Origin of the sequence: Microbacterium sp. cf332 (assembly GCF_900102175.1) — a bacterium.
In the GTDB taxonomy this organism is placed as follows: domain Bacteria; phylum Actinomycetota; class Actinomycetes; order Actinomycetales; family Microbacteriaceae; genus Microbacterium.
In genome coordinates, this window is the sequence record NZ_FNKN01000001.1 from 400,042 (window position 1) to 455,589 (window position 55,548).

Sequence of the window (55,548 nt, forward strand, 5' to 3'; positions counted from 1 at the left end):
GGCGAGGAACGCGTCGACGTCGGCGGCGGTGCTCGTGCGACCGAGCGTGAGACGCAGCACCGACCGGGCGTCCTCGGTCGAGCGGCCCAGCGCGAGGACGACGTGCGAGGGCTTTGCCACCCCCGCTTGACACGCGGAGCCCGTGGAGACGGCGATGCCCTGCGTGTCGAAGAGGAACAGGAGGGTCTCGCCGATCGTCCCGGGGAACAGCACGTGGACGTTGCCCGGCAGCCGGTCGTGGAGGTCCCCCAGGATCTCCGCCGACGGTACGGCGGCGCGGATGCCCTCGATGAGCCGCGCCCGCAGCGCTTCCAGTCTCGCGGTTTCGCGCGGGCGCTCGGTCTCGGCGGCGGCCAGAGCTGCCGCGAAGGCGGCGGCGCCGGCGACATCGGGGGTGCCGGCGCGAAGTCCGCGCTGTTGTCCTCCGCCGTGGGCGAGCGGGGTGAGCTCCGCGTGCCGCGACACCACGAGGGCCCCCGTGCCGATGGGAGCCCCGACCTTGTGCCCCGAGACCGACATCGCCACGAGCCCGCCGGATGCCGATCCGGCGCCGCGCCAGCCGGAGAAGTCGAGCGGGACCGCCCCGAGCGCGGCGACCGCGTCGAAGTGCAGCGGGGTGCCGGCGTCGGCCGCCGCCCGGGCGAGCTCGCCCGCGTCGTTCCGCGTGCCGATCTCGTTGTTCGCGACGAGTGCCGTGGCGAGCGCGGCACCCGGCAGCGCCGCGGCGAACGCGCCGGGGTCGATACGGCCGAGAGCGTCGAGCGGCACCGATCGCACGGTCGCCCCCCACCGCGATGCCAGCCAGGCGACGGCGTCGAGCGTTGCGTGATGCTCCCCGTCCGGAAGCACGACGGGGGCCGCGGCGTCGCCGGCGAGCCAGAGGCCCTTGACCGCGAGGTTGACGGCCTCCGTGCCGCCGGAGGTGAAGACGACCTCGATGGGCTCGCATCCGAGCGCGCGGGCGACGCCGTCGCGGGCGTCCTCGAGCATCCGGCGCGCAGCCTGTCCCGCACCGTGCACGGATGAGGCGTTGCCGACGGTCTCGTGCGCGGCGAGCCACGCATCACGGGCCTCCGGCCGCAGCGGCGTCGTCGCAGCGTGATCGAGGTAGACGACCATCGCACCTCCCGAAGCGCTCACCGTCGCTCATTACTGTAGATCGCATGCGCGACAGCACGAGCCCCGGTGGACTCCACGACCCGCGATTCGACGACCTCGGGGTCACGCTGCACGGCGACGGCGGCACGCTCCGCGTCTGGTCGGAACACGCGAGCGCGATCGACGTCGTGATCTTCGATGAGGACGACCTGGACTGGGCCGTCGACGAACGCCCTCTCGAGGCCGTCGGAGATGGCATCTGGGAGGCCCGCCTCGCGTCCCTGCGCCCGGGGGTGCGCTACGCCCTGCGCGTCGACGGGCCGCACGCGGCAGGGAACGTCTTCAACCCGCAGACGCTGCTGCTCGATCCCTACGCCCGGGGCGTCGTCTCGGGCGCACCCGGTGATCATCGGTCCGTCGTCGTGGACTCCGCCTTCGACTGGGGCGGGGTGACGAAGCCCCGGGTCCCTCGGGACCGGATGGTGATCTACGAGGCCCACGTGAAGGGGCTGACGAAGCGGCACCCCGACATCCCGCCCGCCCTGCACGGCACGTACGCGGGTCTCGGGCACCCCGCGATGATCGAGCACCTCGTGTCGCTCGGCGTCACGAGCGTCGAACTGCTGCCCATCCATGCGTTCGAGAGCGAACCGCGCCTCCTCGCGCTGGGGCTGGCGAACTACTGGGGGTACAACACGCTCGGCTTCTTCGCTCCGCACGCGGCGTACGCGACGCAAGATGCGCGACGCGCCGGAGCCGGGGCCGTCGTGGACGAGCTCAAGACGGCGATCCGCGATCTCCACGCCGCGGGCCTCGAGGTGATCCTCGACGTCGTGTACAACCACACCGCCGAACTCGAGCTGGGAGGCCCCCGCTCGAGCTTCCGCGGCATCGACAACCGCGCCTACTACCGCCAACAGGACGACGGGTCGTACATCGACGTGACGGGATGCGGCAACGCGGTCGACACCTCCGACCCGGGAGTCGCGCGCCTCGTCCTCGACTCGCTGCGCTATTGGAGCCGCGAGATGCAGGTCGACGGCTTCCGCTTCGATCTCGCGGTCACCCTCGGGCGGAACGCCGCCCACGCGTTCGACCCCGCTCACCCGCTGCTGCGCGCCATCGCCGAGGACCCCGTGCTGCGCGGCGACAAGATCATCGCGGAACCCTGGGACATCGGGATGGGCGGTTGGCACACCGGGGGCTTCGGCGACGGCTGGCAGGAGTGGAACGATCGCTACCGCGACGGCGTCCGCAACTTCTGGCTGAGCGACATCGACTACCTGCGTCGAGCGGGAACCTCCCCCGCGGGTGTCGGCGGCATCGCGACCCACCTGGCCGGCTCGGCACCGCTTTTCGGTGCTGACCGCGGCCCGCTCGCGGGCGTGAACTTCGTGACGGCGCATGACGGCTTCACGCTGCGCGACCTCGTCTCCTACGACGTCAAGCACAACGAGGCCAACGGCGAGCACGGCAGGGACGGAGCGGACACGAATCGCTCGTTCAACCACGGAGCCGAAGGCGAGACCGACCGCGAGCCGATCCTGGCGGCGCGCCGTCGCTCCATCCGGAACCTCGCGGGCACGCTGCTGCTCTCCGCCGGTGTGCCGATGCTGACGGCGGGCGACGAGCTGGGCCGCACCCAGCTCGGCAACAACAACGCCTACTGCCACGACGGCCCGCTCACCTGGGTCGACTGGCAGCTCGCCGACTGGCAGGTCGAGCTGCTCGAGCACATGCGGACCCTCATCCGCCTGCGGGGCGAGAACGCCGCGCTCCGCCCCGTTCGGTACGCCGATATCGACGACGACGTTCCCGAGGCATCGATCATGCACTGGTTCGACGCGAACGGCACGGGGATGTCGGACGCGCGCTGGAACGACCCGGAGCAGCGCACGCTGCAGTACCTCGCCACCTCGACACCAGCCCACGAACCCCTCAACCGCGTACTCGTGATCGTCCACGGCCGCGAGGACGATGCGGAGGTCGTCCTCCCCGCCGTCGACGGTGTGGACTCCTACGTATCGCTGTGGTCGAGCGAAGAGGAACGACCCGGTGGCCCCCGGGTCCTCTTCGCTCCCGGCGACCGCATCGCGCTCTCGGGGCCGACCCTCCATTTGCTTAGAGCGGAGTGAGGCGCAAGCCCGTTTTTCGAACCCGCCCACCGCGATAGGTTCGTGCCGTGGCATCATCGACGCGCACGACCGCACCCGCCCCGTTCCGCAGCACCGCCGAGATCCCGGGCCGCCCCGCCGCGCCCGCTCCTTCGGCGGGCGACACCGCCACGGGGCGCATCCCGTTGCAGCGACCCGCGCCGGCCGTGCCGGAGGACCGCTTCCGTCCGTCGGCCTTCGTCGGCGAGGCGGTCCCCTTCCGCGTCACCGCGTTCCGCGAGGGCCACGACCTGATCGGCGTGCACCTTCGGCTGGTCTCCCCGACCGGGGACGAGTCGCTGCACCGGCTCTCGCCGCTCAACGACGGATTCGATCGATGGTCGGTCCTCGTGGCTCCGCTCGCCGAAGGCGTGTGGCGGTTCCGATTCGAGGGATTCGGCGACGACTACCGCACATGGCAGCACGCCGCGGCCATCAAGATCGCGGCCGGCGTCGACGTCGAGCTGATGCGCGAGTCGGGCGCGCTGCTGCTGCAGCGCGCGGCCACGGACAAGAGTCGTCCGGCCTCCGAGCGGAAGGCCCTCGACAAGGCAGCCGCGCGGCTGCGGGATGCGTCCGCCGACGCGGTCGACGCGCTCGAGATCGTCCGTGACTCCGAGATCGCCCGCATCTTCGCCGACCGGCCGCTGCAGTCCCTGGTGACCGTCGGCGAGGAACGCGAGCTCCTGGTGGAACGCGAGCGCGCCGGCGTCGGCGCCTGGTACGAATTCTTCCCCCGCTCCGAGGGTGCGCGGCGTCAGGATGACGGCACCATCGTGAGCGGCACGTTCATCACGGCGCGCGAGAGGCTCGCGGGTGTGTCGGCCATGGGCTTCGATGTCCTGTACCTGCCGCCGATCCATCCGATCGGTCACGCGCACCGCAAGGGCCCGAACAACACGCTGACAGCAGGCCCGAACGACCCCGGCTCGCCCTGGGCCATCGGCTCGGCCGACGGCGGTCACGACACCGTTCACCCCGACCTCGGCACCCTCGAGGACTTCCGCGGCTTCGTCGTGGCGGCGGCCGATGCCGGCCTCGAGGTCGCGCTCGACCTCGCCCTGCAGGCCGCTCCCGATCACCCCTGGGTGGCCGAGCACCCCGAGTGGTTCACGACGCTGCCCGACGGCTCGATCGCGTACGCGGAGAACCCGCCCAAGAAGTACCAGGACATCTACCCGATCAACTTCGACAACGACCCCGTCGGCATCCGAGCGGAGGTGCTCCGCGTCGTCCGGCACTGGATCGCCCAGGGCGTGCGGATCTTCCGCGTCGACAACCCGCACACCAAGCCGTTGCAGTTCTGGGAGTGGCTGATCGCGACGGTGGCCGACGAGACGCCGGGCGTCGTGTTCCTCGCCGAGGCGTTCACCCGCCCCGCACCGATGCAGGGACTCGCGATGGCGGGCTTCCAGCAGAGCTACTCCTACTTCACGTGGCGCAACACGAAGGAGGAGCTCGAGGAGTTCCTGGGCTCGGTCGCGCACGACACCGCCGACTTCATGCGCCCCAACCTGTTCGTGAACACCCCCGACATCCTCACCGAGTACCTGCAGTACGGCGGTCGGCCCGCGTACAAGGTCCGTTCCGCGATCGCCGCCACCGCGGGAGCGTCGTACGGCGTCTACGCCGGTTACGAACTCGTCGAGAACGTCGCACGGCCCGGATCCGAGGAGAACATCGACAACGAGAAGTACGAGTACAAGTTCCGCGACTGGTCCGGGGCCGAGGAACGAGGCGAGTCGCTCGCCCCGTTCCTCACACGGCTCAACGAGATCCGCCGCGCGCATCCGGCGCTGCGCCAGCTGCGGAACATCGACTTCCACTGGTCCGACGACGACTCGATCCTCGTGTTCTCGAAGCATCTCCCTGCTGCGCTCACGGCGGACGGGCGGGCCGACACGATCCTCGTCGTCGTCAACGTCGACCCGCACTCGGCCCGCGAGACGACCGTGCATCTCGACACGACCGTCTGGGATGTCGCGCCCGGCGATGCGTACGAGGTCGAGGACCTCCTGAGCGGCGCGACCTGGACCTGGCACGACCACAACTACGTGCGCCTCGACGCCTTCGTCGAACCGGTGCACATCCTGCACGTGAAGGAACGCCGATGAACGCCCCCGCTGACCACGTCCTCGACTCGGTCGCCACCGGCTCGTACCACGCACCCCACGACGTACTGGGGGTTCATCAGACATCCGACGGGTGGGTCATCCGCGTGCGCCGCCCGCTGGCCCGCGCCGTCACCGCGGTCTTCGCGACGCAGCCGGAAGCCTCGTTCCGGCACCTGCGCGGAGGCATCTGGCAGGCCGACCTCGACGAGAGCCCCGAGGCGTACCGCATCGTCGCCACCTACGACGACGCTCCGGCCTGGGTCTCGGACGACCCGTACCGGCACCCGCCGACGATCGGCGAACTCGACCTCCACCTCATCCGCGAGGGCCGTCATGAGGAGTTGTGGCGCGTCCTCGGGGCGCACGTCCGCCTGCTCGCCGGGGTACCCGGGGTGTCGTTCTCGGTGTGGGCGCCCAACGCCCGGGCCGTCCGTGTCATCGGCGACTTCAACGGCTGGGACGGGCAGGGGCACTCGTTGCGGTCGATGGGTGAGTCGGGGGTGTGGGAGCTGTTCGTTCCGGCCCTTCAGGCCGGGGCGGCCTACAAGTTCCAGATCCTGACTCCCGACGGCGCCTGGATCGACAAGGCGGACCCGATGGCCCGCCGCGCCGAAGTACCGCCGGCGACCGCGTCGATCGTCGCCGACAGCGACTACGCCTGGCAGGACGACGACTGGCTGGAGCGACGCGGCACGTCCACCCCGGTGTCGCAGCCGATGTCCGTGTACGAGGTGCATCTCGCCTCGTGGCGCGCCGGTCTCGGATACCGTGAAGCGGCCGATCAGCTGATCGACTACGTGCGCGAGCAGGGCTTCACCCACGTGGAGTTCCTCCCGCTCGCGGAGCACCCCTTCGGCGGTTCCTGGGGCTATCAGGTGTCCGGCTACTACGCCCCGACGAGTCGCTTCGGATCGCCGGACGATCTCCGATACCTCATCGACCGTCTGCACCAGGCCGATATCGGCGTCATCATGGACTGGGTCCCCGGGCACTTCCCCAAAGACGCCTTCGCCCTGGCAGGCTTCGACGGGCGTCCGCTCTACGAGCACCCCGACCCCCGGCGCGGCGAGCACCGCGACTGGGGCACCCTCATCTTCGATTACGGCCGCAACGAGGTGCGCAACTTCCTCGTCGCCAACGCGCTGTACTGGTTCGAGGAGTTCCACGTCGACGGTCTCCGGGTCGACGCGGTCGCATCGATGCTCTACCTCGACTACTCACGCGACGAGGGTCAGTGGGAGCCCAACATCCACGGCGGACGCGAGAATCTCGAGGCGATCGCATTCCTCCAGGAGGTGAACGCCACCGCCTACAAGCGCTACCCGGGCATCGCCATGATCGCCGAGGAGTCCACCAGCTTCCCTGGCGTCACCGCGCCGACCGAGCACGGCGGTCTGGGCTTCGGCTTCAAGTGGAACATGGGCTGGATGAACGACTCGCTCCGGTACATCGAGCGAGACCCGATGTACCGCGGACACCACGAGGGAGAGCTCTCGTTCTCGTTCGTGTACGCCTTCACAGAGAACTTCGTGCTGCCGATCAGCCATGACGAGGTCGTGCACGGCAAGGGCAGTCTCTTCACGCGGATGCCGGGCGACCACTGGCAGAAGCTCGCGAACATGCGGGCGTACCTCGCGTACATGTGGGGCCACCCGGGCAAGCAGCTGCTCTTCATGGGTCAGGAATTCGGCCAGATGTCGGAGTGGTCCGAAGCGCGTGAGCTCGATTGGTGGATGCTCGACCAGCCGGCACATCGTGGCCTGCACGCCTTCGTCGCCGACATGAACCGGGCCTACCGCGAGCAGTCGGCGCTGTGGTCGCGTGACTCCGACGGCGCGGCCTTCTCCCGCCTCGGCGCCCCCGACTGGAACCCGAATGTGATGGCGTTCGCCCGTCGCGACAACCACGGCAACACCGTCGCAGTCATCTGCAACTTCTCCGGCGTCCCGTTGCACGACTACACCCTCGAGCTCCCCGCCGACGGAGCGTGGCGCGAGGTCCTGAACAGTGACGCAGAGGCGTACGGCGGTTCGGGGGTGGGCAACTTCGGCTCGGTCCATGCCGCTGACGGACGAGCGACCCTGGTCGTCCCGCCGCTCGGTGTGCTCTGGCTCCACCACGGCGCGACCACCGGCGAGACGGCCTAGGCGGGCGCGGCGGGATCGGACGACACCTCCGGGCAATCACGATTCCCGCCGCAGCGCGCCGAGGCGCCGTGCTGTCAGAACAGCAGCGAGGTGAGCCGGCGGCGGGCGGTGAGCACCCGCGGGTCGGCGTCGCCCACGAGACCGAACAGTTCGAGTAGGCGCTCGCGGACGGCGACGCGCTTCTCGCCGTCGACGTCGGCGAACAGGTCCAGTAGCCGGCCGAAGGCGTCGTCGACGTGACCGCCGGCGACGTCGAGATCGGCGACGAGCAGCTGGGCCTCGACGTCGCGCGGGGCTGCGGCGGCGGCGGCGCGCGCGCCGACGAGGTCGACACCCTGCACGCGGTCGAGGAGCCGGACCTGGCCCAGCCCCGCGGCGGCATCCGCGTCGCGGGGATCCTCCGCGAGAGCCTGCTCGTACGCGCTGATGGCGCGGGGGTAGTCACCCGCCTCGATGGCGGCGAACGCCTCCGCGTGGAGCGGCGGCAGCGGGGGCTCGGCGACCTCGTCGGCGTCGGCGGCCTCGCCGGCCACCGGCAGGGTTCCCGTGACGCCGTGCTGAGCGGCGAGCTGCAGAAGCTGAGCGAAGACCTCGCGCACCTGCTGTTCGGGTACCGCGCCCGTGAAGAGCGGCACCGGCTGTCCGGCGACGAGGGCGACGACCATCGGGATCGACTGAGCACGGAATCCCTGGGCCAGTTGCGGATTCGCGTCGACGTCGACCTTCGCGAGGACCACACGGCCCGCGAGCTCGATCACGACCTTCTCGAGGACCGGGCTGAGCTGTTTGCAGGGCCCGCACCACTCGGCCCAGAGGTCGACGACCACCGGCACGGTGCGCGAGAGCTCCAGGACGTCGCCGAACGTCTGATCGGTCACGTCGAACACGAGCCGGGATGCGCCCGGCTGATCGCCCGTCGCGGCCGCCGGCGCCCCGGCGCCCGTCGGAGCGGGAGACGTCGGCCGATTGCGCAGCGAGGAAAGATCGAGGGCGCCGCGCAGCACGGCGCTCGAGGAGGGATCGCTCATTCAGACAACCTTCGCGGAGAGGACATTGGAACGGTAGCCGAGGAACTGGATCGGGGCCGATGAGCCCGCCCCCGGCACGAAGAAGAACAGCTGGTCGGCATAGGTCGTGGTGAAGCCCGTCGACGACTGCGACACTCCGGTGAGCGCACTCGCGACCGGATTCGTGTCGGGCACGTTGATCACGGCATCCGGGTTGCTCGGCGTGAAGGTGTGGTCCTCGGTGATCGTCACGGCCACGACGGCGCCGCTCTCGAGGGTCTGGAGCGCGATCGGCGCCTGCGTGCCGGCCTGTGTGGTGAACGACACGACACCCGTCTCGGCGCCGGTCTGATTGAAGTCGTTCACGATCTGCTCGCGGTTGCTGGCCACACCGTTGCGGAAGGCGTCGCCGTCGGCCTCGAACAGCTGCGCGAACGGGCTCGCGTCACCGTTGGTCAGCAGGTCGGCATAGGCCGCGGCCAGATCCTGCGGCGGCAGCACCAGGAACGGCGAGTCGGGAGCGACCTGAGCCGCCCCGAGGTAGTCGGGGGCGAGCTCGGGGAAGGTGTCGGTCGCGAGCTCGGCGATATAGCCGAGCTTGTAGTTGTCCCACGGATCCTGCTGGGTGACCGTCATGATCGTGTCGGAGGATCCCTCTTCCCCTTCGACGACCGCGAGGAAGGTGCGCGGCCACTGGTCGAAGGTCTCCGGGAGCAGGATCTCGAGCGGTTCCGCGGGGATCGGGGGCAGCGGTGCACGGTCGGCGATCTTCGAGCGCAGCGTGTAGTTGGTCTCGCGCTCGGCGAGGGCCGGGCCGGCCAGACGCGTCGCGGCGAGGGCCGCGTCTGCGCTGCCGTCCGCCTCGGACACGTCTTCGGCGATACGCGTCAGGATGCGCTCCGCCTGCGGGCGCGTGACGGCGGGCGGCGCCTGGTCGGGGTCGGCGACGACGGTGGCGGTCGGCGAGGGGGTCTCGGTCGGCGCGAGCTGCGGCCATGCGTCGGCGGAGCAGCCGGAGAGCCCGATGATCGACACGAGCGGAAGCGCGACGAGCGCCTGCCGCCCTCGGGTGAGACGACGTCGCGGTGGCGTCGACGAGATGACGCCCTGGGCTTCGGCCTCGAGGGAGACGTCGATCGGTTGCGTCGCAGTCATCGGCAGGCCCTTCCGTCGCGGCCCGCGCGAGCGCCGCAGGTGACGCCACCCCAGCGCGTACATCACGATGCCGAACGCCAGCAGGATGCCGCCTCCGACGATGAGGGGGCCCGCCCAGGGAGTGTTCGACTCGATCGGCCAGGTCACCCGGATGTCGGCCGGGGCCGCCGCCGTGCCGTCCGACGCGATGAGGACGCTCATGTCGTCGGGCAGCTGCAGCGACGTGGTGAGCGCATCGTCGCGCTGGAACTCCTCCAGCCAGAGGTCGGAGCCGATCGGCGACGGCATCGCCGGCAGCGCTCCGTCCTCGTTCGCAGCGGGGGCAGCGGATGCCGCGACCGCGGTCGTCGTGATCGCGCCCTCGTCGTCGACACCGAGGCGTGCGTAGTCCGTGCGGGCGAGCCAGGCCGACACGTCGGAGGTGCGGCCGTACGCGGCGAAGACGGTGCCCGAACCCTCGATGCTCAGGCTCTGCGCGCCCTCATGGGACGTGAGCACCGACCCGTCGAGAAGCGTGAACGGCGCGTCGCCCGCGACCGTGACCGACTCGGTGACGGTCTCGGGACCGCGCAGGACGGTTCGCTGCGCGATGCCCGCACCGATCATGACGGTGGCCAGGACGAAGGCGACGACAGCCCACACGAAACGCACGAAGAAACACCTCTCCACATCCGGAACGGGACCACCGAACGCTTGATCGACGTTCCAGAGTATCGAAAACGACCTGAAAGCGTCGTGCAAGGGGCGCCTCCCCCCGAAACCGCCCGCCGATCGTAAAGTGAGGTCATTCGACCCCGGAGGCGTTCGTGAAGATCCAGAACCCGTTTCGCACCGCACTGATCGCCACTCTCGGCGTCGGTGTCGGCATCGTCATCATCGGTGGCGTGCAGACGCTCTCCACGATCCTCCTGTACGTCGGGACGGCTCTGTTCCTCGCCCTCGGCCTCGACCCGGTCGTCTCGTGGCTCGAGCGACGACGACTTCCCCGGTGGGCCGCGCTGCTCATCACCTTCGCCGCACTCCTCGCGGCGTTCGCAGGCATCATCCTCATGGTGGTCCCGATCATCGTGACGCAGATCTCTCAGCTGGTCGCGGCCATCCAGGATCTCGTGACGAACGGCAACTGGGACCCCGTCTCGGCCGTGAAGGACTGGCTGACGGTCACGTTCCCGCAACTGAACGTCGACGAGCTCTTCCAGTACCTGTCCGACTGGTACAACTCGCTCGACATCGGTGAGATCGGCGGCTCGATCACCGGGTCGATCATCCTCATCGGCGGGGGCATCATCAGCGGCTTCACGGGCGCCGTGATCGTCCTGATCCTCACCATCTACTTCACGGCGTCGACTCCGAACCTCAAGGCAGCGGTCTACCAGCTCGTTCCGGCATCGCGCCGGCCGCGCTTCGTCGACCTCGCCGAGCAGATCACGGCATCGGTCGGGTTCTACGTCATGGGTCAGGTCTCGCTCGGCGTCATCAACGGCGTCCTGAGCGCGATCTTCCTGAGCGTCATCGGCGCCCCGTTCCCCGCCGTCCTCGCCGTCATCGCCTTCTTCTTCTCGCTGATCCCCCTCGTCGGCACGCTCACCGGTTCGGCGATCATCGTGCTGACCTGCCTCATCCCGGGGCTGTCGGAGCCGCAGACGGCGCTCTGGGCGGCGATCTGGTACCTCGTCTACATGCAGGTCGAGGCGTACTTCATCTCGCCGCGCATCATGAACCGGGCGGTCTCGATCCCCGGAGCGGTCGTCGTCATCGCCGCTCTCGCCGGCGCCGCTCTGGGGCAGCTGCTCGGTGCCCTCGTGGCGATCCCCGTCGCGGCGAGCATCCTGATCATCTACCGCCAGGTCGTGATCCCGCGCCAGAACGAGCGCTGAGGCTCAGCCGGCGGTCGCGGCGTCGTCGAGGTCGTCCCACTGCTCGGCGAGCGGCAGCGCGTCCGGGTTGACGGCCGCGACGATCTCGGTCAGCACGCGCCGGGTCTGGTTCTCGCCGACCCACAGGTGCTTGCCCCCCTCGACGGGGATGAGCGTCGCGTGCGGGATCGCGGCGAAACGTTCCCGGGCCTCGGCGGGCCGCAGGTAGTCGTCGAGTTCCGGCACGAGCACGACGACGCGCCGGTCGTCCCCGGCCCAAGCGGCGACCTCGTCCGCCGTGGCCCGGTGCAACGGCGGCGAGAGCAGGATGACGCCCTCGATGTCGTGGTCGCGCCCGTACTTGAGCGCGAGCTCGGTGCCGAAGGACCAGCCCACGAGCCACGGACGCGGGAGCCCCCGCTCCGCGACGAAGGACATCGCGGCGGCGACGTCGAAGACCTCGCCGACCCCTCCGTCGAAGGTTCCCTCGCTCGTGCCCCGCGGGGACGTCGTGCCCCGGGTGTTGAAGCGCAGCACGGCCAGATCCGCGAGCGCGGGCAGTCGGCCCGCCGCCTTGCGGAGGATATGCGAGTCCATGAACCCGCCCGCTGTGGGAAGCGGATGCAGGGTGACGAGGGTGGCCACCGGGTCGCGGTGCGCCGGCAGCGCGAGCTCACCGACGAGCGTCAGGTCGTCGAGCGTGCGCAGCTCGACGTCCTCGCGCCGTGCGGGGAGCTGTACGGGTCCGCGAATCTCGAAGCTCATGCGATCCTCCAACATGCCGAGTGCCAGTGACGACGAGCGGCCAGGTCGGCGGCGTCGCCCATCACGCCGTCCGCCCGCCAGGCGACCAGGTGAGCGGTGCCCGGGGTGACGTCGCGTCCGCAGCCGGGGCAGACATAGGTCTTCTGCGCCTGCGAGGCGGAGACCGGCTGCACGGTCCACGACGCGCCCCGTCGCGTCTCGGTGCGCTTCCAGCCGTTGAGCAGCCGGTCGAGAGAGTCGTCGGGCGGTTCCGGGCGACGCCTATTGGAGCGGGGCATGGCGACCGCCGTCACCACCAGTGGTTGCTGGTCCAGAAGGCGTGCGCCTCCGCCCAGCTGCCGTAGCGGCCGACGGCGTAGCCGTTCGCCCACCGGAGGTTGTCGACGGGATCGTAGCCGCTCCCCGGGACCTTGCTGCAGGGGTAGGCCTGCACCAGTCCGCATGCGCCGGACGAGGCGTTCGTCGCATTCGGGTTCCAGCTGCTCTCGCGCGAGACGATGTAGTCGACGTAGCCCCAGTCGCTCTCCGCGATGCCGGCGGCGCTCAGCCAGTCGGACGACGACCCGCCGCCGCTGTACTTCACGGGCGCTGAACGCGACGAGCCCGCCCCCTCGCCCGACACCGGTGTCGGGGTGGGCGTCGGTGTCGGCTTGGGCGTCACGTACACCGTGAAGCCGCTCCGGTCGAGCTGCACCGACGATGACGACGCCGGGTCGCCGCCTGCATCGGTGACCAGCGCCTGTGCATCGCTGCGCGAATCGGCCCAGAGCGAGACGACCTCGACGGGCTTCTCCTGCGCCACCGCGAGAGCCGTGCCGAGAGGCGCGAGCGCACCGCCCGCCATTCCCACGGCGGCGACGGCGGCGAACACCGAGACGACCCCTCGTCGACGCGACCACCGGGATGCCGTCGGCTTCGAGACGCGGGCGACACCGGTGCGCGTGCTGCGCCGGGCGAGAGCCGAGGAGGAAGTCACGATGACATCGAGTTTAGCCAGACGGAGACGAGGTCTCCATCCCGCTCAGCCGATGGCGAGGATGACCGACACGACCCCGTCGAGCACCGCGTCGACCTGTGCCTCGCGGTAGCCGCCCCGCTGCATCCGGAAGGCGACGGACCGGACCTGCTCCACGGTCAGGGCCTCGCCGGACTCGAGGTAGCGCGAGATCCGGTCGGTCACGAGATCGACCTCGTCGACGCGGTAACCGTACGACAGCACGCCGACGCGGTCGAACCGCTCGCGCTCGGGCCGCGACAGCCGATCGAGGATCTCCTGAGCGAGATTGCGCGAGCGTCCGACCCAGGCACGCGCACCGGCGCGCGAGAGCGCCAGCTCGCGCTCACGCGCTGCGAACGCGTCCTCGATGCGCCCGACGGCGGCGTCGACGGGTGCGACCGCGTAGCCGCCGCGGACGAGCGGGAACGCGGTGCGCCGGATGGCGACCGAGTCGAGCTCGTCGTCGGCGCCTTCGAACGCCTCACGCGCGCGGCGCAGGAACGTGTCGACGGCGGCCCTGTCGTAGCCCTTGGCCCTGCCCGGCACCTCGGGGAAGGGACGGGAGGCTGTCGCGGTCTCGGAAGAGGTCATGAGATCACCAGGGGGGACAGAGCGTGGAAGAGCACGAGCGCGACGACCGTGGACGGCAGGATCGAGTCGAGGCGATCGAGCACTCCCCCGTGGCCGGGCAACCAGGAGCTCATGTCCTTGATCCCGAGATCGCGCTTGATCATCGACTCGGCCAGATCGCCGACCGTCGCGGACGCGAGGACGGCGACGCCGATGATGACGCCGGTCCACGCCGGCAGACCGAGGAGCAGCCACGCGAATCCGACGGCGACCACGATCGCTACCACACCGGCTCCGGCGAAGCCCTCCCAGGTCTTCTTGGGGCTGATCCGCGGAGCCATCGGGTGCTTGCCGAAGGCGAGGCCTGCCGCGTACGCGCCGGTGTCCGCACCGACCACGACGGCGATCATCGCGAGCACCCAGAACTCGCCACCGTCCTGGCGCAGCAGGATCAGCAGCAGGCTGCCGAAGAAGGGCACGTACAGCTGCACGAATCCGCTGATGAGGACATCGCTGAACACCTCGCCGTAGCGACGGCTGTCGACGCTGACCATCTGCGCGAGCAGACGCCACACGATGACCGAGACCACGGCGGCGAACACCACGACCCAGTGCGTGCCCGCGTCGAGGAAGAAGCCCGCGGCGAGCACCGCGGCGCCGGCGACGAGCTGCGGCCCGACGTCCACCCGGCGCCCCGCAGCCTGCAGGGCACGCACGAGCTCGAAGACGCCGAGCAGCGCGACCGGAATCGCGAAGAGGACGAAGACCCACTTCACGAACACCAGCGAGCCGATGACGACGACGCCGATGGCGATGCCGATGAGGGTCGCCAGGAACAGGTTCCGTCCGGTGCGGGCGTTGATCCGTTCGTTGGCCTGCTCGAAGTCGGCGCGAGCCTTGCCGATCTGGTTCTCGAACTCTGTCCGCGCGGCACGCACCTGATTGTGGAACGTCGAGTCGCCGTGCTCACGCGAACGGGAGCGCTCCCGCTCGGAACGAGACGGGGCGCCATCCTCCGGTGCGCTCATGAGGGTCAGACCTCGAGGAGCTCAGCCTCTTTGCGCTTGAGCGCGTCGTCGATCAGATCGACGTGAGAACGGGTGAGGCCGTCGAGCTCCTTCTCGGCGCGGACGAGCTCGTCCTCGCCGACGTCGCTCTTGAGCCCGTCGAGCTCGTCCTTCGACTTGCGTCGGATCCCGCGCAGGTGGACCTTGTGGTCCTCACCCTTCGAGCGCACGAGCTTCACGTACTCCTTGCGACGCTCCTCGGTCAGCTCGGGCATGGTCACGCGGACGATGTTGCCGTCGTTGGTGGGGTTCACGCCCAGGTTCGGGGTGTCGCGGATGGCCTGCTCGATCGCCTTGAGCGCCGACTTGTCGTAGGGCGTGACGATGATCGTGCGCGCCTCCGGGTTGTTCAACGACGCGAGCTGCGCAAGGGGCGTCGGAGAACCGTAGTAGTCGACGAGGATCTTCTGGAACAGCGCCGTGTTGGCCCGTCCCGTGCGCACGGTGGAGAAGTCCTCCTTGGCCGCCTCGACGGCGCGTTCCATGCGGGCTTTCGTGTCAGCGAGGATCTCGGGGATCACGTCACTCCATTCGTCGGTACGTCCGGTCAAGTCTAGTCTGCGAGTGGCCGCGACTCACGCGGTGACGAGCGTGCCGATACGCTCGCCCAGCAGAGCCCGTGTCACATTGCCGGCCGGCTCCATACCGAAGACGCGCATGTCGATGCGGTTGTCCATGCACAGGCTGAACGCGGTCGAGTCGACGACCTTGAGGCCCTTCTGCAGCGCCTCACCGTAGGTGATGCGATCGATGCGCTCCGCGGTCGGGTCCTTCTTGGGATCGGCGGTGTACACCGCGTCGACGCCGTTCTTGGCGACGAGCACCTCGTCGGCCTTGATCTCGAGCGCACGCTGAGCCGCGACCGTGTCGGTCGAGAAGTAGGGCAGCCCGGCGCCGGCGCCGAAGATGACGACGCGTCCCTTCTCCATGTGCCGCTCGGCCCGCCGCGGGATGTAGGGCTCTGCGACCTGCGTCATCGAGATCGCGGACTGCACGCGTGTGGCAGCGCCGGCCTGCTCGAGGAAGTCCTGCAGCGCGAGGGAGTTCATCACCGTGCCGAGCATCCCCATGTAGTCGGCGCGCCCGCGGTCCATGCCGCGCTGGCTCAGTTCGGCACCGCGGAAGAAATTACCGCCGCCGACGACGATGGCGACCTCGACCCGGTCGACCGCCTCGGCGATCTCACGCGCGATCTGGCCCACGACATCCGGGTTGACACCCAGCTGACCGCCTCCGAATGCCTCACCCGACAGCTTCAGCAGGACGCGCCGGCGCCCGGTCTTCTCATCGTTCATCGTGTCCCTCTCGTCGCTGTGTTGCAGAGTATCGCCCGGACGGGCATGGAAAAGGCCCGCATCCGAGGATGCGGGCCTTTTCGACTGTTACGCGCCGACCTTGAAGCGGGCGAAGTCGGTGACCGTGATGCCGGCGTTCTTCGCGACCTGTGCGACGGACAGCTTGTTCTCCTTCGCGTAGTCCTGGTCGAGCAGGGCGACCTGCTTGAAGAACGCGCCGACGCGTCCCTCGACGATCTTCGGGAGCGCCGCCTCGGGCTTGCCCTCGTTGCGGGAGATCTCGGTGACGATCTCACGCTCCTTCTCGACATCGGCCTCGGGGACGTCCTCGCGCGACAGGTAGCTCGGGTTCGCGAACGAGATGTGCTGCGCGATCGAACGAGCGGTCTCGGCATCCGAGCCCGAGTACGCGACGACGACGCCGATCTGGGGCGGGAGGTCCTTGCTCGTCTTGTGCAGGTAGACCTCGAACGCGTCGCCGGTGAGCGTGCGCACGCGGCGGAGCTCGACCTTCTCGCCGATGATCGCGGCCTCGTCGTTGATGAGCTGTTCGATGGTCTGCCCCGAGGCGTCGGCGGCCAGGGCGGCCTCGACCGAGTCTGCGGAAGCAGCGGACGCAGCGTCGGCGACCTTGTCGGCCAGCGCGATGAAGCGGTCGTTCTTGGCGACGAAGTCGGTCTCGCAGGCGAGCTCGACGAGGGTGACCTTGCCACCCTGCTCACGCGCGACGACGAGGCCCTCGCTCGTGGAGCGGTCGGCACGCTTCGCGTTGCCCTTCGCGCCCTTGAGGCGCAGGATCTCGACGGCCTTCTCGACGTCGCCGTCGGCCTCTTCGAGGGCCTTCTTGGTGTCGACCATTCCGGTGCCGAGCTGCTCGCGCAGAGCCTTGATGTCGGCGATGGTGAAGTTTGCCATGAGTGGCGGCTCCTTCTGTCTGTGGGAAATCTCGTGGATACCGATCGGCGCGGCCGGGCTCAGCCGCGGCCGCGCCGATCGTAGCGGGTCTGGAGGACGCGCTGATTACTTCTCGGTGGCCTCGGCCTCTGCGGGCTCGGCCTCGGCGCCCTCGACCTCGGCGGCGGAGTCGTCCTGAGCCTCGGCACCGGCCTCGTCGGCAGGCGTCTCGGTCGCGGCGACCTCAGCGGCGGCGCCCTCGGCCGGGGCGCTCTCCAGAAGCTCGCGCTCCCAGTCGGCGAGCGGCTCGGCCTCGGCCGACTCGTCGGTGGGCTGGTGACGCTGGATGAGACCCTCGGCGGCGGCGTCCGCGACGATGCGCGTGAGCAGGCTCACCGAGCGGATGGCGTCGTCGTTGCCGGGGATCGGGTACTGGAACTCGTCCGGGTCGGCGTTCGTGTCGAGGATGCCGATCACGGGGATGCCGAGCTTCTTGGCCTCGTCGATGGCGAGGTGCTCGCGCTTGGCGTCGACCACCCAGATCGCGGACGGGGTCTTCTGGAGGTTGCGGATACCACCCAGCGACTTGTGCAGCTTGTCGAGCTCGCGCTTCTTGAGCAGGAGCTCCTTCTTGGTGAAGCCGCTCGCGGCGGGGTTCTCGAAGTCGAGCTCCTCGAGCTCCTTCATGCGTGCGAGGCGCTTCGAGACCGTCTGGAAGTTGGTCAGCAGACCACCGAGCCAGCGCTGGTTCACGTACGGCTGACCGACGCGCGTCGCCTGCTCGGCGATGACTTCCTGCGCCTGCTTCTTGGTGCCGACGAAGAGCACGGTGCCGCCGTGGGCGACAGTCTCCTTGACGTACTCGTACGCCCGGTCGATGTACGACAGCGACTGCTGCAGGTCGATGATGTGGATGCCCGAGCGCTCGGTCAGGATGAAGCGCTTGACTTTCGGGTTCCAGCGGCGGGTCTGGTGCCCGAAGTGGACGCCGCTGTCGAGCAGCTGGCGAATGGTGACGACGGCCATGGCCGTTCTCCTTCTGTTTCGGTTGATTCCCCGGACCGACGGTCCGGTGTTCCTGGTGCCCGGCGCACTTCCGCTCGCCGCCGGAGCGGGAGACCTGGGGAAGAGGCGCCACGATCGGAAAACGATCGCGCAGGGCACGCGTAGTCACCTCGACGAGCGAGGTGCGGTGAACAGTGTAGCAGTCGGGGGCTCCTCCCCCGGGCTCCCCCGGCCCGCGCTCTCCCCCGTGTCGGCCCTCCGTCCGCAGCGGCGTACGGCGGTAGGACGACGCTCGGAGAATGATCCGTCGCTCCGGCCATCCGCTCGTCGCCACCATCGTCGTCTCGCTCGCCGCGTCGACCGTTGTGATGCCGCCGCAAGTCCCGCCGTGGATGCCGCCGGTTCCGGAGAGCAGTATCGTGCGGGGCTTCGAGGCCCCGGCGCACGCTTACGCACCCGGACACCGCGGCATCGACGTGGCATCGAGCGCTCGGGACGTCGTCGCGCCGGCGGGCGGCGTCGTCGCCTTCGCCGGGCCGGTCGCGGGCCGGACCGTGCTGACGCTCGATCACGGCGACGGGCTGGTGAGCAGCATGGAGCCCGTCGAGACGATCCTGCGGCCCGGGACCGCGGTCGTGGCCGGCGAACACGTCGGGACGATCGCGCCCGGAGGGCACGTCGGCGACGGCACCCTCCACGTCGGAGTGCGACTGTATGGCGAGTACATCAATCCGCTGATCCTGCTGGTCGGGCTCGTGCGCCCCGTCCTGCTCCCGTGCTGCTGAGGACTCAGTCGCCGCCGAAGGCGTTGCGGTCTCCGCTCTGCGTGACCGGCCCGAGGCGCTCGGCCTCCACGCGGTTGTCGTTCCCCGACACCGACACGGTGCCGATCTCGTCGGCGTCGATCTCGTTCCGGTCGCCGCTGACGGTGAGAGCGGCGATCGCCCCGGCGTCGACATCGGCCGACTGCCCCGTGACCTCGAGGGAGTCGACGGCGTCCAGTTCGAGCTCGATCCGATCGCCGCTCGCGACGACTGCTCCGACGCGCGCGTCCGAGAGGTCGAGGTCGATCCCGTCGCCTTCCACCCGTACGAGCTCGCACGCGCCCGCGAACGCCGCGTCCATCTCGGCGCCGCGGATGGCGACGACGCCGTCGACGCAAGCCGGCGTGCCCGGTATGGACGACGTCGCGCCGGGCGCCGGAGGTGACATCGTGTCGGGCGCGGACGGCGTGGGCGGTGCGGTCGACACCCCCGGCGCCGAGGGCCGCACGATGCTGTCGGGGACGGATGCATCGACGGGAACGCACGACGAGAGCGCGAGTATCACCGCGACGGCGCCGATCGGGACGAGTGTTCTGCGCATATCGCTCTCCTGGGATCGTTCATCGGCCGAGGTCCACGCTAGGGCCGGCCGTCCGAGTGTCATCATGCCCGCGGATGCGCCTGTCGGTAGGCGGCGGCGAGCCGCTCACCCGAGACGTGCGTGTAGATCTGCGTGGTGCCGAGGCTCGCATGCCCGAGGATCTCCTGAACGGCGCGCAGGTCGGCGCCCCCGTCGAGCAGATGGGTGGCTGCCGAGTGGCGCAGAGTGTGCGGCCCGACCGTCTCGACCCCGAGGGTCGGCCCGAGCGTGTGCGACACGACCGCATAGACGGCTCGCGGGCTGACCCGGCCGCCACGCGCGCCCAGGAACACCGCGCGCGCGTGGCGGCCGCCGGCCGGGGCGTGCTCGGCGAGGATCGGACGAGCTCGCACCAGATACGCCTGCAGCGCGTCGAGGGCCGGCCCACCGACGGGCACGACCCGGTCCTTATCGCCCTTGCCTGTGACGCGGGCGGTGCGCCGCCCCTCGTCGACGTCGTCGAGATCGAGCCCGCAGAGCTCCGACACGCGGATGCCGGTCGCGTAGAGCATCTCGAGGACCGCATGGTCGCGCAGGGCGAGCGGGTCGCCATCGCTCGCCGCTGCGCGGAGACCGTCGAGCACCGTGGCCATCGTGGGCACCGTCGCGACCTTCGGGAGTGTCCGCGCCCGCTTGGGCGAGGCCAGCCGCAGGGCCGGGTCGCTCACGATCTCGCCGCGCTCCGTCGCCCACGCGAAGAACCCCCGTGCTGTGGCGGTTCGACGCGCGAGGGTCGCGCGCGCGTCGCCCCGTTCGCTCGCCCGCCACACCCAGTCGCGGAGCACTTCGATGTCGACATCCGCGAGTTCGGGATCGTGAGCGGACGCGGCGAGGTCGGCCAGGTCGTTCAGGTACGCGCGGATGGTGTTGTCCGACAGCCGACGGACGCGACGGAGATGTTCGCCGTAGGCCTCCGCCGCCACCGAGATGCGCATGCTCCCAGCATGACCGACGAGTGTCGAGCGCCGGCGACGGCTCGCGGACGCACCCTCGCGGGGTGGTGCACGGACCTCGCTCATGGAGCGCTCCTCGCTCACTTCCCCGACCTCCGCCAGCCCCGATCGTCACCACTGACCCGCCCCTCGAGACCGAGCAGCCCGAGAAGACTGGCGGCATCGTCGGCGCCCAGGCCCGAACGGCGAGCGATCTCGGCGAGATCCCGGGGGGTCCGGACGCTCAGGGCGTCGAGCACCCGCGTCGCGTCGTCGGTGCGCCCGCTCGGGTCCGATCCGTCGCGGGCGTCCGCGAGGGCGTTCACCCACCCGATGAGCTCGCGGACGTCCTCAGCACTCGTGATGCAGTGGCCGTCGTACTCGCGCAGCACCCGGTGGCACCCCGCTGACGCCGCAGAGGTGACCGGTCCCGGTATCGCGCCGAGCGCGCGGCCGAGCGCGGCCGCGTGTCCGGCGGTGTTGAGCGATCCCGACCGCCACCCCGCCTCGACGACGACCGTCGCATCAGAAAGGGCGGCGATCAGCCGATTGCGCTGGCAGAATCACAGACGTGACAACATGCGCGATCTACGTCCGGCAGTCCATCGACAAGGCGGAGGGCATCAGCCGCCAGCTTGCGCGGTGCCGCGCCCTCGCGGACTCGCGAGGCTGGACCGTCATCGCCGAGTTCGAGGACAACGCCGTGAGCGCGTTCAAGTCTCGCGGTCAGGGCACCGCATGGCAACGACTCCTCGACTCCTCCGCCGATGTTGTCGCGTCTGTGAACATGGACCGCCTACTTCGCGGGCAGGCTGACCTCCTCGCGCTCATCGACGCTGGGAAGACGGTCGCCACAGTAGAAGGTGACCTCGACCTCACGACCGCGGAAGGCCGGTTCCGTGCCGAACTCCTCACCTCGCTCGCGTCGTTCGAGGCACGCCGGAAGGGCGAGCGTCAGGTCCGAGGCAACGAATCGCGGGTGGCGAACGGGCTCCCGGTTCCGGGTAAGAGGCGCTTCGGCTTCGAGGCGGGAAACGTGGTCGAGCGCCCCGAGGAGGCCGAGCAGGTAAGAGAGGCATACGCCGACATACTTGCGGGGCACTCCCTCCGCTCGATCGCGGCCCGCTTCGGGAAGGCCCCGGTGCGCGTCCGGGAGATTCTGACGAACCCGGCGTACGCGGGCTATGTCGTGCGGAAGGGGCAGCGCTTCGAGGCTCACGCAACCGTTGCCCGTGTTGTAGAGCGGGACGTATGGGAGGCGGTGCAAGACCTCCTCGCCGATGACGCCCGCCGCACGAGCCCCGGCCCGAGCCGGAAGCACTTCCTGAGTGGGATCGCCCGGTGCGAGTGCGGGGCGCTCATGCGGGTCATCAGCGTCTACTACCGATGCACCGCGGACACCTCACACGCGACGATCTACCGGCGCGACCTCGAACCGCACGTCAAGTCACACCTCGCCGTCGCGCTCATCCGCAACGCCGGGGCCGCAACGGTCGGTGCGCCCGCCCCGCTCGCGCGACGCCTGAGCGAGCTAGAGGACGAGCGGACTCGCTGGACCCGCATGGGGGCACTCCCGGGGGTGGACTTCGCGGAGGTCGAGCGGGAACTAGTGCGGATCGCCCGCGAGGCCGAGGCGGTCGCGGAGCAGCTAGGCCGTAGCCGGGTGGAGTCCGCAACTCAGCGCCTCACCGTGGAGGCCCTGACAGTGCTCGCTGACGCCCTCGAAGACCCGGACGCCATGGAGGAGTTGCCGGACGGATCGCGGGACGTAGAAGTGAACTTCGACGCCTGGGAAACGTACTTCGACGGCCTGCCGCTTGACTCGCGGCGTGACCTCGTGGACTCGCGCCTGACCGTTGTCGTCAGCAAGGGCCGCGGACTTGGACGTGTCTCAGTCACCGCGCGCGACGCCTAGAGCATCAAGTCTTCAAGTGTGACGCCAAACCGTCCCGCTACATCTGACGTGTTCGCGGCGATCCAAGCCCCGGCTAGCACAGGATGGCCAGAGTTCTCGACGTACAGCGTGAAGAGATAGTCACGCTTCTCGCGGTTGCGGTTGGCTAGCTCACGTACTTGCCCCTTCGAGGGAAGGTGCATTTCCTTGATCTGCACATCGAACGACGGCACGCGTGCCCCCGGGACGTAGACACCGACAACATCCCCAACAGAGAGGTGCCCTTCCTCAAGCTCCGACAGAAGCGCCAGACCCCTCGTTGTCTGCACTACCCCATGGACGGTGACCGATAGTTCGCTCATGGCAGGCAACCTACTCGACATGGCGGCTCCTGTCAGTCCGTCCCGCCCGTGGAGGCCTCGAGTTCGACTGAGCACGCAAGAGTATCGCCACTAAATAATTGCCGCTGACCAGGGTTTTTCAAGTTGCACACAGCGCGACCGAGAGCTATTATTGAGCATGTCGCCGGATGGTTCTCCCACAGTCCGCTGACGAGGCCCCGGGACTCCCTGCCCGGGGCCTCGCCCTTTTTCTTTCGTCAACTCCACAGAGGAATCAGAACCGCAGCGCCCGCAGTCTCCGCAGTCCGTCGAGGTCCGTGCGGAGCGCGGCGAACCGGATGCGCGCGGCCCACGCGCGAAGCTCAAGAGTGCTCATCGTGGCCCTCTCGGGTGTCACGGATGTTGTGGGTCGTGATCCATTGATCCATCCAGCGCACCGTGTCCTCCAGACGCGCGATGCGCTCCTCAAGAGACGGTGCGGGGTGCTCGTATCGGCGGGTCACGCTCGCACCTCGCCCGGGACGTAGACGTAGATACCCGAGAACCCTCGGGTGCCGTTCGTCTTGACCTCGCCGAAGCCGAGAGTGCGCAGCGCCTTGTAGAACTCCGGGCCGGTCTTCGGGCGGCGGATGCCGTTGTGCTCGCACCACAGCGAGTAGCGGGTGTAGATCGTCGTGCGGGTAGCCCGCAGGCGCTCGTTACCCACGTCCGCTGTCACGGCCTCATCCTCATCGAGCCATTCCCGGATTGGATCGGAGTCGCGGGCGAACCGCTCGCGGGCCTCACGAGCCGCGCCGATGACCTCGAACTCGCGGAACGGGCGCTCGACGACGGACCCGTCTCTCTGCTGAACCGGCTCAGTTCGGTAGTAGAGGGCGCGAAGGGCACGCATCGCCTTGTTGAAGATGCCCGGACTTTCCGCGAACAGCGCCGACTCATCGAACGGCTTCGAGCGGTCTACCTTCCGGTCGAACGGCAGGATGACCCAGCGCCGGAAGTACGCCCCCGACGTGTTGGCCGACTGCCACACCTTGTTCGTGCTGAACACCGGCACCGCGTACGGGCTGAACGGGAACGCCGTCTTGCCCTTGAACTCAGCGCTCATCGTGTCGCCGCCCGTGATCTGTAGGAACAGGCTCGTGTCGTTCATGTACGAGGCGTCGATGTCGCCGACGATGTTCGCCGTCTTCCCGAAGAGGTTCGCCGCCGAGAAGCGGTTCTCGGTGAGAGACTTCAGGCTCTCGGCGGAGATGTTCTCGCGCCCGAGGAGGCGTTCGAGCACCCGCAGGAACGTACTCTTGCCCGTCCCCTCGGGGCCGAGAAGGAGGAACGCCCGCTGTAGGGGGTTGCCGGTCATCAGCATGTAGCCGAGCGATTCCCACACGAGCGACTGCACCTCGGGAGGCAACACCTCGTTCATCCACGCATCGAACCGCGGGCACGTCGCATCAGGGTCGTAGTCGATCGGTAGCTGAGTCATCGACAGGTCTCGCGGGTCATGCGGCACCTCGACTACGCCGATGCCCTCGCCGTGGCCGTTCACCGCTCGCCAGTCGATCATCGTATTCCGGAGGTTGATCAGCGGTGCCCACGCCTCGGGTTCGGTTGCGGGAAGGCGCACGGTCAACTTCGAGTGACGCACGAGACGTTCCACAGTCGATGCGCGGCTCATCGTGTACTCGTTCTTAAGGATGCGGCTCACACGCCGATCGATGATCTCGTCATCAGGCACCCACACACCGACCCGAGGATCGATCTGAGCCGGGTCGATCTTCGAGGTGTCGGTCCCGCGGCTGGTGAGGAAGACCCAGAACCCTCCATCGGGACCGATCGCGATGTTGTCACCGAGCATCACGGCCATGGTGTGCGGCTTGAACTTCCCGGCGTCGGTGAAGTAGTCGCCCTTGTTGGACGGCGCGGCCATCAGAAACCGCCCCGATCGATGCCCCGAGGGTGCCCCACAGGTGCCCCGGAATCGGACACGGTGAGGTTCACCGACTCATCTTCGGGGCAACCCTGGGGCAGGTCTAGGGCACCTTCTAGGGCACCTTCTTTCTTACTCTCTACTGGGATAGGGCTGGTGGGGCAGGTTTCTGGGACAACATGCTCGGATGCTCCGATGTCGTCATTTCCTCGGTGACTGAGAGAAAAGTGCCCCGCCTGCCCCACGGACCACGGGACCACCGGAGCGCCTGAGAGCATCCAGTCGTGGATCGTCTCAGGGTCCATCCGCGGCGGCATGGAGAGGTACAGGTTGTAGTCGAGTTCGGGCGGGCATGAGCCACGCTCCCAGAGTCGGGAGGAGGGCTCGTAGAAGTAGGCGACGCCACGGATGCGGAGCGTTTCGTTCAGTCCGAGAGGGCCGTACTGCGGGGCGAACTCGTCGCCCGGGGTCAGTGATGACATGGTGTGATTCCAAATGTAGAAACGAAAAGGCCCCCGGATGCACACCACGAACATCAGAGGGCCGATTCGGTCGAATCTAGTTTGGAATCTACATATAAGTATAGCAGAAATTCGGCTCGTGGTGTTAAGCATATGTGCCGAACTCGACTGCCGAACTTCCGTTCCGTCTCGGCGGGCACGAGACCATTCTAGCAGAAATTCGCAAGCCCTATATAAGCCACTGGCACACATACTTGCCCCCAGATGATGGGGTTACACCATTTTGATCCGTCGATTCAAGACGAAAGCCCCTCTCGGCAGATGAAGGATACCGAGAGGGGCCACACATGAAAGATGCACAACCCGTGACAGTTGCACATCCTCATTATATCGTTTCTTCCAAAGGTGGTAAAATGGGAGTACCACATTGAAAGAATGCCTCGCGAATCGAGGCGAAAGTTGTAACCATCATGACCTCTATCTCGGCCACTATTTCGAAGACTGCCACCGTCGGGGAACTCGCCGAAGCGTTCCGCGCGCTTGAGAAGGTGTCCTCAGCTCTCGAAGTTCACTACAACGATGAACGGCCCGTGCCTCGTGTCCTCACTCGGGTCGAGGTCAAGACGTATCTTGCCGAGATGGCCCGCCGGTGGGGGTACACCTCGGATGAGTGAGCTAGAACGCCGCCCCTCCGCGGCTATACCGGAGGGAACCGGGCACCCGAAGGGCGAACCCTTCACCAAGTGGACATATGTCGACCTCGGATGCCGCTGTGCGCGCTGTACCGCGTCGTTCAAGCGGTCGAAGCTCTACACCCCTGAGCCCGTCCTAGACGTGCTGGGACGGCCCTTCACGGGGTTCCCGCAGCATGACCGGTACCTCGGGTCATGGGACGCGGGGTGCCGCTGTGAGGGGTGCTTTGACGATGCTTGAGCACGGTATCTTGCAACCGACCGAGAACGGCGTCCCGCTGTGTGCCTGCGACTACTGCGAGGCCGCGAAGCGGGTCATCGTCCGTATGCGCCGCCCCGCCACGCAGGCCACCAACGAACGTAACGCCGCCCTCCTCGCCGCTGTGAAGCACGCCGCTGAGACGGGCGGAGAGGTGCCTGAGGGCGCACGTCCGAAGGTCAGAACTGTTGTCACCGCGGATACATCGTTCCTCGATGGCGTGCCTGCGGGCCAGCGTTGGCAGGCCCGTGTCCAGCACTACGCGGCCCGCGTGGGTAACCGTACCTACTCAGGTCGGCGTGATGGGTGGACCAACATATGAGCGTCCATTCAGCACGCGGTGCAGCGTGGAACAGGGTCCGCCTCGCATGCCTTGAGCGTGACCTGGAGGTGTGCGCGTATTGCGGAGGCCATGCCACCACAGCCGATCACGTGATCCCCATCAGCAAGGGCGGGCCGTCCGAGCTATGGAACCTGGTCGCCGCGTGTCAGCCGTGCAACGCCCGGAAGTCGGATCGGCCGATCCTTCGCCGCTTCTGGCGCGATGAGACGTGGTTCGCGCGATGAGCCGCCCCCCTTTCTCCTCCGGCGCACACGGAGAACCCCGCCCCACCTCTTTCGCGCACAAACGGCTGAATAATCCCGAGGTTTGACCCGATGACCACCGAAACACTCTCAGTAACGCTGGAAACCTATCTAGAGTCTCTAGGTTCCTCGGTGACCCCTGCGGAATCCCCCATGATCGCCGCCCTCCGCGCGATGGCAACGCAGCTTGACGCGCAGATCGCCGACGAGGGCGCGGTTGCGTCCCTCCTCGCGACCTACACCCGCGAATTGGCCCGCTTCCAAAAGGCCCGCGCGAACATGCCCGCGGTCGATCCGCTCGCCGCCGCCCTGGACGCTCTGAACGCCCCTGCCCCTACGACAAACGACGCCATGAACGATTCGTGACTTCGGGGCGGCTCGATACACCGCCCCACTATCGGACAACTTCACGAGCGACTGGGATCGGTTCGAGCCGATCATTCTCATTGTCTGGCGCGAGGCCTTCGGCATCGAGTTGGACCCGTGGCAACGCGCCCTTCTCCGCGCGATCCTCGAAACCTACCCGCCGGGCCACGCTCGCGCGGGTCAGCTTCGCTACCGCTCCGTCGTCGTCTCCATGGGGCGACAGAACGGAAAGACGGAACTCGGTGCGATCCTCGGGCTCTGGGGACTCCTCCGCCAGCCGAATGCGTTCACGATCGGCCTCGCGTCCAGCAAGGAACAGGCCGACCTCATCTATGCGCGCGCCCGGAAGGCCATCGAAGGAAACCCGACACTGTTGGCGCGCTTCCGGCGCTCGACCGGCACCCGCGGTCTAGAGACCCACGACGGTGCGATCTACCGCGTAGCACCCGCGGAGTCGGCGGGGCTACAGGGCATCCCGATCCACACAGCACTGGTGGACGAGCTTCACATCCTCCCGCGCGAGCTATGGGCTGACGTGGTGAACGGGACAGGGGCTCGACCAAACACGCTCGTCATCGGGATCACGACGGCGGGCGGCGACGAGTCCGAGCTACTGAAGAACCTCTATGAGACCGGCGACAAGGCGGTGTCGGGTGACCCCACGCTTGAGCGCTTCGGATTCTTCGTGTGGGAGGCTCCCGAGTCAATCGTCCCCACCGATGACGGGAAGCTTCTCGACTACCTCGAAGCCGCGAACCCGGCACTCTCGGGCGGTCGCCTCGACCCCGAGACGATCCTTGCGGACGTGCGCGCCCTCAGCAACGCCGAGATTCTGCGCTACCGCCTGAACCGCTTCACCTCGGGCACGGAGGCCTTCATTCCGCTAGCGAAGTGGGGAGAATGCCAACGCCCGTGGGATGCGGAGTGGCCCACCGGCACACAGCCCGTGATTGCTCTCGACTGGACAACCGGTCAGGGTAGCGCCACCATCGCCGCCGCGGTCCTCGATGAGTCCGGCACGGTGCACACGAAGCTCATCGCGGACATACCGAACCCGACCCTCGACACCCTGACCGCGCTCTGCGAAGAACTGTCGTTCCGCTACCCCGCCGCGTTCGTGATGTACAGCTACCGCCTTCGCGAACTCGGGAACGAACTGAAGCGCCGCGGATATCCCGTGTCCCTCTACTCGCCCGCCGACATTGTGCGCGCCTCGAATTCATTCTACGCGCGGGTGGCTCGGAAGACGGTCCTCCACGCGGGTGACCCATTGCTCACGGTGCAACTCCCCCGCACCGTCTCGAAGCCTCACGGAGACTCGTTCATCATTTCCGCGTCTGATTCCTCGACCGAAATCGATGCGGTTATGGCAACCGTTATGGCGGTGCATGCCGCCGAGGTTACACCGCAGCAGTCCGCGAGCTTCTTCTAAATATCACCCTCGAATTCGATGGTAAAATGGTAGGAGACACAAGCGACGAATTCCTATCAGTATTTGGAGTACGTCGCTTTGGCAATTTGGGACACATGGAAGACCGTCACGCGGGCCGCTGAGGTCATCGCGGACGGTGGCGCTTTCGTCATCCCCTCGCGCGCAGTCTCAGGCCGTGCCGTCTCACCCGAAGACGCCCTCACGCTCCCCGAGGTCTACCGCGCCTTCTCGCTCATCTCGACGGCAATCAAGCAGCTCTCGCTCGACGTATATCGCGGCGATGAGCGCCTAGACCCGAAGCCCGCAATCGTGCGCGCCCCGAACGTGGCCATGAGCGCCGGTCAGTTTCTCGAACTGGTTGTGAACTCGATGAGCGCGACCGGTAACGCATACCTCTTGATCGACCGCGATTCCTCGGGCCGCGTCGTGAACTTCACGCCGCTGGACCCGCGCAATGTCGAGCCGCAAACTGACGGCTCCGGCAGAACGACACATTACGCCGTCGCAGGACGTACGACGCCCGTCCCTTCGCGCGACATGGCGCATCCGCAACTGAATCGGATGCCCGGTCGCGCGAAGGGCCTCGGGCCGATTCAGGCCGCGCAGGGCACCCTCCGCGGCGCGCTCGATGTCCGCGACTACGCCTCGAATTGGTTCCACGATTCCGGTCTACCCTCGGGCGGCTATTGGAGCACCGACAAGCCGCTTACGCCCGTGCAGGCAGCGGCGAACCGTGAGGCACTGACGCAGGCCGCACGCGACCGCGAGGGCGTGCCGATGGTCGGAGACGGCTTCAAGCTGGTTCCGTTCTCGCTCTCGCCCGAAGATGCGCAGTGGCTCGAATCTCGGAAGTTCAACACCACCGATATCGCCCGACTGTTCGGTGTGCCCGCGTCGCTCATGCTCGCGACCCTCGACGGCAACGCTCAGTCATATCAGAACGTCTCTCAGGAACTCACGTCCTGGGTCAAGTTCGGCCTCGCGCAGTACACGAACGAAATCGAGGAGGCGCTATCTCGCGCCCTCCCCCGCGGCCAGCGGGTCCGCTTCAACTTCGAAGCCCTTCTCCGCGGTGACACCGCCGAGCGTTACGCCGCTCACGAGTCCGCACTTCGCGCCGGATGGATGACCCCGGACGAGGTTCGGGCCATCGAGAACCTTCCCCCGCTCCCCAAGCCCGAACCGGCCCCCGCTCCCGCCCCTGAGGCAGTCGAGCCCGAGGCTCCCGAGACCATGGAGGCCCCGGCATGAGCGATGACATGACTCTCGGCGACCTTGCCGCACTGCCTGACGACGACGAGACGAAGCGCGAAGCCGTGGACGGCATCGCGTCCGCGTTGCGCGGTGGCCTCAGAACCGGGCAAATAGAGACCCGCGAAGCGACCCTAGAGTTCCGCGCCGACGAGAGCGCCGATGAGGGCGTGATCGAGGGCTACGCCGTCCCGTATGGCGAGATTGCCGACATCGGCGGGCGCTACCGAGAGAGCTTCGAGCGCGGCGCGTTCGACGGTTCGCAGGACATCAAGCTCTACCGCGATCACAAGACGATCATCGGGCACGTCCTCGAAACCGAGGACCGCGACGGCGGTCTCTGGGTCCGCGCGAAGGTCGCCCTATCCGACCTCGGACGCGACACCCTCGCCCTCCTCCGCTCGGGCGCGCTGAACCGCTTCTCGGTCGGATTCATTCCCCTCAATCAGCGCACGTCAGACGCCGGTGTCGTCGTGCGTACCAAGGCCCTTCTGCGGGAAATCTCCGTAGTCGAACGTCCCGCATACAGCGGGGCATCCATCCTCAGCGTTCGCGAGGAATCAACCCCCATCAATGGAGAAACCACAATGACTGATTCAGTCTCTCCCGCGGACGTGAACGAGCTCCGCGGCCAGGTCGAGGACATCGAGCGTCGCTTCGAGACCTTCACCACTTCCGCCCCCTCGGCTCCCGCCGTGGACCGCCGCTCTGCCGGTGCTGTCGTAAAGGCCATGGTCTCGGGTGACGCCGAGACGATCGACGCCTACAACCGCGCACAGGAACACCGTCACGACGAGCTTCAGCAGCGCGACTTCAATGGCGCGGTCATGGCCGACGCCCCGGTTCGCGCCGAGTACGTTCAGAACCTCACCCGCCTCTACGACAACACCTCGGGCGTTCAGGCCCGTCTGTTCTCGCGCGGCACCCTGCCCGCTACAGGCAAGACCGTCGAGTTCGTTCGTCTAGCCACGAACACCCTGAAGGTCGAGGAACAGGTCAACGAAGGTGACACTCTCGCTTACGGCAAGCTGACCTTCGAGGACGACTCCGCTCCGATCAAGACCTTCGGCGGATGGACCGAGCTTTCACGCCAGGCCATCGAGCGTTCGAGCATCCCCGTGCTGAACACGACGCTTGAGGCCCTGACGATCGAGGCTGGTAAGCGCAAGAAGATCGAGCTGCGCAAGGCCGTCACCGATGTCATCAACGCGCGCAAGGCCATCACCGCGAACGGCGGTGTCGTCGTCCTCGGTTCCACCCTCGCCGCTTCTGAGGCGGGCCGCTGGGAGGACGCACTAATCGACGCCGCTATGCGCTTCGATCTTCTGAACGCAGCACCCGAGGCCCTGGTTGTCTCGGCTTCGGTGTTCAAGAAGCTCCGCAGCCTGACCGTCTCGGGCGAGCGCGTGTTCACGGTCGCCAACGGCAACCACACCGGCTCGCTGAACCTGCCGGGTCTGACGGGTAACCTCGCCGGCCTTCCGGTCTACCTCGACGCCGGTCAGACCGGTGATGAGGCCTACTTCCTGAACGGTCGCGCCATCAAGCAGTACGACAGCGCTCTGTTCTCGCTCTCGGACGAGAACATCACCAACCTGACGAAGCAGTTCTCGGTCTACTTCTACGGCGCAATCGCCGACGAGTTCCCGGAGCTAATCGTTCCGGTCAAGCTCGCCGCATCTTGAGGCACCGACGATGATAACTCTCGCTGACCTCAAGGCGTATCTCGATATCGAGAGCACCAAGGATGACCCCTTCATCGGGGCATGCGCCGCGACCGCTGACGCGCTCCTCGGGGCGTACGTCGGCGATGCCGTGGTACCCGAAGTGATCCTCGAACGGGCCGCTCTTGAGGTCGGCGCAGAGTTGTTCATCCGACGCGCAACGCGCGGTGCGAACGCCGGGCAGATCGGCACGCTTGAGGGTCCGACCTTCCGCACCGCGCGTGACCCCCTCACGGGCGTGTACGCGATGCTCGCGCCCTTCGTGGGTCCGGGGGTGGCGTGATGAGCGCGCTCACTGAGACCCGCGAGGAGTTCGCCGCACTCGTGGCCGAGGCAACGGGCCTACGCAAGTTCGCGTTCGTGCCCGAGAAGGTCACCGAGTCCGCCGTCATCGTCGTACCGGAGTCCCCTTACCTAACCCCGGGTCCGACGTTCGGGAAGGTCACCGTGCGCTTCGCCGCGGTGCTCGCGCTCCTCATTCGGGACAACGAAACAACAATCAACCGCCTCGATACCGCAGTTGAGAACGCCTACATCGCGATCCTCAATTCCGGCTGGACCGTCGATGACATCGGCGATCCAGTCACCGCGACCTTCGGCGGCGACAACGGGCCGCGATTCCTCACGGTCACCATCACCGCTACGGCCCCCGTAGCTCTCTAACAAGGAAACAACAATGGCAGGTTCGACAAGAATCAAGGGCTCCGCCCTAGCCCTCAGCTTCGGGGGTACTGACTTCTGGGCCGACGCTACAAGCGTCGTCCTCGACAACGAAGAGGCATCCAGTGATGTCACCACATTCGCCGACGCGGCGGAGGGTGGCGCTCGTCTTGAGTACTTCACCGTGGGCGCTATCCAGTCCACGGCGACCGGTTCATTCTGGTCGTACGTTCGCGAGAACGTGGGCCGCGAGGTGGCATTCCGCTACGCCGTTCACGGCAACGCGGTAGCCACCGCCGATCAGCCGCACGTAACCGGCGTCGTGAAGATTCTCACCGCGCCCCCGCTCGGTGGTGAGGCAGGCGCAACAACCGAGTACACCTTCGAGACCCGCCTCGATGTCGTGGGTCGGACCACCCTCGACCGCGGCACCACGGGCGTTCCGACGATCACCACCGCACCGGCAACCGCCGCAGTCGGTGACTCGATTGTTCTCTCGGGTACTCGCTTCTCGGGTGCGACCGCCGTCAAGTTCGGCACGGTCGCCGCGAAGTTCGTAGCGGTCAGTGACATGACGATCGCCGCCACGGTTCCCGCGGGAACCGGCGCCGGGAACATCACGGTCACGAACGCCGCGGGTGTCTCGCCCGCGTGGACCTTCACCCGGGTCTAATCCATGGCTGACATCACGGTTTACGGAACCGGCTCAGGTCGGGTGCGCGTCGAGGGGCTGTCCCGCTCGATGCGCGCCCTGACCAAGGCCGGTGCCGATGCGCAGGACATGAAGACCCTCATGCATTCCATCGGGTCAATCGTGGTGGACGCCGCAGACGCCCCCGCCAGAAGCGGGGCACTCGCGGGCACCATCCGCGCCGGACGCGGCAAAACAAAGGCCGTCGTCCGCGCGGGTGGAGCCCGCACCCCATACGCCGGAGTCATTCACTACGGATGGCCCGCACGAGGCATCTCGCCTCAGCCCTTCCTCACCGAGGCCCTTCAGGCCAACCGGAGCGCCGTGTTCGCAGCGCTTGAGGCAGGTATCGACGAACTGATTCAGAAGAACGGACTGAACTAATGGCACTACAGCTAGACGCCCTAACCATGGGCGAAATCGACCAGATCGAAGACATCACGGGCCAGGGAATCGACGCCCTCACCGAGCCCGGAGCACGCAAGGCGAAGTTCCTCATCGCTCTCGCATACATCGCGAAGCGTCGGGAAGACCCCACCTTCACACGTTCACAGGCGGAGGCACTGACCCTCGCCGAGGTGAACGCCATCACGGGCGGTGACGAGGAGGAATGACCTCGGAGCCCACGCCCAATGAGAAGCGGCTCGCTCAGGCCGTCGTAACTCTCGGTATGGCTCCGAGCGAGTTCCGCTCTCTGACCCTCGGCGAGTGGACGGCGATCATCGCCGAGTTCAACCGCCAAAACCGCAAGAAGTAACCGACCACCCGGCGCGATCCGGTTCACCAACTAAGTGACGCACTCAACCACCCAAGGGGGGTGTCGTCACCGATGGCAAGTAACACCATCAACATCAGTGTTCTCGCGGACACAAAGAAGTTCGCCGCCGACATGGACAAGGCGTCCGGCGTACTCGGCAAGCTCGGAACCGGGCTGAAGGGTGTCGGCATCGCCGCGGGCGCGATGGTCGGCGTCACCGCCGTAGCCTTCGGCGCGGTCCTCGTGGACGCGTTCAAGGCCGTTGCAGAGGTCGAGCGTCTGACCGCTCAGACCTCCGCCGCCATCGCCTCTACGGGCGGCGCAGCGGGCCGCAGCGTCGAGCAGATCACCGGGCTCGCGGACTCGCTAGAGCGCATGTCCGGCGTCGAGGCCGAGGTCATCCAGTCGGGGCAGAACATGCTCCTGACCTTCACCCAGATCAAGGGGACGAACTTCGACGCCGCGACTCAGGCGGCGCTGGATATGTCCGTCGCGATGGGTACCGACATGACCTCGGCGGCGACTCTCGTCGGTAAGGCGCTGAATGACCCGATCAAGGGTGTGGGCGCACTCTCGAAGGTCGGCGTCCAGCTGACCGAAGACCAGAAGGCCATGGTCAAGCAGATGACCGAGGTCGGTGATGTCGCCGGGGCGCAGGGCATCATTCTCGGTGTCCTCAACGAACAGTTCGGCGGGTCCGCTGAGGCCTTCGGTGGCACGTTCCTCGGAACGGTCGAGAAGGTCAAGAACTCCTTCGGCGCCATCACCGAGGCGTTCGTCGTCGGGCTACTCCCTGCCGCCACGGGCGTGCTCAACTTCATCAACGACGCCTTCGTTCGTCTCGCGGACTCCCCCGGCTTCGCCGCGGTGATCGAGAACGTGAACGCCTTCATCACCGGTCTTGTCTCTGGTGAAGCGCCCATCTCGGGATTCGCGCAGACGGTCATGACCCTCTGGCAGAACTTCTCACCGCTCGGGGTCGCCCTTCAGGTGATCCAGCCGCTCGTGGGTCCGCTGGTCGATGCGTTCATGCAGTTCGCGACCGTGCTCGGTGGCGCGCTCATGTCCGTACTGCCGACCGTGCAGGCGATCATCGGCGCGCTCGTCGGACTCATGGCCGCGCTGGTGCCGGTGATCATGCCCGTCATCACAGCGGTGCTCGGACTCGTGACCCCGCTGTTCACCCTCATCGCGCCGCTCATGCAGCTTGTGCAGGCGGTGCTTCCGGTGTTCATCGCCATCGTCACGACCGTCGCGCAGGTCATCGCCGCAGTCCTGACGCCGGTCATCGCGGCACTCACCCCGATCATCCAGAGCGTTGTGGACGTGCTCGCGGGCGTAATCGCCTTCCTGACGGGCGTCTTCACCGGCAACTGGGAACAGGCGTGGCAGGGCATCCAAGACATCTTCGCGAGCGTCTGGGAACTCATTCAGAACATCGTCAAGGGCGCGTGGAACGTGATCGTCTCGCTCATCACCCTCGCCGTCGATGGAGTGCTCAACCTCGTGAAGGCGTGGGGGCCGCAGTTGCTCAATTTCGTGCGTGACGCGTGGAACAACGTCATGGCCTTCTTCGGGTCGATTCCCGGCGCAGTGAAGGGCTTCTTCGTGGCCGCGGGTGTCTGGCTCGTGCGCTCGGGAATGGACATCATCTCGGGTCTGTCGAACGGTATCCGCGACACCTGGAACGGCGTCCTGAACTTCTTCGGATCGATCCCGGGTGCCGTCATGGGCGCGCTCGCGGGTGCCGGTAACTGGCTCCTCAGCGCAGGTCGCGACATCATCAACGGACTTGTCCGAGGACTCTCGAACGCCGCGGGCCGCGTCACGGACATGCTTCTCGACATCGCGGGCAACGCGATCGACGCGTTCAAGTCGTTCTTCGGTATCGCATCGCCGTCGAAGCTCTTCACGAGCTACGGCAAGTTCATGGTGCAGGGCCTCGCGAAGGGTCTGAACGGCTCGAACAGGCTGGTTGATTCGGCGATGGGTCGCCTGAGTTCGCGAGTGTCGAACGGCTTCGAGGCATCCCTCAACGTGCCCGCGGGCTACGGCTCGGGCCAGTACAGAGGCGCGAACGCGCAAACCGTGGTGATCGAGAACGTGAACTTCAGTAGCCCGGTCTCGCCGTCGCCGGAGGACGGTCGCCGCGTGGTCGAGGCCATCCGTGAACACGTCCGCCTCGGTGGATCGGTGAGCTTCGCATGATCATCGAACGCCCCCTTCTCGGCACCCTCTCCATCCAGCTATTCGCCGAAGACATCAGGGAATGGGAGGACTGGACCGCCGAGCTTCAGTCCCTCACCATCCAGCGCGGCGGCAAGCGCAACGGCGTAGCGGTGTCGGTCGATCCCGGCACGTTGACGGCGACCATCGTGAACGCGGGCGACCCCGCTTCGGACGGGCGCATTCACCCGAACGCCCGCGTGCGCGTCGGCAAGCTGACCGGGGCCGGAGACCTTCTCCCGATCTTCACGGGCCGGATCGCCGACGTGTTCGCGACCGTCACGTTCGAGAAGACCTCGGGTGCCCGCACCCTGCGCGTCACCCTCTCCGCGGTCGATTCCGTCACTGCGCACGCAAACACCACTCGATACGGCGTCATCTCCGACCCAGAGACATGGGCGCAGCGCATCACCCGACTCGCCGATTCGGCACTGACTGAAGTTGTCCTGCCCGAGGACGACTCCCCGCTCGTAAGGACTCTCTAAATGGACGTGAATATCGGCAACACCACGCGCCGCGGACGCTGGACTGACGCAACCGTTCGCTCGACCGTGGGCCTTCCCACCGGGCGCCGGATGGACAACGGTCAGGCGGGCATCCTCGTGTGCGACGTGTGGACCGCCGTCTCAGGACGTGGCGCATCCCGCACGGTCACCGTTGCGGTCGGCGGCTCATCCTGGACCGGCACCCGAGGCGCATCCGGGCAGGCCGACGACACGGGCGTTCTCGATTCGAGCAACTGGTACACAACCGCAACCTCGACCGACTTCCGCATCTCCCCGCAAGGGTCCATCTGGTTCGGCGGTCGCGAGGGCGGCTCGGCTCGTGACGACAACGGCACGACGTGGGACACCGGTCTATCGGGCGGCTTTCGCTGGTACCAGGCCCCGACCGCGCCCCGGAACGTCCGCGTCACCGGAACCGGCCCCGGCTCGGTGCAGGTCGATTGGGACGCCCCCGCCGACAACGGCGGTGTGGCGCTCACCGGCTGGCATGTTGAGGTCGCAACCGATTCCGGCTTCACCCGGAACCGTCAGGTCTCAGGCGGCGGCACGTTCACCGTCCCGGTCGGCTCGACCGTCTACGCCCGGGTCGCCGCGAAGAACATCGTCACCGAGGCCGCGGGCACCGTCTCGGTGTTCTCTAATACAGCGTCCGTCCGTCTTGCCACCGTGCCCGCCGCGATGGCATATGCCCCGCTCACGCAGCAGGTCGGGCGAACCCTCAAGGTCGAATACACCGCCCCCGCAGACGGTGGCGCGCCGATCCTGCGATACGAGGTTGAGGCGTCCGGCACGAATGACTTCACGGGCGCGAAGACCGTCACCTCGACCACGCTCTCGGCGATCTTGAGTGACCTCCCGGTCTCGCTCGGGGATGGCATGCACGTTCGCGTGCGTGCGGTCAACGCCGTGGGCGCGGGCGGATGGTCCCCCACGTCCGCGCGCCAGCTTGCCACCGAGCCCGGACGCCCCCTGAACCTGAAGGTCACCCAGCTATCCCCGACAGAGGTCCGCCTGAACTGGGACGCCCCGACCTCGGACGGCGACTCACCGATCACCGGACACGTCGTGCTCGTCAACAACCGCGACGCCGACTGGATCGGCGCGCAGTGGATCGCCTCAGGCCCCGAGCGCACCTTCACGCTCAAGAACCGTCAGCCCGGGTCCGCCTACTACGTCCGTGTGGCCGCGACCAACATCGTCATCACCGAGAGCCCCGACTTCCTCTCTACCCCGGTGCGCGTTGTCATGCGGGAGAACCTGGACCGCGGCCCGTGGGCAGGCTTCACTCCCGAGACGAGCGGCGTTGTCAGCCTCGAACCCGCAGGCGTTCGCCGTGGCTCGCTCTTCACGCTCGACCCCGCCCCGGTGGGCCTGATCCGCGAGACGCAGGCCGCGAGCGACACCACCGAGACGAACGTTCCCGCGTACGGCATGGGCATTCGCCGCACGATCGACGGCCTCACCGTGGGCCGCACCTACACCTTGCGCGCCACCGCCGTAGCGCTCTCCCCCGCCCTGGTCGATAACTACGCCCTCGGGGTTGAGGGCATCGGATTCGCACCGTTCGGCGACCTAGAACAGACCGGCGAGACCACTCCGCTTCCCGAGTTCGAGTTCGAGGCGACCGCCGAGAGCCACGTCATCCTGATCGCCGCCGAATCCGTCTCGGGACGGGTGAACGGCTTCATCGAGAACACCGGATTCCACAGCCTCGAAATCACCGAGGACCGCTCCGCATCGCCCTACCGGCTTCAAAGCACCGTCTACGAATCGACCCTCGCGAATCACTTCTCGCTCGCGTGCCAGTCGGTAGGCGCGGTGTGGTTCGTGGACTCCGCCGACCGCGCTCAGTTCCGGCAGTTCCCGAAGGATGCGCCCGTTCGCGCCCTCTTCTCGGACACCCGCGCACCGGGTCACCTCGAATTCATCAGCGCAGAGCAGGCGTGGGACACCCGGAACACCATCACCCGATTGGAGAGTTCGAACCGCGGCGTGAACCCGCTCGACGGCAACGACCAAACCCGCTCCTCAACCTTCTACCTCTCCGAAGAAACCGAACTCCTCGGCGTGCGGAAGGCCACGCTTGAAACGAACATCTCGACACCGCTTCGCCTCGCAAATCTCGTCCGGTTCCCAACCGAACGCGTGAAGCATTGGGCCAAGCTGGACGGTGGCGCATCGTGGTCGATTCGTGCCGGAGAGGACGCGACAATCCTCCGCGCAATCGACGGCGGGAACACCCGAATCGAGGTCGGGCACAGCATCCCCGAAGTCACCGCCGACGCCGGACGCGCCCGCGTGTTCACCACTCGGGTCACGCCTGGCTCGTCGTACTTCGCGTCAGTCGAGGTCGAGGGCTCGAATCTCATCGCCTCGGGCCAGATCAAAGTGACGTGGCTCAACCGGAACGCTACGCAGGTGTCCGCGACCGTCGAGAACTCTTACAGCGTCAGCGGCACACCGCAGACATACGAGGTCGGCCCGCTGGTGGCCCCCGCAGGCGCGGCGGCGCTCATGCTCTCGGTCGCGTTCGGTGGCCCCTCGGTGCCCGCAGGGGCCGAGGTCAAGGTGCGGAAGCCGCTCGTCGTGGAGTCCGACACCGCAATGCCGTACGTCGATGGCGGAACCAAATCCGACCGGATCGAGTCCTACTCATACCTCGGCGATACCGGGGCCACCATTGCCGAGAACGTCGAGCTTCTATGGAAGCGGGTGGCCGAGGTGTTCGAGGATCATGCGCACAGCGCATATCGGGTGAGTTCGATCCGATGGAACGCGCAGGAGAACCCCGACCTCGCCGCGCAGCTTGAGATTCAGGACCGGATCACGATCCTCCTCAACGGCACAGCAGTGACCGACTATCGCGTCGTCGGCATCCGGCACGAGGCGGACGGAACGCGCTGGATCGTCACGCTCGATGTCGTACCGAATCAGGCGGCATAGACCCCCGGGCCGTTCCCCGGGCCTGACACAGTGACGCAACGACAGAGGCCCCCGGCAAAAACCGGGGGCCTCCAGTCTCGGGGCTGGCGCTTAGACGCGAACGTTGAAGACCGCGCCGCAGTGGGCGCAACGTGCTGCTCCGGCAGTGACCCGCGTGAACGGGCCGAGCTTACGGCTACAGCGAGGACAGGGCACGTAGATCAGGCCGTTGACCCGCCGAGTCACCACGTCCGCAGACCCGTCGTCGCCGTCGTGTCCTCGATGTTCGCGGTCGGCGCGTAGATCTTCACGGCGTTCGCGCCGTTCAGCGCGGCGGCCTTGCTGTTGTACATCTCCGAGGTGGCGATGACCTCGCCGTTCGGAGCCTTCAGAACGAAGTAGTACTGCCAGCCGTTGCTGGACTTCTTGATCTGGATCTTACCCATTTCAAATCCTCCAAGGATTTTTTGTGTGACACGCCCAACAGGTTTGGTGAACGCGACCTGCGCGCGTACCTTGGAGGAAGCCCGTCCCCATCAGGAGAGCTTCCGCCCCCTAGGTCAGTTGGCGCTGACCTTGGGGGCTTTTCCGCGATAGTGCTTCGCCGGTAACCACAGTCTACCCGTGGGGTCGGACATCTGTGAGGGCGTAACGGCTTCGTAGTTACAAGTCTGTAGTTTTGCACCGCTCTCCACCGCGGCAGCGCATGTTGTCCACCGCTTCATCCACAGCGAGGCGATGAGGTATGACCTCGCCGAACCCAGTAGCGGCGCGGTGAGCGACGACGCTGAGCGGGCTTATCCACAGAACCGCCCGCCGACGATTCCACAAGCATCCGATCTGGTCGATTTGACCCGCGTCGGCGTGTCGCGGCGCGTCGCGGTGCGCCATGTGGTCAGATGACGGACCTCGATCGGTAGTCTGCTTGTCTCCCCTCGAACTCCTCGCGCCTCTGGCGCTCGTAGGGGGTCCAGAGTTCAGGCCGGTGGGTGATGTCCTCACCGTTCCGCACAACGCGCTCCCACGGCGGCTCTGAGCCCGCGCGGAGGTAGGTGAGTTCGAGCGCGGCGTTGACCACGCCGAGGGATGCGTTCGGGCGCGGGTCCATGCGGGAAGACTAGGCGGGACGGCGGACAGGGGCCGATAGGGTCAGTTCCGATGTCGTACACACGGTGGACCTACGTAACCCTCACGTCTCCCGCATCTGCGTGGAAGGTGATGGCCGATCTTGAGCGCGCGCTTGAGGCGAGCATCGGATCAGTCTGGGCTCGAATGGCCAAGGAGTATGTCGCCTTAACGGAATCGTTCACGAGGTTCGTCGAGTCCGATCTACTCGCGCTGGAGGCGACCGTCGCCAACTACCGGGGACCGGTCGCGCGAATGAACTTCGCGGCGACCGGACCTGTGTACGTGTCTGTGAACTTCGCCGTTACAGAGAACCACGCGACCAAATCGCGCATCACGATCTACATAGCGGTCGACAACCGGGTCGACGCGGAACGTATCGACCATGCTATGGCTGAGAACTTGGCGAGTCTAGGGCGGCGACAGTCTTCGATATGGCACGGCGCGAGTGTGGTGAGAGAGCCGCTGGCGCACCACGTCACAGCCAATTCCACGTCCGAGGATGCTCCTTCGATCATCCGGGCGCGATCACTTCGCACCAGACTGCGCCGATTGATCGTTCTGCACCGCGACACCGTCATCGTCGGTTTGCTCACCAGCTTGGGGGCGTCCATCCTGGTCATCGTTCTTCAGCTGATCGGCGTCATCCCCGTCCCCGGTTGACATATCTGCGGTTCCGCTGGAGGAATCGCCACTTGGTCGGCGGCGTCCCGCACGGCACCTCGCTGACGACCACTCCCTGTCGCGACACGTCCGACAGCAGATCGGCGTGCCCCGTCGGATAGGCCTTGTCCACTCCCCCGGCGAGCACGGCGATCGTGACGCCGTCGACCGCGAGACACGCGCAATGCGCGGCCGCATCGATCCCGACGGCGGCACCGGACACGATCGTGATGCCGCCGGCAGCCAGATCGCCACCGATGTCTGCGGCGACCTGCACGCCGTACGACGTCGCTGCCCGTGCCCCCACGAGCGCGACCCCGGGGTCGGTCCGACCGAGCGCGACCGCTCGCCCCCGGACCCACAGTGCAACAGGAGCGTGCACGCCCAGGTCGTCCACCCGCTCGGGCCATTCCGGATCGCCCGGCACCACGAGGCGCACTCCGACTCTTCGCGCCCGCTCCATCGGGTAGACGTGGTCCTCGCTCCGCGGCCGCCATCGCGCGCATGCGCGGCGCCAGTCCGGCACGCTGATGCCCAGCTCGGCGGGAGGCTCCTCGGCGCTGAGGGCCGCGGCGAGAGCCGGCATCGCCCCCAGGCGCTCGATCGCGAGTCCGGCGAGTCCATCGCCCGGCTCGGCGAGCACCGACCACCGCGCCCGGGCCCAGCGCGTGCCTCGCGCCTCCGGATCGGCGAGGCTCTCCGGCGGGATCAGCCCGTCCATCGTCCGCATCATCTCGGCGTCGCTCATCGATCGATCCCCTTCTTGAGGAAGAGTGCGCGACCGACATCGTGGGCGGTCAGCCTCTCGTTTCCGGCGAGGTCGGCGACCGACCAGGCGACGCGCAGGACCCGGTCGTATCCGCGCAGGGTGAGCGCGCCGCGCTGCAACGCGGCGTCGAGCGGCGCCCGGACGCGCGGCTCGGGGGCGAGGGGCCCGTCGCGCAGCCATGCCCCGGCGACGTGGGCGTTCGATCGCCACGGTGTGGCCCGCAGCCGAAGCCCGGCCCGTGCCCGGGCCCGTGCGACCTGCTCGCGCGCCTGCGCGGTCGTGACGGCATCCGCCTGTGGGGTCGCCAGGTCGGCGAGTGACACTCGGGTCAGTGACAGCTCGATGTCGATGCGGTCGAGGAGCGGCCCCGACAGGCGTCCCAGATATCGCCGGATCGCGAGAGAAGGACACGAGCAGGCACCGCCGCGCACGCCGTACTGGCCGCACGGACAGGGATTGGTCGCCAGCACCAGCTGGAACCGCGCGGGAAGCCGCGCCTGGAAGCCGGCACGGTGGATGTCGATGGAGCCCGATTCCAGCGGCTGACGCAGCGCGTCGAGCGCGTGCCCGCCGAACTCCCCCGCCTCATCGAGGAACAGGACTCCGCCGCTCGCCCGCGCGATGGCGCCCGGACGCAGGGCGCGACTTCCCCCGCCGACGAGGGCGGCCACGCTGACGCTGTGGTGCGGAGCCTCAAAGGGGGGAACGCGGCTCAGCGTGCGGACCTCCGCGCCGGAGAGGGAGCGGATCGACGCGACCTGCAGAGCGATCTCGTCGTCGAGCTGGGGCAGGATGCCGGGGAGTCGGCGCGCGAGCATCGTCTTACCGGCGCCGGGCGGACCCGTCATCAGGAGGTGATGGCCGCCGGCGGCGGCGACGATGAGCGCCGACACCGCTTCCTCCTGGCCGCGGATCTCGGCGAGGTCTTCGACGGGTCCGGAATCGTCCCGATCGTCGTCGTCGGCGACCCGCGCCGGCTCGTCCACCTCGTCGCCCTCCGCCGTCTCGACGTCGAGGCCGTGCCAGCGAGCCACCGCGGCGAGGGTGCGGCATCCCACGACCCGGATGCCGTCGACCAGCGCCGCCTCGGCCCGCGACGCCTCGGGCACGATCACGGTGCGACGACCCGACCGCGCCGCCGCGATCACGGCGGGGAGGACACCCGGGACCGGTCGCAGGCGGCCGTCGAGGCCCAGTTCGCCGATGTGGACGGTCTCCGCGATCGACGCGGGGTCGATGGGCAGCTCCGTGGCCAGGGCGGCGACCGCGATCGCGAGGTCGAAACCGGCGCCCTGCTTCGGCAGGCTGGCGGGTGAGAGATTCACCGTCACCCGGCGCCGCGACAGCGGCAGACCACTGTTCTGGCAGGCGTTGTGCACGCGCTGCTGCGCCTCGGCGAGAGCTCGGTCGGCGAGCCCGACGATGCGGAACGCGGGCGTCTGGTTCGACAGGTCGGCCTCGACCTCGACGAGGTCGCCGGTCAGCCCCGTCAATGCGACCGCCCATGTCCGGCCGATGGTCATCGCAGGTCCTCGACGTGCTCGAGCACGGCGGTGTCGACGTCGTCGCCGGTGATCCCGATGACGTCGAGACGGATGCGCCGACCTCGTACGGCCATCGGGTGGGCCGCCACCCATGCGCATGCCAAGCGCCAGAGACGCTCGCTCTTCCGCGCGTCGACGGCGTCGAACGGATGTCCGTATGCCTCGCTGCGCCGGGTCTTCACCTCGACGACCACGAGCTCGCGCGCTGTCGCTGCGACGATGTCGAGCTCGCCCTGCCGGACTCGCCAGTTGCGGTCGAGGATGTCGTAGCCGAGCTGGGTCAGATGCCGTGCCGCACGGTCCTCGCCGGCGCGGCCCCGGTCGTCTTTCGCTGCCATACAGGCACTCTCGCGCGCCCACGGCAGTCACCGGACACCGCGGACCCGTGACGGTGGAGTATCCGCAGGGGCCTGTGGGTGGGGAGAGGTCAGCTGTCGAGCGAGAGCTCGTCGGGCAGCTCGAAGTCGCGACGCTGGAGCTCCTCGACGTTGACGTCCTTGAACGTCAGGACGCGCACGGACTTCACGAAGCGGTCGGCCCGGTAGATGTCCCACACCCACACGTCGTTCATCGTCAGTTCGAAGTAGAAGTCGTGCTCGGTGTCGCGACGAACCACGTTCACGTCATTGGCCAGATAGAACCGGCGCTCGGTCTCGATCACGTACTGGAACTGCGAAACGACGTCGCGGTACTCCTTGTAGAGCGCCAGCTCGAGCTCGCGGTCATAGTCTTCGAAGACTTCGTCATCCATGGTGATCCCATCCTAGGCGGCGCGAGCACGGGTGATCATCCGGTGCTGTCGGCCCTCGGCGACCTCAGAAGAGGGTCGGCGCGTCGGCGATGGCCCACGATGACCGGTGATGCCGCGAGAGGCCGTGCTCGCGGATCGCGGACCGGTGCAGGACGCTCGCGTAGCCCTTGTTGCGCGCCCACTCGTAGACGGGCGCCTCGTCGTGCAGAGCCGTCATGTGCGTGTCGCGCGACACCTTGGCGATGACCGACGCGGCGGCGGCGCTCGCGCAGTCGCGGTCGGCCTTGACGATCGTCCGCAGGGTCAGACCGGGGCCCGCGACCGGGCTGACGTAGTCATGGTTGCCGTCGAGGATCACCACCGACCCGGAGGCGAAGGGATCGACGCCTTGGAGGCCCTGGATGGCGCGTACCGCGGCGAGGCCGAGAGCCCGCATGATCCCCAGCTCGTCGATCTCACCGGGTGACGCCGAGCCGACGGCCGACGTCAGGACCCAGCCCGACGCCCGTTGCGCGAGGTCGGGACGACGGAGCTCGGTGACGAGCTTGGAGTCGCGCAGCCCTTCGGGGATCCGTCGACGAGCGGTGCGAGCATCGAGCACCGCGGCGCCGACGGCGACGGGTCCCGCGAGCGCTCCCCGCCCCACCTCGTCGAGCGCGATGACGAGGTCGTACTCGCGCAGCAGGCGCCGCTCGACCGTGAGCCGAGGCGCGACGACGGTCATCGGCCTTGCGGCGCGGGAACGCCGGCGAAGACGTCGTGATGGAAGTCGATGAGACCGAACCGGTCGAGCGGCCACGTGATGAGGAAAGCCCGTCCGACGACGTTGTCGAGGGGCACGAAGCCCTGCGACGGCTGATCGCGGTTGTAGCGCGAGTCGCGCGAGTGATCGCGGTTGTCGCCGAGCACCCACAGCGAGTTGTCCGGGACCGTGACGTCGAACGGGACCTCCTGCGGCGCCGACTGTCCGTCCGCGAGCGATACGTAGGGCGACTCGTCGATCGGCACGTCGTTGACGGTGATCTGCCCCACCGCGTTGCAGCAGACGACGTGGTCGCCCGGCATCCCGACGATGCGCTTGATGAGGTGGTCCTTGCTGTCGGGCGCGGAGAGACCGACGACCGAGAGCACCCAGTCGATGCCTTCCACGAGCGGCGGGCGCGTCGGTTCGATCGACGGCGGCAGCCACCCGCCGGGATCGCGGAAGACCACGACGTCGCCGCGGGCGTACCCGCCGAAGCGCGGCGTGAGCTGGTCGACCAGGATGCGGTCGTCCTTCAGCAGGGTGCGCTCCATCGATCCCGAGGGGATGTAGAACGAGCGGACGAGGAAGGTCTTGACGAGGAACGAGACCGCGAGGGCGATGGCGACGATCACGAGGATGTCGCGCAGCAGGAGTCCGATACGCCGCGATCGCGATCGCGCGGGCGTCGGTGCCGGCGCGGCAAGATCATCGGTGGTCATTCATCGCCTCTCGTCCGACTCACCCGCCGGGGAGCCCTACCCAGGGTCGCACATTCCGTGCACTTCAGAGCCCGCCGCGCGCGGCGGACACGACGGATGCCCCGGGCCTCGGCCCGGGGCATCCTGAGATCGCGACGCGGTGATCAGCGGTCGCGCTTCTCCTTGATCTTGGCCTTCTTGCCGCGGAGGTTGCGCAGGTAGTACAGCTTCGCGCGACGAACGTCACCACGGGTGACGACCTCGATGTGGTCGATGACGGGGCTGTGCACCGGGAAGGTACGCTCCACGCCGACCTGGAAGCTGATCTTGCGGACGGTGAAGGTCTCGCGGACACCGTCACCGGAGCGGCCGATGACGACGCCCTGGAAGACCTGGATACGCGAGCGGTTGCCCTCGGTGATGTTGACGTGCACCTTGACGGTGTCTCCGGGGGCGAAAGCGGGGATGTCGCTGCGCAGCGATGCTGCGTCGACGGAGTCGAGGATCTGCATGATCTGTTCTTCCTGCGACCGCCTCAGGTCGACCACGAGAGAGTTGAATAAGGATGCGGTGCCCCGGGCGCCCGCCGGGCGCCGCTCCCCTGAGGCAGAGATCTGTCAGGGCACAAGCGTCTATTGTGCCACGCGGTCACCCGCCGACCAAACCGTCAGCGTTCGGCGCGCCGGGTCTCCTCGATGACGACGACGCGCTCCGCGTTCGCGCGTTCGGCTCCGGGCCGGATCGTCTCGCGGAGGAATGCCGGATCCGTCGCCACTCGGAAGAGGGAGACCGGCCGCGCCTCGCGGAAGAGCTGCCAGAGCGACACCCAGAAGACCGCGAGGAAGGCGGCGACGCTCAGCAGCAGGAGCGGCCAGAACAGGCCATCGGGATGCAGCCCGACGACGACGATCGAGACGTGCCACACGGTGAACACGAGCACGTCCCACCACGACAGCATCCGGGTGTGACGCACCGTGCCGCGGGCACGGACGAACAGCGTCGTCACGAGCTGGCCGACGAGCACGGCGGGCACCGCGATGAAGAGCACCCACAGGAACGCCCAGCCGCTCGCGCCCGAGACGGCCCAGCCCACGATGAGCCAGATCGGCAGCACCAGCGCCGCCGGCAGGAGCCAATGGAAGAGTGCGCGTCGCAGCCACATGCTCCCGATGCTACGCCGGTCCGGCAGGATAGAAGCTGAAGAGAGGAACACGATGATCGAGCTGCGCACACCTGCCGAGATCGAAGCGATGCGACCCGCCGGGCGGTTCGTCGCCGAGACGCTCGCGACGCTCCGCGACGAGACGAAGGTGGGCACCAACCTGCTGTCGATCGACCGGCGCGCGCACGAGCTGATCCGCCGGGCGGGCGCCGAGTCGTGCTACATCGACTACCACCCGTCGTTCGGTGCCAGTCCGTTCGGCAAAGTGATCTGCACCTCGATCAACGATGCGGTCCTGCACGGCCTTCCGCATGACTACGCGCTGCGCGACGGCGATCTCGTCACCCTCGACTTCGCGGTGTCCGTCGACGGATGGGTCGCGGACTCGGCCGTCTCGTTCGTGGTGGGGACGCCTCGAGACGAGGACCTCGCGCTCATCGACACCACCGAGCGCGCACTCGACGCGGCGATCGGGGCGGCAGTCGTGGGCAACAAGATCGGCGACATCTCGCACGCCGTGTCCGCTGTCGCCTCCGCGGAAGGACTCTCCATCAACACCGACTTCGGCGGTCACGGCGTCGGTCGCGAGATGCACGGCGACCCCCACGTGCCCAACGACGGCAAGCCGGGCCGAGGCTACCCGCTGCGCGCCGGCCTCGTCGTCGCGCTCGAGCCGTGGTTCCTGCAGAGCACCGACAAGCTGATCACCGACGCCGACGGGTGGACACTGCGCAGCGCCGACGGCTCGCGAGGAGCCCACTCGGAGCACACGGTGGCGATCACCGAGTCGGGCCCGATCGTGCTGACCGACCGCTCATTCCTCGGCGTCGACTGACCAGCAACGGGTCGTCAGGCCGTCGGATCCGGCGGCAGGAGGTCGGGGCGGCGCTCGCGTGTGCGCTCGACGCGCTGCGCGTGCCGCCACTCGGCCACCCGCCCGTGGTGTCCGCTCAACAACACGTCGGGAACCTCGTAATCGCGCCATGTCGCGGGCTTCGTGTACGAGGGGTACTCGAGCAGGCCGTCCTCGTGCGATTCCTCGACGAGGCTCTCGGGGTTGCCGACGACACCCGGGATGAGGCGCCCGATCGCCTCGATCATCGCCATCGAGGCGACCTCTCCGCCGTTGAGCACGTAGTCGCCGAGGCTCATGAGGCGCACGTCGCCGAGGGTCGACGCGTACGTGAAGACGCGCTCGTCGATCCCCTCGTACCGCCCGCATCCGAACACGAGATGCGGCGCCGAGCTCAGCTCACGGGCCGTCGCCTGCGTGAAGAGCTCGCCGGCCGGCGAGGGGAAGATGAAGGTCGGACGCGACGGGGCGTCGGCCACGATGCCGTCGAGGGCGAGCCCCCAGGGCTCGGGCTTCATCACCATGCCGGCTCCCCCGCCGTAGGGGGTGTCGTCGACGGTGCGGTGACGGTCGGTCGTGTGGTCGCGCAAGTCGTGCACCCGCACGTCCAACAGACCCGCTCCGCGGGCGCGACCCAGCAGCGACACCTCGAGAACGTCGAAGAACGCCGGGAATATCGTGACGACGTCGACGCGCACGTCAGCCCTCGGACGGAGCGTCGTCGTGGTGCTCGGGCGCAGCCTCCGACGGGTCCTCGGTCCGATCGGCGGCAAGCTCTTCGAACAGCCCCGCGGGCGGGGTGACGATGATCCTGCCGGCGGTGACGTCGACCTCGGGCACGATCGCCTTGACGAACGGCACCAGGACCTCGTCGTCGCTCGCCTCGCGCTGGACGATGAGGAGGTCCTGCGCCGGGAAGTGGTCGACCCGGACGATGCGGCCCACGCGCTCACCGTCGCGGACCACGTCGAGCCCGACGAGCTGATGGTCGAACCATGCGTCGTCCTCGGGGACGGCGTCGCCGTCCTGATCGACCCACAGGATCGCCTTGACGAGGCTCTCAGCCGCGTCGCGGTCGTTGACGTCCTCGAGGAAGAGGACGGGATGCGAGTTCATCCACCGGAACTCGCGGACGGTCACGGTCTTGCCATGCCACGGCGATGCCTCAGGCACCTGCAGGGTGAAGGCAGCTCCGGGCACGAACCGCCCGTCGGGGTCGTCCGTGTAGAGCTCGAGCTTTAGCGCTCCCTTGAGGCCGTGCGCCTTGACAAGGCGCCCGACGCGGAGCTGCGTGCGAGCGGGTTCTGCGGCCATGTCAGTCGTCCGCGACGTCGACACGGACACGGGTGCCGTCGGCCAGCGCGGAGATCAGCGCGCGCAGCGCCTTGGCGGTGCGCCCGCCGCGCCCGATCACCCGTCCTCGGTCGTCGGGGTGAACGCGCACCTCGAGGACCTCGCCGCGAGGCGACGAGGAGGAACGGATGACGACGTCATCGGGATGATCGACGATCCCCTTGACGACGTGCTCGAGCGCGGCGGACAGCAACGGATTACTCCGCGTCGGTCGCGTCGGCGGCCGCTGCCTCGTCGGCCGAAGCGTCGGCGGCGGGCGCCTCGGCCTTCTTGGCCTGGGGCTTGATGACCGACTTCTTGGACGCGTCGGCGACGTAGTCGCCCTTGGCCTCGGCCGTGCGGACGGTCGAGACGGCGTTCTTGTCGCCCTTGAACTTGCCCCAGTCGCCCGTGAGCTTCAGCAGCGCGGCGACCTGCTCGGTCGGCTGAGCGCCCACCGAGAGCCAGTACTGCGCGCGGTCCGAGTCGACCTTGATGACCGAGGGCTCCTCGGTCGGGTGGTACTGGCCGATCTCCTCGATCACGCGGCCGTCGCGCTTGGTGCGCGAGTCGGCGACGACGATGCGGTAGTAGGGCGCGCGGATCTTGCCGAGGCGCTTGAGACGGATCTTGACAGCCACAATTCTCCTGAGTGGTGTGATGTGAAGTGAACGTCGCCTGGAGCGTGGGGTGCACACCCGGCGGGAGCTCTGAGGGTGGACCTTCTCGCCGGATAGAGGGTCGAGCGAGTGGTCCAACCGTCTATTTTGCCAGATGATGACGGCTGTCGCGAACCGCGCGGCACCGCGTGTCAGACTGAGCGCATGACGGTCCCTTTCGCCACGTCCGCCCGATCCTCTGTGGGCATCGAATGGGAGCTCATGCTCGCCGACCGCGACAGCGGCGATCTCGCGCCGCGCGCGCCGGAGGTCCTCGCCGAGGTCGAGGAGTCGTCCGCACTGGAGCGGTACACGATCACGGGTGAACTGCTCACGAACACGATCGAGGTCACGAGCGGCGTGGGCGACACCGTGGCCGCTGCCGTCGACGACATCGACGACGCCATCCAGCGGGTCCGCGAGTTCGCGGCACCGCGCGGGCTCGAGATGCTCTGCGCCGGCAGCCACCCGTTCGCGCGGTGGTACGAACAGGAGATCACCGACAAGACCCGGTACCACAAGCTCATCGAGCGGACGCAGTGGTGGGGACGGAACATGATGATCTGGGGCATCCACATCCATGTCGGCGTCGAGGACGTCAACAAGGTGTTCCCGCTGATCAACGCCCTGTCGCTCTACCTCCCGCATCTTCAGGCACTGTCGGCATCCAGTCCGTTCTGGGCGGGCGATCGAACCGGGTACGCGTCGAACCGCGCACTCGTCTTCCAGCAGCTCCCGACCGCGGGCCTCCCGTGGGACTTCACGGAGTGGCGCGACTTCGAGAACTACCTCGACGGGATGGTGCGCACCGGTGTCATGGAGGACGCGTCCGAGGTGCGCTGGGACATCCGCCCCGCGCCCAAGTGGGGCACGATCGAGATCCGCGCCTGCGACGGGATGTCCACGCTCCCCGAGCTCGCCGCCGTCGCGTCGCTCGTCCAGGTACTGACCGAGCACCTGTCGCGCGAGCTCGACGAAGGACGTGAGCTGCCGACGATCCCGCCGTGGTTCGTCCGCGAGAACAAGTGGCGCGCCGCCCGCTACGGGCTCGACGCGCGTCTGATCGTCGACGCCGACGGCACGCAGCGCCACGTGGCCGACCACCTGCGCGAGACGGTCGAGAGGCTCGCGCCGATCGCGGCAGAGCTGCACTGCGCCCGGGAGTTCCAGGGGGTCACGACGATCCTCGACCAGGGGGCGAGCTACCTGCGTCAAACCCGCATCGCCGACGCCGCCGACGGCGACCTGCGCGAGGTCGTGCAGCACCTCATCCGCGAGTTCCGCGACGGTCCGACCCTGCGCCAGCACCTCGCGCAGCCCGACGCGCCCCGCTGAGTCAGCCCTTTCCGAAGAGCTTCTGGATCTCGGCGAGGTCGGCCTCGCTCGGCTGGGCCTGGCCGCCGCCCAAGCCGAAGCCCGATCCGGTGGGGGCCGTCGCCGTGGTGACGCCCGCGTTCTCGGCGGCGCGCTTGGCCGGGTTCCCCGAACGCGACCCGCTCTTGCCCTTCGCCTGCTTGCCGCGCTTGCTCGACGCTCCCGGCTTGCCGCCCATCGGCCCCATACCGGGGATGTTGGGCACACCGCCGCGCGCGACGGTCTTCATCATCTTCGCGGCCTGCTCGAACCGCTGGACGAGCTGGTTCACGTCGGTCACCGTCATGCCGGATCCGCGCGCGATGCGCAGCCGCCGCGAGCCGTTCAGGACCTTGGGGTTTCGTCGCTCCCCCGGCGTCATCGACCGGATGATCGCCTCGGTGCGGTCGATCTCGCGCTCGTCGAACTGCTCGAGCTGCTGCTTCATCTGACCCATGCCCGGGAGCATCCCGAGCATCTTCTTCATCGATCCCATCTTCTTCATCTGCTGAAGCTGGTCGAGGAAGTCCTCGAGGGTGAACTGCTCCTTCGCGAGCTTCTCGGCGACCGCGAGCGCCTCCTCCTCGTCGAACGCCTGCTGCGCCTGTTCGATGAGGGTGAGGATGTCACCGAGGTCGAGGATTCGGCTCGCCATGCGATCGGGGTAGAAAGGCTCGAGGTCGTCGAGCCCCTCACCGGTCGAGGCGAAGATGATGGGCCGCTGCGTGACCGATGCGACCGACAGCGCGGCGCCGCCGCGCGCGTCACCGTCGAGCTTCGAGAGGACGACGCCCGTGAAGTCGACACCCTCCTGGAACGCCTTCGCGGTGTTCACCGCGTCCTGACCGATCATCGCGTCGATGACGAAGAGCACCTCGTCGGGATCGGTCGCCGTGCGGATGTCCGCAGCCTGCTTCATCAGCTCGGCGTCGACACCGAGCCGGCCGGCCGTGTCGATGATGACCACATCGTGCTGCTGACGACGGGCGTGCTCGACGCCGTCGCGCGCGACACGCACCGGGTCGCCGACGCCGTTGCCCGGCTGAGGCGCGTAGATGGCGGCGCCGGCGCGCTCGGCCACGACCTGCAGCTGGTTGACGGCGTTGGGGCGCTGCAGGTCGCAGGCCACGAGCAACGGCGTGTGACCGTCCTTCTCGAGCTGCTTGGCCAGCTTGCCTGCGAAGGTGGTCTTGCCCGACCCCTGCAGCCCCGCCAGCATGATGACGGTCGGCGGGTTCTTGGCGAACTGCAACCGACGCTGCTCACCGCCGAGGATGCCGACGAGTTCCTCGTTGACGATCTGCACGACCTGCTGGGCGGGGTTGAGGGCGCGGTTGACTTCGTCGCCGAGGGCGCGCTCGCGCACCTTGGCGGTGAACTCCTTGACGACGACGAGAGCGACGTCGGCATCGAGCAGCGCTCGGCGGATCTCGCGCACGGTCTGGTCGACGTCGGCCGCCGAGAGCTTGCCTTTTGTGCGAAGGTTCCGGAAGGTCTCGGTGAGACGGTCGGAGAGCGTGCCGAAAGTTGCCATGATGCCTTGATTCTATGCGAGAGGGCGGTGACGGGCGGGCACACGCCCGGCCGCGCGCGTCAGGCGCCGCGCACGATCGCGACAGCGCGCGTGATCTCCTGCGCCAGATCGGAACGCCCCGCTCCTCCGCGCGCCCATGCGCGCACCGCACCGAGCACCGCGCCGCCCCAGGCCGCACCCCGGATGTCGCACTCCAGCCGTGCGACCCCCGAACGCTCCAGCGCGCCGGCCGCGGCGGCGGCGATGCGCGCCGAACGCCATGCCGCATCCCGCGGGAGATCGTCCGCGAGCCCCATCGCTACGTCGTTGACGATCGCGAGCGCCAGGGCGTCGGGCGCGAAACCGTCGCCGAGCTCCGCGACCGCGCGCGCGACCGCGGAGTCGCCCTGCGCCGTGAGCAAGGCGGACTCGAGGACGTCGATACGAGCATCGAGACCCGACCACAGCACCGCGGACTTCGAGGAGAAGTAGTTGAAGAAGGACGACCTGCTGACCCCCGCGCGCCGCGTGATGTCCGCGACGGCCGTCGCTTCATAGCCGCGCTCGAGGAAGAGCTCGCATGCCGCCTCGGCGAGGGTCTCCCGCGATGACACGCGGGGCCGACCCGCCCGACTGCTGGATGTCACCAGCACAGCCTAGACGTGCCCTATTCTTGGACGCAGTCCAGTATCTCGAGGAGAAATCGTGCTCGATGTCCGCATCGTGGGTCTGAGCCCCGCCGTCGTCCCGTACACCGAGGCGTGGGAGCTCCAACGCCGGGTCCACGGGGCTGTCGTCTCCGGGGCTCCGGACACGCTGCTCCTGCTCGAACACGACGCGGTCTTCACCGCCGGGGCGCGCACCGAGCCCGCCGAGCGCCCCGCGGACGGCACCCCCGTCATCGACGTCGACCGAGGCGGCAAGATCACCTGGCACGGGCCGGGGCAGCTGGTGGGCTACCCCATCGTCCGACTCCCCGAGCCGGTCGATGTCGTCTCGCACGTGCGCCGCCTCGAACACGTGCTGATCGCCGCGGTCGCCGACCACGGCGTCACCGCGCGTCAGATCGCGGGCCGCAGCGGCGTCTGGGTGGAGGAGGACGGGCGCGACGCCAAGATCGCGGCCATCGGCGTACGGGTGCAGCGGGGGGTGACGATGCACGGCTTCGCGCTCAACTGCGACAACGACCTCGCTCCGTTCCGACGCATCGTGCCGTGCGGCATCTCCGACGCCGGCGTCACGTCACTCACGTCCGTCCTCGGCCGCGACGTGTCGCCCTCCGACGTCGTCGACACGATCGTGGACCGCTTCCGTTCCGAGTTCCGCGCGGCGGTGGCGGCATGACCGGGTGCGCGGTTCCCGCAGCACCCGCAGCGGGCGGGCCCGAGGGGCGCAAGCTTCTCCGCCTCGAGGTGCGGAACGCGCAGACCCCGATCGAGCGCAAGCCGGAATGGATCAAGACCAAAGCCCGGATGGGCCAGGAGTACCGCGCGCTGCACGACCTCGTGCGCGACGAGGGCCTCCACACGGTCTGCCAGGAGGCCGGCTGCCCCAACATCTACGAGTGCTGGGAGGACCGCGAGGCGACCTTCCTCATCGGCGGATCCCAATGCACCCGCCGATGCGACTTCTGTCAGATCGACACGGGCAAGCCTGCCGACTACGACACGGACGAGCCGCGTCGGGTCGCTGAGAGCGTCAGCCGGATGCAGCTCCGCTACGCCACGGTCACCGGCGTGGCGCGCGACGACCTCGCCGACGGCGGCGCGTGGCTCCACGCCGAGACGGTGCGCCGGATCCACGCTGACAACCCCGGGACCGGCGTCGAGATCCTCGCGACGGACTTCAACGGGGACCCCGCCCAGCTCGACGAGGTCTTCTCGTCCCGCCCCGAGGTCTTCGCGCACAACGTCGAGACCGTTCCCCGCATCTTCAAGCGCATCCGCCCCGCCTTCCGCTACGACCGATCGCTCGGCGTGCTCACGCGCGCGCGGGAAGCGGGCCTGATCACCAAGTCGAATCTGATCCTCGGGATGGGCGAGACCCCCGACGAGGTCGTGCAGGCGCTGCAGGACCTGCACGATGCAGGCACGGACATCATCACCATCACGCAGTATCTGCGGCCCACGCCCCGCCATCTGCCGGTGGACCGCTGGGTCAAGCCGGAGGAGTTCGTCGGGTTCCGCGAAGAGGCCGAGCGAATCGGCTTCCTCGGTGTCCTCGCCGGCCCCCTCGTGCGGTCCTCCTACCGTGCGGGGCGGCTCTGGGCGCAATCGATGACGGCGAAGGGGCGCGAGATCCCTGCGCACCTCACCCATCTGGCCGAGTCGGCGTCCTCGGGCTTCGCGCAGGCGGTCTGACGCTCGCCCGGCCCGTCGTCGCGTTCAGGCGGCCGTCGGGTCGGGCGGCCAGACGTACGGCAGATCGTCGGGGACGTCGCCGAACCGCTCCCGGTAGAACGTGGGGTCCTTGCGCACCAGGTTCGAACGGTGCGACAGGTGGAACGCCTCTTCTCCGAGCCACGGCGGCAGCTCGAGCCGGTGCTGCTCGACGCCGTCCACCTCGGGTGCGAACTCGAGGATCTGTGCGCGGACGGAGTCCGCGTGCCCCGCGGCGACCCAGACATCCGTCATCGCGAGCCCGTAGGCCGTCAGGGCGGGCAGGAACCCCCGCCACATCTTCGCCGCGGGGTGATTGCGCCAGCCGTAGCCGGGAACCGTGTTCGCCCGGAGGAGCTGCAGCGCTTCGACGCGCTGCTTTCCCAGACGGGGCTGGTCGAGGACGGCCGCCGACTCGGCGAACGACGGATACGGCAGGAACGTCTGCACGTCAGTCGGCGCTGGTGACCGACTGGATACTGCCGTCGCTCGTCAGGTTCACGAGGAGAACCTCCTCGGTCGAGTCGGGATCGAGCGCGTATTCGAGCACCGCGAACGGGTCGGAGCCCCCGTGCTCGTCGGCGAGGATCGTCATGCTGATGAGCTGCAGCGACCGGATGACGTCCATGTGCGTGTCGCCGGAGATATCGACCAGATACGACTCGATGTCGTCGCCGAGCTCCTCCTGCTGCTGCAGGATGAACTCCGTGACCTCGCTCGTGCGGTCGTTCAGTTCCGACACCATCGCATTGCGAGCGGACAGGTCGATCGACTCGATCGCGGAGATCATCGCGGCTGCGACATCGAGAGCCGCCGGAGACACGTCGTCCTGATCGGGCGCGGTGAGGTCGAC

Annotated in this window: 60 protein-coding genes and 1 pseudogene (2 of these 61 cut by a window edge); 26 read left to right on the plus strand and 35 right to left on the minus strand. The window is 68.0% G+C overall.

Annotated features, from left to right (window positions below; genetic code table 11):
• A protein-coding gene (locus tag BLT21_RS01840; RefSeq protein WP_091498319.1) for a cysteine desulfurase family protein crosses the window boundary here: on the minus strand, positions 1-1,119 show its 5' portion. 63 nt of this gene lie to the left of the window's left edge; only the first 1,119 of its 1,182 coding nucleotides appear in the window; the start codon lies at positions 1,117-1,119; the stop codon falls past the left edge of the window.
• A 44-nt stretch (positions 1,120-1,163) separates the two neighbouring features.
• Here BLT21_RS01840 and glgX point away from each other — a divergent pair, with 44 nt between their 5' ends.
• From glgX to glgB, 3 genes are read left to right on the plus strand one after another with little or no spacing between them, the layout of a single operon-like run.
• Entirely contained in the window at positions 1,164-3,233 is a 2,070-nt protein-coding gene (glgX, locus tag BLT21_RS01845) for a glycogen debranching protein GlgX (protein ID WP_091498323.1), read from the plus strand.
• A 47-nt stretch (positions 3,234-3,280) separates the two neighbouring features.
• On the plus strand, positions 3,281-5,365 hold the full coding sequence (locus BLT21_RS01850; protein WP_091498326.1) for an alpha-1,4-glucan--maltose-1-phosphate maltosyltransferase: 2,085 nt from the start codon (positions 3,281-3,283) through the stop codon (positions 5,363-5,365).
• Positions 5,362-7,512: a 1,4-alpha-glucan branching protein GlgB gene (glgB, locus tag BLT21_RS01855; protein ID WP_091498330.1), complete on the plus strand. Its 2,151-nt coding sequence runs from the start codon at positions 5,362-5,364 to the stop codon at positions 7,510-7,512. The genes BLT21_RS01850 and glgB overlap by 4 nt, the downstream gene beginning before the upstream one ends.
• A gap of 74 nt (positions 7,513-7,586) precedes the next feature.
• Here the strand turns inward: glgB and BLT21_RS01860 are convergent, their stop codons facing one another.
• Positions 7,587-8,540 carry a tetratricopeptide repeat protein gene (locus tag BLT21_RS01860; RefSeq protein ID WP_091498336.1) on the minus strand — a complete coding sequence of 318 codons (954 nt, stop codon included), beginning with the start codon at positions 8,538-8,540 and terminating at the stop codon, positions 7,587-7,589.
• A complete protein-coding gene (locus BLT21_RS01865) occupies positions 8,541-10,325 on the minus strand; it encodes a DUF8094 domain-containing protein (protein ID WP_176786782.1) in 1,785 nt (594 codons plus the stop codon).
• Between the two features lie 155 nt (positions 10,326-10,480).
• On the opposite strand from BLT21_RS01865, the gene BLT21_RS01870 reads away from it, so the two are divergent.
• Positions 10,481-11,551 (plus strand): AI-2E family transporter, encoded by a 1,071-nt coding sequence (locus BLT21_RS01870; RefSeq protein ID WP_091498343.1) that lies wholly within the window; start codon positions 10,481-10,483, stop codon positions 11,549-11,551.
• 3 nt (positions 11,552-11,554) lie between these two features.
• On the opposite strand, the gene BLT21_RS01875 is transcribed toward BLT21_RS01870, so the two are convergent.
• From BLT21_RS01875 to rpsB, 9 genes are all read right to left on the minus strand, one after another.
• Complete coding sequence (locus BLT21_RS01875; protein ID WP_091498346.1) at positions 11,555-12,295, minus strand: alpha/beta hydrolase; 741 nt, start codon at positions 12,293-12,295, stop codon at positions 11,555-11,557.
• Positions 12,292-12,573 (minus strand): hypothetical protein, encoded by a 282-nt coding sequence (locus BLT21_RS01880; RefSeq protein WP_091500638.1) that lies wholly within the window; start codon positions 12,571-12,573, stop codon positions 12,292-12,294. Before BLT21_RS01880 ends, BLT21_RS01875 begins: the two co-directional genes overlap by 4 nt.
• An 11-nt stretch (positions 12,574-12,584) precedes the next feature.
• Positions 12,585-13,271 carry an aggregation-promoting factor C-terminal-like domain-containing protein gene (locus BLT21_RS01885; protein WP_256335881.1) on the minus strand — a complete coding sequence of 229 codons (687 nt, stop codon included), beginning with the start codon at positions 13,269-13,271 and terminating at the stop codon, positions 12,585-12,587.
• A 45-nt stretch (positions 13,272-13,316) separates the two neighbouring features.
• Positions 13,317-13,883 carry a DivIVA domain-containing protein gene (locus tag BLT21_RS01890; protein WP_091498350.1) on the minus strand — a complete coding sequence of 189 codons (567 nt, stop codon included), beginning with the start codon at positions 13,881-13,883 and terminating at the stop codon, positions 13,317-13,319.
• Positions 13,880-14,890 (minus strand): phosphatidate cytidylyltransferase, encoded by a 1,011-nt coding sequence (locus BLT21_RS01895; RefSeq protein WP_091498354.1) that lies wholly within the window; start codon positions 14,888-14,890, stop codon positions 13,880-13,882. The genes BLT21_RS01890 and BLT21_RS01895 overlap by 4 nt, the downstream gene beginning before the upstream one ends.
• A gap of 5 nt (positions 14,891-14,895) precedes the next feature.
• Positions 14,896-15,450, minus strand: coding sequence for a ribosome recycling factor (frr, locus tag BLT21_RS01900; protein WP_091498359.1), 555 nt, complete (start codon positions 15,448-15,450; stop codon positions 14,896-14,898).
• A gap of 54 nt (positions 15,451-15,504) precedes the next feature.
• Positions 15,505-16,224: a UMP kinase gene (gene pyrH / locus BLT21_RS01905; RefSeq protein ID WP_091498362.1), complete on the minus strand. Its 720-nt coding sequence runs from the start codon at positions 16,222-16,224 to the stop codon at positions 15,505-15,507.
• 87 nt (positions 16,225-16,311) lie between these two features.
• Complete coding sequence (tsf, locus tag BLT21_RS01910; protein ID WP_091498365.1) at positions 16,312-17,139, minus strand: translation elongation factor Ts; 828 nt, start codon at positions 17,137-17,139, stop codon at positions 16,312-16,314.
• Between the two features lie 105 nt (positions 17,140-17,244).
• Positions 17,245-18,144, minus strand: coding sequence for a 30S ribosomal protein S2 (gene rpsB / locus BLT21_RS01915; protein ID WP_091498368.1), 900 nt, complete (start codon positions 18,142-18,144; stop codon positions 17,245-17,247).
• Between the two features lie 278 nt (positions 18,145-18,422).
• Between rpsB and BLT21_RS01920 the strand changes: the two genes are divergently transcribed.
• Positions 18,423-18,908 carry a murein hydrolase activator EnvC family protein gene (locus BLT21_RS01920; protein WP_091498373.1) on the plus strand — a complete coding sequence of 162 codons (486 nt, stop codon included), beginning with the start codon at positions 18,423-18,425 and terminating at the stop codon, positions 18,906-18,908.
• A gap of 4 nt (positions 18,909-18,912) precedes the next feature.
• Here the strand turns inward: BLT21_RS01920 and BLT21_RS01925 are convergent, their stop codons facing one another.
• The 3 genes and pseudogenes from BLT21_RS01925 to BLT21_RS01935 form a co-directional block, all read right to left on the minus strand.
• Positions 18,913-19,488, minus strand: a complete 576-nt coding sequence (locus BLT21_RS01925; protein WP_176786783.1) for a DUF3060 domain-containing protein — start codon at positions 19,486-19,488, stop codon at positions 18,913-18,915.
• A gap of 62 nt (positions 19,489-19,550) precedes the next feature.
• Positions 19,551-20,462: a tyrosine-type recombinase/integrase gene (locus BLT21_RS01930; RefSeq protein ID WP_091498379.1), complete on the minus strand. Its 912-nt coding sequence runs from the start codon at positions 20,460-20,462 to the stop codon at positions 19,551-19,553.
• 98 nt (positions 20,463-20,560) lie between these two features.
• Positions 20,561-21,022 (minus strand): annotated as a pseudogene (locus BLT21_RS01935) (DNA-processing protein DprA); the annotation flags it as partial.
• 8 nt (positions 21,023-21,030) lie between these two features.
• On the opposite strand from BLT21_RS01935, the gene BLT21_RS01940 reads away from it, so the two are divergent.
• Complete coding sequence (locus BLT21_RS01940; RefSeq protein ID WP_091498386.1) at positions 21,031-22,374, plus strand: recombinase family protein; 1,344 nt, start codon at positions 21,031-21,033, stop codon at positions 22,372-22,374.
• Here BLT21_RS01940 and BLT21_RS01945 read toward each other — a convergent pair.
• On the minus strand, positions 22,371-22,715 hold the full coding sequence (locus BLT21_RS01945) for a hypothetical protein (protein ID WP_143024915.1): 345 nt from the start codon (positions 22,713-22,715) through the stop codon (positions 22,371-22,373). The two genes, BLT21_RS01940 and BLT21_RS01945, sit on opposite strands and share 4 nt — an antisense overlap.
• A 478-nt stretch (positions 22,716-23,193) precedes the next feature.
• Positions 23,194-24,618, minus strand: coding sequence for a DNA primase family protein (locus BLT21_RS01950; RefSeq protein ID WP_091498392.1), 1,425 nt, complete (start codon positions 24,616-24,618; stop codon positions 23,194-23,196).
• 931 nt (positions 24,619-25,549) lie between these two features.
• Here BLT21_RS01950 and BLT21_RS01955 point away from each other — a divergent pair.
• The 15 genes from BLT21_RS01955 to BLT21_RS02020 all read left to right on the plus strand — a co-directional run bounded on the left by BLT21_RS01955 (position 25,550) and on the right by BLT21_RS02020 (position 39,171).
• Entirely contained in the window at positions 25,550-25,753 is a 204-nt protein-coding gene (locus BLT21_RS01955; protein WP_091498395.1) for a hypothetical protein, read from the plus strand.
• 595 nt (positions 25,754-26,348) lie between these two features.
• Positions 26,349-26,597, plus strand: coding sequence for an HNH endonuclease (locus BLT21_RS01960; RefSeq protein WP_091498398.1), 249 nt, complete (start codon positions 26,349-26,351; stop codon positions 26,595-26,597).
• Between the two features lie 90 nt (positions 26,598-26,687).
• A complete protein-coding gene (locus BLT21_RS01965; RefSeq protein WP_143024916.1) occupies positions 26,688-26,981 on the plus strand; it encodes a hypothetical protein in 294 nt (97 codons plus the stop codon).
• 109 nt (positions 26,982-27,090) lie between these two features.
• Complete coding sequence (locus BLT21_RS01970; protein ID WP_176786784.1) at positions 27,091-28,413, plus strand: terminase large subunit domain-containing protein; 1,323 nt, start codon at positions 27,091-27,093, stop codon at positions 28,411-28,413.
• 63 nt (positions 28,414-28,476) lie between these two features.
• Positions 28,477-29,664, plus strand: a complete 1,188-nt coding sequence (locus tag BLT21_RS01975) for a phage portal protein (protein WP_091498409.1) — start codon at positions 28,477-28,479, stop codon at positions 29,662-29,664.
• 8 nt (positions 29,665-29,672) lie between these two features.
• Positions 29,673-31,349, plus strand: a complete 1,677-nt coding sequence (locus BLT21_RS01980) for an HK97 family phage prohead protease (protein ID WP_176786785.1) — start codon at positions 29,673-29,675, stop codon at positions 31,347-31,349.
• 10 nt (positions 31,350-31,359) lie between these two features.
• A complete protein-coding gene (locus BLT21_RS01985; RefSeq protein ID WP_091498415.1) occupies positions 31,360-31,671 on the plus strand; it encodes a head-tail connector protein in 312 nt (103 codons plus the stop codon).
• On the plus strand, positions 31,671-32,051 hold the full coding sequence (locus tag BLT21_RS01990) for a hypothetical protein (RefSeq protein ID WP_091498418.1): 381 nt from the start codon (positions 31,671-31,673) through the stop codon (positions 32,049-32,051). Before BLT21_RS01985 ends, BLT21_RS01990 begins: the two co-directional genes overlap by 1 nt.
• 13 nt (positions 32,052-32,064) lie before the next feature.
• Positions 32,065-32,721: an IPT/TIG domain-containing protein gene (locus BLT21_RS01995; protein WP_143024917.1), complete on the plus strand. Its 657-nt coding sequence runs from the start codon at positions 32,065-32,067 to the stop codon at positions 32,719-32,721.
• Between the two features lie 3 nt (positions 32,722-32,724).
• Positions 32,725-33,123, plus strand: coding sequence for an HK97 gp10 family phage protein (locus BLT21_RS02000; RefSeq protein ID WP_143024918.1), 399 nt, complete (start codon positions 32,725-32,727; stop codon positions 33,121-33,123).
• Positions 33,124-33,149: 26 nt separating this feature from the next.
• On the plus strand, positions 33,150-33,353 hold the full coding sequence (locus BLT21_RS02005) for a hypothetical protein (RefSeq protein WP_091498427.1): 204 nt from the start codon (positions 33,150-33,152) through the stop codon (positions 33,351-33,353).
• Entirely contained in the window at positions 33,350-33,496 is a 147-nt protein-coding gene (locus BLT21_RS15590) for a hypothetical protein (protein ID WP_176786786.1), read from the plus strand. Before BLT21_RS02005 ends, BLT21_RS15590 begins: the two co-directional genes overlap by 4 nt.
• Before the next feature lie 72 nt (positions 33,497-33,568).
• A complete protein-coding gene (locus BLT21_RS02010; RefSeq protein WP_091498431.1) occupies positions 33,569-35,704 on the plus strand; it encodes a phage tail protein in 2,136 nt (711 codons plus the stop codon).
• Complete coding sequence (locus BLT21_RS02015; RefSeq protein WP_091498434.1) at positions 35,701-36,207, plus strand: hypothetical protein; 507 nt, start codon at positions 35,701-35,703, stop codon at positions 36,205-36,207. Before BLT21_RS02010 ends, BLT21_RS02015 begins: the two co-directional genes overlap by 4 nt.
• A 489-nt stretch (positions 36,208-36,696) precedes the next feature.
• Complete coding sequence (locus tag BLT21_RS02020; protein ID WP_176786787.1) at positions 36,697-39,171, plus strand: fibronectin type III domain-containing protein; 2,475 nt, start codon at positions 36,697-36,699, stop codon at positions 39,169-39,171.
• Between the two features lie 221 nt (positions 39,172-39,392).
• On the opposite strand, the gene BLT21_RS02025 is transcribed toward BLT21_RS02020, so the two are convergent.
• Both BLT21_RS02025 and BLT21_RS02030 read right to left on the minus strand, forming a co-directional pair.
• Positions 39,393-39,596, minus strand: a complete 204-nt coding sequence (locus BLT21_RS02025) for a YegP family protein (protein WP_091498441.1) — start codon at positions 39,594-39,596, stop codon at positions 39,393-39,395.
• Between the two features lie 449 nt (positions 39,597-40,045).
• The gene (locus tag BLT21_RS02030; protein WP_143024919.1) at positions 40,046-40,258 is read right to left on the minus strand and encodes a hypothetical protein; all 213 of its coding nucleotides are present in this window, start codon (positions 40,256-40,258) and stop codon (positions 40,046-40,048) included.
• A gap of 50 nt (positions 40,259-40,308) precedes the next feature.
• Here BLT21_RS02030 and BLT21_RS02035 point away from each other — a divergent pair, with 50 nt between their 5' ends.
• On the plus strand, positions 40,309-40,938 hold the full coding sequence (locus BLT21_RS02035) for a hypothetical protein (RefSeq protein ID WP_143024920.1): 630 nt from the start codon (positions 40,309-40,311) through the stop codon (positions 40,936-40,938).
• On the opposite strand, the gene BLT21_RS02040 is transcribed toward BLT21_RS02035, so the two are convergent.
• From BLT21_RS02040 to BLT21_RS02075, 8 genes are all read right to left on the minus strand, one after another.
• The gene (locus BLT21_RS02040; RefSeq protein ID WP_091498451.1) at positions 40,919-41,686 is read right to left on the minus strand and encodes a DNA-processing protein DprA; all 768 of its coding nucleotides are present in this window, start codon (positions 41,684-41,686) and stop codon (positions 40,919-40,921) included. The genes BLT21_RS02035 and BLT21_RS02040 overlap by 20 nt on opposite strands.
• A complete protein-coding gene (locus BLT21_RS02045) occupies positions 41,683-43,230 on the minus strand; it encodes a YifB family Mg chelatase-like AAA ATPase (RefSeq protein WP_091498455.1) in 1,548 nt (515 codons plus the stop codon). Before BLT21_RS02045 ends, BLT21_RS02040 begins: the two co-directional genes overlap by 4 nt.
• On the minus strand, positions 43,227-43,589 hold the full coding sequence (locus BLT21_RS02050; protein ID WP_091498458.1) for a YraN family protein: 363 nt from the start codon (positions 43,587-43,589) through the stop codon (positions 43,227-43,229). Before BLT21_RS02050 ends, BLT21_RS02045 begins: the two co-directional genes overlap by 4 nt.
• 89 nt (positions 43,590-43,678) lie before the next feature.
• Entirely contained in the window at positions 43,679-44,002 is a 324-nt protein-coding gene (locus BLT21_RS02055; protein WP_023950963.1) for a DUF2469 family protein, read from the minus strand.
• Between the two features lie 64 nt (positions 44,003-44,066).
• Complete coding sequence (locus BLT21_RS02060) at positions 44,067-44,726, minus strand: ribonuclease HII (protein WP_091498461.1); 660 nt, start codon at positions 44,724-44,726, stop codon at positions 44,067-44,069.
• A complete protein-coding gene (lepB, locus tag BLT21_RS02065; RefSeq protein WP_091498467.1) occupies positions 44,723-45,466 on the minus strand; it encodes a signal peptidase I in 744 nt (247 codons plus the stop codon). Before lepB ends, BLT21_RS02060 begins: the two co-directional genes overlap by 4 nt.
• A 143-nt stretch (positions 45,467-45,609) precedes the next feature.
• The gene (gene rplS / locus BLT21_RS02070) at positions 45,610-45,957 is read right to left on the minus strand and encodes a 50S ribosomal protein L19 (RefSeq protein ID WP_023950969.1); all 348 of its coding nucleotides are present in this window, start codon (positions 45,955-45,957) and stop codon (positions 45,610-45,612) included.
• A gap of 155 nt (positions 45,958-46,112) precedes the next feature.
• Positions 46,113-46,607 carry an MFS transporter permease gene (locus BLT21_RS02075; RefSeq protein ID WP_143024921.1) on the minus strand — a complete coding sequence of 165 codons (495 nt, stop codon included), beginning with the start codon at positions 46,605-46,607 and terminating at the stop codon, positions 46,113-46,115.
• Positions 46,608-46,659: 52 nt separating this feature from the next.
• Between BLT21_RS02075 and map the strand changes: the two genes are divergently transcribed.
• A complete protein-coding gene (gene map / locus BLT21_RS02080) occupies positions 46,660-47,442 on the plus strand; it encodes a type I methionyl aminopeptidase (RefSeq protein WP_091498474.1) in 783 nt (260 codons plus the stop codon).
• 14 nt (positions 47,443-47,456) lie between these two features.
• Here the strand turns inward: map and trmD are convergent, their stop codons facing one another.
• Genes trmD through rpsP form a run of 4 tightly spaced genes read right to left on the minus strand, consistent with a single transcriptional unit; the run spans position 47,457 to position 49,433 of the window.
• The gene (trmD, locus tag BLT21_RS02085; protein WP_091498477.1) at positions 47,457-48,158 is read right to left on the minus strand and encodes a tRNA (guanosine(37)-N1)-methyltransferase TrmD; all 702 of its coding nucleotides are present in this window, start codon (positions 48,156-48,158) and stop codon (positions 47,457-47,459) included.
• 1 nt (position 48,159) lies between these two features.
• The gene (gene rimM / locus BLT21_RS02090) at positions 48,160-48,774 is read right to left on the minus strand and encodes a ribosome maturation factor RimM (protein WP_091498480.1); all 615 of its coding nucleotides are present in this window, start codon (positions 48,772-48,774) and stop codon (positions 48,160-48,162) included.
• Between the two features lies 1 nt (position 48,775).
• Complete coding sequence (locus tag BLT21_RS02095) at positions 48,776-49,006, minus strand: RNA-binding protein (RefSeq protein ID WP_023950977.1); 231 nt, start codon at positions 49,004-49,006, stop codon at positions 48,776-48,778.
• Positions 49,007-49,010: 4 nt separating this feature from the next.
• Positions 49,011-49,433: a 30S ribosomal protein S16 gene (gene rpsP / locus BLT21_RS02100; RefSeq protein ID WP_091498483.1), complete on the minus strand. Its 423-nt coding sequence runs from the start codon at positions 49,431-49,433 to the stop codon at positions 49,011-49,013.
• 183 nt (positions 49,434-49,616) lie between these two features.
• Between rpsP and BLT21_RS02105 the strand changes: the two genes are divergently transcribed.
• Positions 49,617-50,786, plus strand: coding sequence for a glutamate--cysteine ligase (locus tag BLT21_RS02105; RefSeq protein ID WP_091498490.1), 1,170 nt, complete (start codon positions 49,617-49,619; stop codon positions 50,784-50,786).
• Between the two features lies 1 nt (position 50,787).
• Here BLT21_RS02105 and ffh read toward each other — a convergent pair whose 3' ends face one another.
• Both ffh and BLT21_RS02115 read right to left on the minus strand, forming a co-directional pair.
• Positions 50,788-52,338, minus strand: coding sequence for a signal recognition particle protein (gene ffh, locus BLT21_RS02110; RefSeq protein ID WP_091498494.1), 1,551 nt, complete (start codon positions 52,336-52,338; stop codon positions 50,788-50,790).
• A 59-nt stretch (positions 52,339-52,397) separates the two neighbouring features.
• Complete coding sequence (locus BLT21_RS02115; protein ID WP_091498499.1) at positions 52,398-52,964, minus strand: TetR/AcrR family transcriptional regulator; 567 nt, start codon at positions 52,962-52,964, stop codon at positions 52,398-52,400.
• Between the two features lie 58 nt (positions 52,965-53,022).
• Here BLT21_RS02115 and lipB point away from each other — a divergent pair, with 58 nt between their 5' ends.
• Both lipB and lipA read left to right on the plus strand, forming a co-directional pair.
• Positions 53,023-53,661 (plus strand): lipoyl(octanoyl) transferase LipB, encoded by a 639-nt coding sequence (gene lipB, locus BLT21_RS02120; protein WP_091498502.1) that lies wholly within the window; start codon positions 53,023-53,025, stop codon positions 53,659-53,661.
• A complete protein-coding gene (gene lipA / locus BLT21_RS02125) occupies positions 53,658-54,677 on the plus strand; it encodes a lipoyl synthase (protein ID WP_091498505.1) in 1,020 nt (339 codons plus the stop codon). The genes lipB and lipA overlap by 4 nt, the downstream gene beginning before the upstream one ends.
• A 24-nt stretch (positions 54,678-54,701) precedes the next feature.
• On the opposite strand, the gene BLT21_RS02130 is transcribed toward lipA, so the two are convergent.
• Together BLT21_RS02130 and BLT21_RS02135 are read right to left on the minus strand one after the other, a co-directional pair.
• The gene (locus tag BLT21_RS02130) at positions 54,702-55,145 is read right to left on the minus strand and encodes an MSMEG_6728 family protein (RefSeq protein WP_091498508.1); all 444 of its coding nucleotides are present in this window, start codon (positions 55,143-55,145) and stop codon (positions 54,702-54,704) included.
• A 1-nt stretch (position 55,146) separates the two neighbouring features.
• Positions 55,147-55,548, minus strand: partial view of a DUF2004 domain-containing protein gene (locus tag BLT21_RS02135; RefSeq protein WP_091498511.1) — the 3' portion only. It continues 99 nt past the right edge of the window; the window shows 402 of its 501 coding nt (coding positions 100-501); the start codon falls outside the window, past its right edge; it ends in the stop codon at positions 55,147-55,149.

Excerpts from the sequence above, each read along its gene's own strand:
- BLT21_RS01960 (WP_091498398.1), top strand. The coding sequence starts at position 26,349 with ATGAGCGTCCATTCAGCACGCGGTGCAGCGTGGAACAGGGTCCGCCTC.
- BLT21_RS01955 (WP_091498395.1), top strand. The coding sequence starts at position 25,550 with ATGACCTCTATCTCGGCCACTATTTCGAAGACTGCCACCGTCGGGGAA.
- glgB (WP_091498330.1), top strand. The coding sequence starts at position 5,362 with ATGAACGCCCCCGCTGACCACGTCCTCGACTCGGTCGCCACCGGCTCG.
- BLT21_RS02005 (WP_091498427.1), top strand. The coding sequence starts at position 33,150 with ATGGGCGAAATCGACCAGATCGAAGACATCACGGGCCAGGGAATCGAC.
- map (WP_091498474.1), top strand. The coding sequence starts at position 46,660 with ATGATCGAGCTGCGCACACCTGCCGAGATCGAAGCGATGCGACCCGCC.
- BLT21_RS02075 (WP_143024921.1), bottom strand. The coding sequence starts at position 46,607 with ATGTGGCTGCGACGCGCACTCTTCCATTGGCTCCTGCCGGCGGCGCTG.
- rplS (WP_023950969.1), bottom strand. The coding sequence starts at position 45,957 with ATGCAGATCCTCGACTCCGTCGACGCAGCATCGCTGCGCAGCGACATC.
- BLT21_RS01985 (WP_091498415.1), top strand. The coding sequence starts at position 31,360 with ATGATAACTCTCGCTGACCTCAAGGCGTATCTCGATATCGAGAGCACC.
- BLT21_RS02010 (WP_091498431.1), top strand. The coding sequence starts at position 33,569 with ATGGCAAGTAACACCATCAACATCAGTGTTCTCGCGGACACAAAGAAG.
- lepB (WP_091498467.1), bottom strand. The coding sequence starts at position 45,466 with ATGACCACCGATGATCTTGCCGCGCCGGCACCGACGCCCGCGCGATCG.
- BLT21_RS01880 (WP_091500638.1), bottom strand. The coding sequence starts at position 12,573 with ATGCCCCGCTCCAATAGGCGTCGCCCGGAACCGCCCGACGACTCTCTC.
- BLT21_RS02040 (WP_091498451.1), bottom strand. The coding sequence starts at position 41,686 with ATGAGCGACGCCGAGATGATGCGGACGATGGACGGGCTGATCCCGCCG.
- BLT21_RS02105 (WP_091498490.1), top strand. The coding sequence starts at position 49,617 with ATGACGGTCCCTTTCGCCACGTCCGCCCGATCCTCTGTGGGCATCGAA.
- BLT21_RS01980 (WP_176786785.1), top strand. The coding sequence starts at position 29,673 with ATGACTCTCGGCGACCTTGCCGCACTGCCTGACGACGACGAGACGAAG.
- BLT21_RS01950 (WP_091498392.1), bottom strand. The coding sequence starts at position 24,618 with ATGGCCGCGCCGTCCAACAAGGGCGACTACTTCACCGACGCCGGGAAG.
- BLT21_RS02060 (WP_091498461.1), bottom strand. The coding sequence starts at position 44,726 with ATGACCGTCGTCGCGCCTCGGCTCACGGTCGAGCGGCGCCTGCTGCGC.
- BLT21_RS02050 (WP_091498458.1), bottom strand. The coding sequence starts at position 43,589 with ATGGCAGCGAAAGACGACCGGGGCCGCGCCGGCGAGGACCGTGCGGCA.
- BLT21_RS01875 (WP_091498346.1), bottom strand. The coding sequence starts at position 12,295 with ATGAGCTTCGAGATTCGCGGACCCGTACAGCTCCCCGCACGGCGCGAG.
- BLT21_RS01990 (WP_091498418.1), top strand. The coding sequence starts at position 31,671 with ATGAGCGCGCTCACTGAGACCCGCGAGGAGTTCGCCGCACTCGTGGCC.
- BLT21_RS01995 (WP_143024917.1), top strand. The coding sequence starts at position 32,065 with ATGGCAGGTTCGACAAGAATCAAGGGCTCCGCCCTAGCCCTCAGCTTC.
- BLT21_RS02045 (WP_091498455.1), bottom strand. The coding sequence starts at position 43,230 with ATGACCATCGGCCGGACATGGGCGGTCGCATTGACGGGGCTGACCGGC.
- BLT21_RS01860 (WP_091498336.1), bottom strand. The coding sequence starts at position 8,540 with ATGAGCGATCCCTCCTCGAGCGCCGTGCTGCGCGGCGCCCTCGATCTT.
- BLT21_RS02015 (WP_091498434.1), top strand. The coding sequence starts at position 35,701 with ATGATCATCGAACGCCCCCTTCTCGGCACCCTCTCCATCCAGCTATTC.
- ffh (WP_091498494.1), bottom strand. The coding sequence starts at position 52,338 with ATGGCAACTTTCGGCACGCTCTCCGACCGTCTCACCGAGACCTTCCGG.
- rpsB (WP_091498368.1), bottom strand. The coding sequence starts at position 18,144 with ATGGCCGTCGTCACCATTCGCCAGCTGCTCGACAGCGGCGTCCACTTC.
- BLT21_RS02035 (WP_143024920.1), top strand. The coding sequence starts at position 40,309 with ATGTCGTACACACGGTGGACCTACGTAACCCTCACGTCTCCCGCATCT.
- pyrH (WP_091498362.1), bottom strand. The coding sequence starts at position 16,224 with ATGAACGATGAGAAGACCGGGCGCCGGCGCGTCCTGCTGAAGCTGTCG.
- rimM (WP_091498480.1), bottom strand. The coding sequence starts at position 48,774 with ATGGCCGCAGAACCCGCTCGCACGCAGCTCCGCGTCGGGCGCCTTGTC.
- BLT21_RS02025 (WP_091498441.1), bottom strand. The coding sequence starts at position 39,596 with ATGGGTAAGATCCAGATCAAGAAGTCCAGCAACGGCTGGCAGTACTAC.
- BLT21_RS01920 (WP_091498373.1), top strand. The coding sequence starts at position 18,423 with ATGATCCGTCGCTCCGGCCATCCGCTCGTCGCCACCATCGTCGTCTCG.
- BLT21_RS01895 (WP_091498354.1), bottom strand. The coding sequence starts at position 14,890 with ATGAGCGCACCGGAGGATGGCGCCCCGTCTCGTTCCGAGCGGGAGCGC.
- BLT21_RS02055 (WP_023950963.1), bottom strand. The coding sequence starts at position 44,002 with ATGGATGACGAAGTCTTCGAAGACTATGACCGCGAGCTCGAGCTGGCG.
- tsf (WP_091498365.1), bottom strand. The coding sequence starts at position 17,139 with ATGGCAAACTTCACCATCGCCGACATCAAGGCTCTGCGCGAGCAGCTC.
- BLT21_RS01925 (WP_176786783.1), bottom strand. The coding sequence starts at position 19,488 with ATGCGCAGAACACTCGTCCCGATCGGCGCCGTCGCGGTGATACTCGCG.
- BLT21_RS01890 (WP_091498350.1), bottom strand. The coding sequence starts at position 13,883 with ATGACCTCTTCCGAGACCGCGACAGCCTCCCGTCCCTTCCCCGAGGTG.
- BLT21_RS02000 (WP_143024918.1), top strand. The coding sequence starts at position 32,725 with ATGGCTGACATCACGGTTTACGGAACCGGCTCAGGTCGGGTGCGCGTC.
- lipA (WP_091498505.1), top strand. The coding sequence starts at position 53,658 with ATGACCGGGTGCGCGGTTCCCGCAGCACCCGCAGCGGGCGGGCCCGAG.
- BLT21_RS01965 (WP_143024916.1), top strand. The coding sequence starts at position 26,688 with ATGACCACCGAAACACTCTCAGTAACGCTGGAAACCTATCTAGAGTCT.
- BLT21_RS01945 (WP_143024915.1), bottom strand. The coding sequence starts at position 22,715 with ATGAGCGAACTATCGGTCACCGTCCATGGGGTAGTGCAGACAACGAGG.
- BLT21_RS02030 (WP_143024919.1), bottom strand. The coding sequence starts at position 40,258 with ATGGACCCGCGCCCGAACGCATCCCTCGGCGTGGTCAACGCCGCGCTC.
- glgX (WP_091498323.1), top strand. The coding sequence starts at position 1,164 with ATGCGCGACAGCACGAGCCCCGGTGGACTCCACGACCCGCGATTCGAC.
- BLT21_RS15590 (WP_176786786.1), top strand. The coding sequence starts at position 33,350 with ATGACCTCGGAGCCCACGCCCAATGAGAAGCGGCTCGCTCAGGCCGTC.
- BLT21_RS01930 (WP_091498379.1), bottom strand. The coding sequence starts at position 20,462 with ATGCGCATCTCGGTGGCGGCGGAGGCCTACGGCGAACATCTCCGTCGC.